This window comes from Kribbella sp. NPDC048915 (assembly GCF_040649595.1).
GTDB lineage: Bacteria > Actinomycetota > Actinomycetes > Propionibacteriales > Kribbellaceae > Kribbella.
The window spans coordinates 57672-115036 of record NZ_JBEZFT010000012.1; the positions used below are offsets into that span (position 1 = coordinate 57672).

The 57365-nt window shown below is 69.5% G+C and carries 52 protein-coding genes and 1 riboswitch (2 of these 53 cut by a window edge); of the genes, 27 read left to right on the plus strand and 25 right to left on the minus strand.

All coding sequences use genetic code 11. The annotated features are described in order from the left end of the window. Both AB0B82_RS09495 and AB0B82_RS09500 read left to right on the plus strand, forming a co-directional pair. Nucleotides 1-1321, plus strand: the 3' portion of a protein-coding gene (locus AB0B82_RS09495; RefSeq protein ID WP_360164480.1) for a LamG-like jellyroll fold domain-containing protein. 899 nt of this gene lie to the left of the window's left edge; only the last 1321 of its 2220 coding nucleotides appear in the window; its start codon lies beyond the left edge, outside the window; its stop codon occupies nucleotides 1319-1321. Between the two features lie 186 nt (nucleotides 1322-1507). Beyond that, nucleotides 1508-3037, plus strand: a complete 1530-nt coding sequence (locus AB0B82_RS09500) for a fibronectin type III domain-containing protein (protein WP_360164482.1) — start codon at nucleotides 1508-1510, stop codon at nucleotides 3035-3037. A 534-nt stretch (nucleotides 3038-3571) separates the two neighbouring features. On the opposite strand, the gene AB0B82_RS09505 is transcribed toward AB0B82_RS09500, so the two are convergent. Genes AB0B82_RS09505 through AB0B82_RS09525 form a run of 5 tightly spaced genes read right to left on the minus strand, consistent with a single transcriptional unit; the run spans nucleotide 3572 to nucleotide 9032 of the window. After that, nucleotides 3572-4840, minus strand: coding sequence for a hypothetical protein (locus tag AB0B82_RS09505; protein WP_360164484.1), 1269 nt, complete (start codon nucleotides 4838-4840; stop codon nucleotides 3572-3574). A 9-nt stretch (nucleotides 4841-4849) separates the two neighbouring features. After that, the gene (locus AB0B82_RS09510; protein ID WP_360164486.1) at nucleotides 4850-5623 is read right to left on the minus strand and encodes a WecB/TagA/CpsF family glycosyltransferase; all 774 of its coding nucleotides are present in this window, start codon (nucleotides 5621-5623) and stop codon (nucleotides 4850-4852) included. After that, a complete protein-coding gene (gene gmd, locus AB0B82_RS09515) occupies nucleotides 5620-6609 on the minus strand; it encodes a GDP-mannose 4,6-dehydratase (RefSeq protein WP_360164488.1) in 990 nt (329 codons plus the stop codon). Before gmd ends, AB0B82_RS09510 begins: the two co-directional genes overlap by 4 nt. Further along, on the minus strand, nucleotides 6606-7547 hold the full coding sequence (locus tag AB0B82_RS09520; protein ID WP_360164490.1) for a GDP-L-fucose synthase: 942 nt from the start codon (nucleotides 7545-7547) through the stop codon (nucleotides 6606-6608). Before AB0B82_RS09520 ends, gmd begins: the two co-directional genes overlap by 4 nt. Next, nucleotides 7548-9032, minus strand: a complete 1485-nt coding sequence (locus AB0B82_RS09525; RefSeq protein ID WP_360164492.1) for a sugar transferase — start codon at nucleotides 9030-9032, stop codon at nucleotides 7548-7550. A gap of 194 nt (nucleotides 9033-9226) precedes the next feature. On the opposite strand from AB0B82_RS09525, the gene AB0B82_RS09530 reads away from it, so the two are divergent. After that, entirely contained in the window at nucleotides 9227-9856 is a 630-nt protein-coding gene (locus AB0B82_RS09530) for a phosphatase PAP2 family protein (protein WP_360164494.1), read from the plus strand. On the opposite strand, the gene AB0B82_RS09535 is transcribed toward AB0B82_RS09530, so the two are convergent. The 12 genes from AB0B82_RS09535 to AB0B82_RS09590 all read right to left on the minus strand — a co-directional run bounded on the left by AB0B82_RS09535 (nucleotide 9847) and on the right by AB0B82_RS09590 (nucleotide 21397). Further along, nucleotides 9847-11163, minus strand: coding sequence for a glutamate-1-semialdehyde 2,1-aminomutase (locus AB0B82_RS09535; protein WP_360164496.1), 1317 nt, complete (start codon nucleotides 11161-11163; stop codon nucleotides 9847-9849). The genes AB0B82_RS09530 and AB0B82_RS09535 overlap by 10 nt on opposite strands. Next, complete coding sequence (locus AB0B82_RS09540; protein ID WP_360164498.1) at nucleotides 11160-11708, minus strand: dTDP-4-dehydrorhamnose 3,5-epimerase family protein; 549 nt, start codon at nucleotides 11706-11708, stop codon at nucleotides 11160-11162. The genes AB0B82_RS09535 and AB0B82_RS09540 overlap by 4 nt, the downstream gene beginning before the upstream one ends. A gap of 16 nt (nucleotides 11709-11724) precedes the next feature. Further along, on the minus strand, nucleotides 11725-13017 hold the full coding sequence (locus AB0B82_RS09545; RefSeq protein ID WP_360164500.1) for a polysaccharide pyruvyl transferase family protein: 1293 nt from the start codon (nucleotides 13015-13017) through the stop codon (nucleotides 11725-11727). Then, nucleotides 13014-13964 (minus strand): glycosyltransferase, encoded by a 951-nt coding sequence (locus tag AB0B82_RS09550; protein ID WP_360164502.1) that lies wholly within the window; start codon nucleotides 13962-13964, stop codon nucleotides 13014-13016. Before AB0B82_RS09550 ends, AB0B82_RS09545 begins: the two co-directional genes overlap by 4 nt. Further along, a complete protein-coding gene (locus tag AB0B82_RS09555) occupies nucleotides 13961-15235 on the minus strand; it encodes a hypothetical protein (protein ID WP_360164504.1) in 1275 nt (424 codons plus the stop codon). The genes AB0B82_RS09550 and AB0B82_RS09555 overlap by 4 nt, the downstream gene beginning before the upstream one ends. A gap of 3 nt (nucleotides 15236-15238) precedes the next feature. Beyond that, entirely contained in the window at nucleotides 15239-16408 is a 1170-nt protein-coding gene (locus tag AB0B82_RS09560; RefSeq protein ID WP_360164506.1) for a class I SAM-dependent methyltransferase, read from the minus strand. After that, entirely contained in the window at nucleotides 16405-17064 is a 660-nt protein-coding gene (locus AB0B82_RS09565) for a PIG-L family deacetylase (protein ID WP_360164508.1), read from the minus strand. The genes AB0B82_RS09560 and AB0B82_RS09565 overlap by 4 nt, the downstream gene beginning before the upstream one ends. Next, nucleotides 17064-17915, minus strand: a complete 852-nt coding sequence (locus AB0B82_RS09570) for a glucose-1-phosphate cytidylyltransferase (protein ID WP_360164510.1) — start codon at nucleotides 17913-17915, stop codon at nucleotides 17064-17066. Before AB0B82_RS09570 ends, AB0B82_RS09565 begins: the two co-directional genes overlap by 1 nt. A gap of 37 nt (nucleotides 17916-17952) precedes the next feature. Further along, the gene (locus AB0B82_RS09575) at nucleotides 17953-19185 is read right to left on the minus strand and encodes a class I SAM-dependent methyltransferase (protein ID WP_360164512.1); all 1233 of its coding nucleotides are present in this window, start codon (nucleotides 19183-19185) and stop codon (nucleotides 17953-17955) included. After that, nucleotides 19185-20246, minus strand: a complete 1062-nt coding sequence (locus tag AB0B82_RS09580) for an SDR family oxidoreductase (protein ID WP_360164514.1) — start codon at nucleotides 20244-20246, stop codon at nucleotides 19185-19187. The genes AB0B82_RS09575 and AB0B82_RS09580 overlap by 1 nt, the downstream gene beginning before the upstream one ends. Nucleotides 20247-20357: 111 nt before the next feature. Continuing rightward, the gene (locus AB0B82_RS09585; protein ID WP_360164516.1) at nucleotides 20358-21026 is read right to left on the minus strand and encodes a hypothetical protein; all 669 of its coding nucleotides are present in this window, start codon (nucleotides 21024-21026) and stop codon (nucleotides 20358-20360) included. Next, nucleotides 21023-21397: a hypothetical protein gene (locus tag AB0B82_RS09590; RefSeq protein ID WP_360164518.1), complete on the minus strand. Its 375-nt coding sequence runs from the start codon at nucleotides 21395-21397 to the stop codon at nucleotides 21023-21025. Before AB0B82_RS09590 ends, AB0B82_RS09585 begins: the two co-directional genes overlap by 4 nt. 165 nt (nucleotides 21398-21562) lie before the next feature. On the opposite strand from AB0B82_RS09590, the gene AB0B82_RS09595 reads away from it, so the two are divergent. From AB0B82_RS09595 to AB0B82_RS09645, 11 genes are all read left to right on the plus strand, one after another. After that, nucleotides 21563-22885, plus strand: coding sequence for a UDP-glucose/GDP-mannose dehydrogenase family protein (locus tag AB0B82_RS09595; protein ID WP_360164520.1), 1323 nt, complete (start codon nucleotides 21563-21565; stop codon nucleotides 22883-22885). Next, entirely contained in the window at nucleotides 22882-24126 is a 1245-nt protein-coding gene (locus AB0B82_RS09600) for a glycosyltransferase family 4 protein (protein ID WP_360164522.1), read from the plus strand. The genes AB0B82_RS09595 and AB0B82_RS09600 overlap by 4 nt, the downstream gene beginning before the upstream one ends. A gap of 1 nt (nucleotide 24127) precedes the next feature. Then, nucleotides 24128-26044 (plus strand): asparagine synthase (glutamine-hydrolyzing), encoded by a 1917-nt coding sequence (gene asnB, locus AB0B82_RS09605; protein ID WP_360164524.1) that lies wholly within the window; start codon nucleotides 24128-24130, stop codon nucleotides 26042-26044. A 12-nt stretch (nucleotides 26045-26056) separates the two neighbouring features. Further along, nucleotides 26057-28231 carry a bi-domain-containing oxidoreductase gene (locus AB0B82_RS09610; protein ID WP_360164526.1) on the plus strand — a complete coding sequence of 725 codons (2175 nt, stop codon included), beginning with the start codon at nucleotides 26057-26059 and terminating at the stop codon, nucleotides 28229-28231. Then, complete coding sequence (locus tag AB0B82_RS09615; protein ID WP_360164527.1) at nucleotides 28228-30153, plus strand: alginate lyase family protein; 1926 nt, start codon at nucleotides 28228-28230, stop codon at nucleotides 30151-30153. The genes AB0B82_RS09610 and AB0B82_RS09615 overlap by 4 nt, the downstream gene beginning before the upstream one ends. An 82-nt stretch (nucleotides 30154-30235) precedes the next feature. After that, complete coding sequence (locus AB0B82_RS09620; RefSeq protein WP_360164529.1) at nucleotides 30236-31456, plus strand: Wzz/FepE/Etk N-terminal domain-containing protein; 1221 nt, start codon at nucleotides 30236-30238, stop codon at nucleotides 31454-31456. Beyond that, a complete protein-coding gene (locus AB0B82_RS09625) occupies nucleotides 31453-33084 on the plus strand; it encodes a hypothetical protein (protein ID WP_360164531.1) in 1632 nt (543 codons plus the stop codon). The genes AB0B82_RS09620 and AB0B82_RS09625 overlap by 4 nt, the downstream gene beginning before the upstream one ends. Further along, nucleotides 33081-34322: a hypothetical protein gene (locus AB0B82_RS09630; RefSeq protein WP_360164533.1), complete on the plus strand. Its 1242-nt coding sequence runs from the start codon at nucleotides 33081-33083 to the stop codon at nucleotides 34320-34322. Before AB0B82_RS09625 ends, AB0B82_RS09630 begins: the two co-directional genes overlap by 4 nt. After that, nucleotides 34319-35533 (plus strand): glycosyltransferase, encoded by a 1215-nt coding sequence (locus AB0B82_RS09635; RefSeq protein WP_360164535.1) that lies wholly within the window; start codon nucleotides 34319-34321, stop codon nucleotides 35531-35533. Before AB0B82_RS09630 ends, AB0B82_RS09635 begins: the two co-directional genes overlap by 4 nt. A gap of 13 nt (nucleotides 35534-35546) precedes the next feature. Continuing rightward, nucleotides 35547-37190: a right-handed parallel beta-helix repeat-containing protein gene (locus AB0B82_RS09640; protein WP_360164537.1), complete on the plus strand. Its 1644-nt coding sequence runs from the start codon at nucleotides 35547-35549 to the stop codon at nucleotides 37188-37190. A gap of 5 nt (nucleotides 37191-37195) precedes the next feature. Beyond that, nucleotides 37196-37552: a hypothetical protein gene (locus AB0B82_RS09645; protein ID WP_360164539.1), complete on the plus strand. Its 357-nt coding sequence runs from the start codon at nucleotides 37196-37198 to the stop codon at nucleotides 37550-37552. A gap of 42 nt (nucleotides 37553-37594) precedes the next feature. Here the strand turns inward: AB0B82_RS09645 and AB0B82_RS09650 are convergent, their stop codons facing one another. From AB0B82_RS09650 to AB0B82_RS09665, 4 genes are all read right to left on the minus strand, one after another. Further along, nucleotides 37595-38164 (minus strand): sigma-70 family RNA polymerase sigma factor, encoded by a 570-nt coding sequence (locus tag AB0B82_RS09650; RefSeq protein WP_360164541.1) that lies wholly within the window; start codon nucleotides 38162-38164, stop codon nucleotides 37595-37597. 94 nt (nucleotides 38165-38258) lie between these two features. Then, nucleotides 38259-39794 (minus strand): sugar transferase, encoded by a 1536-nt coding sequence (locus AB0B82_RS09655; RefSeq protein WP_360164543.1) that lies wholly within the window; start codon nucleotides 39792-39794, stop codon nucleotides 38259-38261. A 284-nt stretch (nucleotides 39795-40078) separates the two neighbouring features. Then, on the minus strand, nucleotides 40079-40354 hold the full coding sequence (locus AB0B82_RS09660) for a hypothetical protein (RefSeq protein ID WP_360164545.1): 276 nt from the start codon (nucleotides 40352-40354) through the stop codon (nucleotides 40079-40081). Beyond that, nucleotides 40351-41178: a PspA/IM30 family protein gene (locus AB0B82_RS09665; protein ID WP_360164546.1), complete on the minus strand. Its 828-nt coding sequence runs from the start codon at nucleotides 41176-41178 to the stop codon at nucleotides 40351-40353. Before AB0B82_RS09665 ends, AB0B82_RS09660 begins: the two co-directional genes overlap by 4 nt. Nucleotides 41179-41345: 167 nt before the next feature. Here AB0B82_RS09665 and AB0B82_RS09670 point away from each other — a divergent pair, with 167 nt between their 5' ends. The 13 genes from AB0B82_RS09670 (at nucleotide 41346) to AB0B82_RS09730 (ending at nucleotide 53680) form a co-directional block, all read left to right on the plus strand. After that, nucleotides 41346-41933, plus strand: coding sequence for a DUF3043 domain-containing protein (locus AB0B82_RS09670; RefSeq protein ID WP_360164548.1), 588 nt, complete (start codon nucleotides 41346-41348; stop codon nucleotides 41931-41933). Between the two features lie 44 nt (nucleotides 41934-41977). Next, nucleotides 41978-42988: an aldo/keto reductase family protein gene (locus AB0B82_RS09675; protein ID WP_360164550.1), complete on the plus strand. Its 1011-nt coding sequence runs from the start codon at nucleotides 41978-41980 to the stop codon at nucleotides 42986-42988. Continuing rightward, nucleotides 42985-43194: a hypothetical protein gene (locus AB0B82_RS09680; protein ID WP_360164552.1), complete on the plus strand. Its 210-nt coding sequence runs from the start codon at nucleotides 42985-42987 to the stop codon at nucleotides 43192-43194. Before AB0B82_RS09675 ends, AB0B82_RS09680 begins: the two co-directional genes overlap by 4 nt. Before the next feature lie 51 nt (nucleotides 43195-43245). Then, nucleotides 43246-43334: riboswitch (cobalamin riboswitch) on the plus strand. Between the two features lie 117 nt (nucleotides 43335-43451). After that, nucleotides 43452-44186 (plus strand): SCO2322 family protein, encoded by a 735-nt coding sequence (locus AB0B82_RS09685; RefSeq protein WP_360164554.1) that lies wholly within the window; start codon nucleotides 43452-43454, stop codon nucleotides 44184-44186. 11 nt (nucleotides 44187-44197) lie between these two features. Then, entirely contained in the window at nucleotides 44198-45283 is a 1086-nt protein-coding gene (locus AB0B82_RS09690; protein WP_360164556.1) for an energy-coupling factor transporter transmembrane component T, read from the plus strand. Continuing rightward, entirely contained in the window at nucleotides 45280-46890 is a 1611-nt protein-coding gene (locus AB0B82_RS09695; RefSeq protein WP_360164558.1) for an ATP-binding cassette domain-containing protein, read from the plus strand. The genes AB0B82_RS09690 and AB0B82_RS09695 overlap by 4 nt, the downstream gene beginning before the upstream one ends. Then, nucleotides 46887-47735, plus strand: a complete 849-nt coding sequence (locus AB0B82_RS09700) for an ECF transporter S component (RefSeq protein WP_360164560.1) — start codon at nucleotides 46887-46889, stop codon at nucleotides 47733-47735. The genes AB0B82_RS09695 and AB0B82_RS09700 overlap by 4 nt, the downstream gene beginning before the upstream one ends. Continuing rightward, a complete protein-coding gene (locus tag AB0B82_RS09705) occupies nucleotides 47728-48255 on the plus strand; it encodes a bifunctional adenosylcobinamide kinase/adenosylcobinamide-phosphate guanylyltransferase (protein WP_360164562.1) in 528 nt (175 codons plus the stop codon). Before AB0B82_RS09700 ends, AB0B82_RS09705 begins: the two co-directional genes overlap by 8 nt. Beyond that, nucleotides 48252-49037 carry an adenosylcobinamide-GDP ribazoletransferase gene (gene cobS / locus AB0B82_RS09710; RefSeq protein ID WP_360164564.1) on the plus strand — a complete coding sequence of 262 codons (786 nt, stop codon included), beginning with the start codon at nucleotides 48252-48254 and terminating at the stop codon, nucleotides 49035-49037. Before AB0B82_RS09705 ends, cobS begins: the two co-directional genes overlap by 4 nt. 149 nt (nucleotides 49038-49186) lie before the next feature. After that, nucleotides 49187-50362, plus strand: coding sequence for an ROK family transcriptional regulator (locus AB0B82_RS09715; RefSeq protein WP_360164566.1), 1176 nt, complete (start codon nucleotides 49187-49189; stop codon nucleotides 50360-50362). Between the two features lie 81 nt (nucleotides 50363-50443). Next, the gene (locus AB0B82_RS09720) at nucleotides 50444-51517 is read left to right on the plus strand and encodes a substrate-binding domain-containing protein (protein ID WP_360164568.1); all 1074 of its coding nucleotides are present in this window, start codon (nucleotides 50444-50446) and stop codon (nucleotides 51515-51517) included. A gap of 100 nt (nucleotides 51518-51617) precedes the next feature. Beyond that, a complete protein-coding gene (locus AB0B82_RS09725; protein WP_360164570.1) occupies nucleotides 51618-52424 on the plus strand; it encodes an ATP-binding cassette domain-containing protein in 807 nt (268 codons plus the stop codon). Next, on the plus strand, nucleotides 52421-53680 hold the full coding sequence (locus tag AB0B82_RS09730; RefSeq protein ID WP_360164572.1) for a sugar ABC transporter permease: 1260 nt from the start codon (nucleotides 52421-52423) through the stop codon (nucleotides 53678-53680). Before AB0B82_RS09725 ends, AB0B82_RS09730 begins: the two co-directional genes overlap by 4 nt. A 75-nt stretch (nucleotides 53681-53755) precedes the next feature. Here AB0B82_RS09730 and AB0B82_RS09735 read toward each other — a convergent pair whose 3' ends face one another. The 4 genes from AB0B82_RS09735 to AB0B82_RS09750 form a co-directional block, all read right to left on the minus strand. Further along, the gene (locus tag AB0B82_RS09735) at nucleotides 53756-54799 is read right to left on the minus strand and encodes a dipeptide ABC transporter ATP-binding protein (protein ID WP_360164574.1); all 1044 of its coding nucleotides are present in this window, start codon (nucleotides 54797-54799) and stop codon (nucleotides 53756-53758) included. A 19-nt stretch (nucleotides 54800-54818) separates the two neighbouring features. Continuing rightward, on the minus strand, nucleotides 54819-56054 hold the full coding sequence (locus tag AB0B82_RS09740; RefSeq protein WP_360164576.1) for an ABC transporter ATP-binding protein: 1236 nt from the start codon (nucleotides 56052-56054) through the stop codon (nucleotides 54819-54821). Continuing rightward, a complete protein-coding gene (locus AB0B82_RS09745) occupies nucleotides 56051-57043 on the minus strand; it encodes an ABC transporter permease (protein WP_360164578.1) in 993 nt (330 codons plus the stop codon). Before AB0B82_RS09745 ends, AB0B82_RS09740 begins: the two co-directional genes overlap by 4 nt. A 91-nt stretch (nucleotides 57044-57134) precedes the next feature. Next, nucleotides 57135-57365 carry the final stretch of an ABC transporter substrate-binding protein gene (locus AB0B82_RS09750; RefSeq protein WP_360164580.1) on the minus strand. 1527 nt of this gene lie beyond the right edge of the window, so 231 of the gene's 1758 nt are visible here — the last part of the coding sequence; its start codon lies beyond the right edge, outside the window — the gene reads right to left on this strand; its stop codon occupies nucleotides 57135-57137.

The window sequence follows — 57365 nt, forward strand, 5'->3', positions numbered from 1 at the left end:
GCTGAAGTGGAAGAACGAGTGTCTCGGCGCGACCGAGGCGATCAAGGTCGTGAACGGCTGGCTGTACAAGGGATCGCACGCACACGACTGCGCCAACCAGGGCGCCGGCGGCTTCCCGCAGGGCTTCGGCTACCGCTTCCTGCTGACCGAGAACCTCGCCGACGGCACGCTCGGCCCGTGGTTCCCGAACACCGACGCCGACCCGAACAGCGCGACCAACGTCGGCCCGCTCGCGTTCGCGACCGGCGGCGACGACCTGTGGGTCGGCGGCGACTTCCTGAACGTGAACGGCACCGGCCAGCAGGGTCTGACCCGCTTCACCGACGCGGCCCCTGGTGCGGCCCCCGCCAAGCCCGCCAAGCTGCGGCCGTACAGCGTGCGGCCGGGCGTCGTACAGATCCACTTCCCGACCGTCGTCGACAACGACGACAGCACACTGACCTATCGGCTGCTCAAGGGCTTCAGCAACACCACGATCGCGACCTGGACGGCGAAGTCGACGCCGTGGGACCGGCCGTGGCTGAGCTACACCGACACGTCGTCGGCGCCCGGCGAGGAGACCAACTACCGCGTCGAGGTCACCGACGGGAACACCACGCTGCGCGGCAACTATTCCGACCCGATCACGGTCGCCTCGACGGCGTCCACGGCGTACGACCAGATCGTCGCCGCGGACGGGCCGCAGGCGTACTGGCGACTCGGCGAGCCGGTGGGCACGACGACCTCCGTCGACTCCTCCGGGCAGAGCAACAACGGCACGTTCACGGGCGTCACGCTCGGCGCGGCCGGCGCGATCGCGGGCAACACCGCCGCGACGATCAGCACCACGAGCGGCCGGATGGTCGGCGAGAAGGCGTACAGCATGCCGCAGCAGTTCACGGTCGAGGCGTGGGTCAAGCAGAGCGGCCTCAACCGCGGCGGCCGGATCATCGGCTTCGGCAACTCCCGGACCGGCAACAGCACCGGCGGTGGCGACCGAATGCTGTACATGCGGACCAACGGCTCGATCGTGTTCGGCGTCAACGACGGCACGCAGCGCACGCTGACCAGCACCTCGGGCAAGAACAACGGGCAGTGGCACCACGTGGTCGGTACGTACGACAACGGCAGCATGAAGCTGTACGTCGACGGTGTCCTGTCCGGCAGCGCCCAGGTCGGCCAGGCGTCGCTGTACTACGGCTGGTGGCGGATCGGGTATGACCTCGGGAACTCCTGGCCCGGAGGCGGTGCGACGCAGACCGGGATGGGGATCGACGAGGCCGCCGTGTACCCGTACGCACTGACGCCGCTGCAGGTGCAGACGCACTACGCGGCACGGTGAAAGTTCGGGCCCGAACGTAAGAGTTCTGTAAGGAAAACAAGGCGAAAAGGCGTCTCCAGCACAAAGTCATAACGTGGGCGGGAGGCCCGTTCCGATGGGCCTCCCGCAGCGCTAAGGTCCTTCGCTGGTGCGTGTATGAGGCGCGCACTGACTGACCCCCGCCCAGTCGAAGGACACCCCACACAAATGAAGAAGCTCGTGCTGGCCGCCGTCACCGTCGTGGCCGTGGTGGCCGCAGCGTTGATTCCGTCCGGACCTCCGGTGGAGGCGGCTGCCCCCGGCTTCGCTTCCGCGGTCTCCGCGATCAAGCAGCCGTCCTGGCAGACCAACAACAGCGTGAACGCGCTGGCGATCGCCGGCAACACCGTGTTCGCCGGCGGTCTGTTCACCCGGCTCCGGCAGCCCGGGAAGGCGGCCGGCCAAGCGCCCGAGACGGTCCGCACGTACGTCGCCGCGTTCGACCGCACCACCGGCAAGCCGACCGGTTTCGCGCCGACCCTGAACGGTCCGGTCTACGCGATCGCCACCAGCCCCGACGGCAAGTGGGTCGTGATCGGCGGCGACTTCACCACCGTCAACGGCATCCGGCGCAGCAAGATCGCGATGTTCTCGGTCGTCACCGGCAAGCTGGTCGCCGCCTGGGACCCGGTGGTCTCCGCCCGGGTCAAGGCACTGGCGATCTCCGGCAGCACCGTCTACATCGGCGGCGCGTTCCGCGCCATCGACGGCACCACCCGCAACCGGCTGGGCGCCGTCCGCCTGCTCCAGGGCGACCTCCTGCCGTGGAACCCGGACGCGAACAACGACGTGTACGCGATCGATGTGTCCGACAACGGCACCCGGGTGTTCGCCGGCGGCCCGTTCAGTACGATCAACGGCAAGGACCATTACTCGCTCGCGATGCTGAACACCACGACCGGTGCGGCGTTCTCCTTCCCGGCCGCGGCCGCGATCCCGAAGCCGACTCCGACGTGTACGACGCGAGTCAAGGACATCGACACGCTCGGCGACAAGGTGTTCGTGTCCAACGGTGGCGACGGCTCCGGCTGCTACGACGGCGTACTGGCCGCGCAGGTCTCGACCGGCAAGCTGCTGTGGAAGAACAACTGCCTGGGCGCCACCGAAGCGATCAAGGCGATCGGCAACTGGGTCTACAAGGGCTCGCACGCGCACAACTGCACCTCGTCGCCAAACGGCTTCCCGGACGGCACCGGCACCCACTACCTGCTGGTCGAGAGCGCGATCAACGGCAACATCGGCCCCTGGTTCCCGAACACCGACGCCAACCCGAAGAGCACCACCAAGGTCGGCCCGCTGGCGATGGCCGGTACCGACAGCGACCTGTGGGTCGGCGGTGACTTCCTGCACGTGAACGGCCAGATCCAGGTCGGCATCGCCCGCTTCACCAACGCCGCCGGCGGCGCGTACCCCGCCAAGCCGAAGGCCCCGACCCTGGTCGCCACCACCGCCGGCCGCGTCTACGTCAGCTACCCCGACGTGTACGACTTGGACAACCTGACGCTGACCTACAACGTCTTCCGCGGCACCGCCAACATCGGCTCGAACCGCTACACGTCGTACTACTGGCAACCCCGCAAGACCTACCAGGTAGTCGACCGCGGCCTCGCCCGCGGCTCCACATACACCTACCACGTAGAAGTCCACGACGGCCGCAACATCGTCAAGGGCCCCAACGCCTCGGTAAAGGTCCCCTGACCACCCCACCGAGACCCCCACTGTGGCCGGGCCACTCGACCCACCACTGCCGCGCGAACCCAGCACCGGGGGATCCGGGTCTTCTGACGCATGTGTGGCTCAGAAGACCCGGCCCATCCTGCCTTCGTCGACCCGCAGGAGCAGTTCGGCACGTCGACCCGAATACCCTTGCGCTCCCCTCGCGGAGGCACCGCGCCGTCGAACCGGCATCCGTACCAGCGCCTCCACCTAGTGACGATGCCGCCAGCCAGGACGAACCCTGCACATCCCCCAAGGACCTTGCACAACAAATACCTTGACCAAGGTCCCCCGTGGCTGTGGAAGGCCGCACGTGGCTGTGGAAGGTCACGCGTGGTTGTGGAAGGTCACGCGTGGTTGTGGAAGGTCACGCGTGGTTGTGGAAGGTCACGCGTGGTTGTGGAAGGTGCCGCGTAGGTGGGCAGGGGGCCATACTCGCCCCTCGCCGGCCATGCTCGCCCTCGCCGGCCAACGGGGACGTGGCGGGTGAGCCCTGGTGGGGCGCAGTGCTCGAGGTCAGGTCGGGGTGGTTTTGCGGTGGTGGGTGAGGGCTCGGTGGGCTTCGTGCCACCAGAGCAGGAGGGTGGTGAAGGAGGCGCCGGCCAGGCCCCAGGCGGCGCCTTGGGGGCCCCAGAGGTAGGCGCCGGTGATGCCGCAGGTGATCAGGACGGCCGAGGAGATCAGGCGGACGCGGAGGCCGCGGGTGGCGGCGGTGAGGGCGCGGAGGATGGCGAAGGCGCCGGCGTTGGAGGCGCCGAAGGCCTGCAGCAGGATGACCGGGACGAGGACGGCGTGGGCCTGGGTCCAGACGCCGGGGCCGAGGAGTTCGCGGCCGACGACCGGTGGCAGCAGGAGGAAAACCGCGCCCCAGGCCAGCGCGCCCGCGCCGACGCCGGCGGAGATCGCGAGGCCGACGAGCCACAGCCGCCGGTACGAATGCCGCAATGCGCGCGCGGCCTCGGGGACGGAGATCATCCGGATGCCTTGGTTCAGCACGTTGACGGGACCGAGCAGGACCTGCGCGCCGCGGATGCCGGCGGTCGCGGCGAGACCGGCGGCGGCGGTGATGCCGAGCATGTACACCTGGATGGTGCCCGACACCGCGAGCATCTCGCCGACGTACTTCGGGCTCAGGTCCCAGTTCCGCCGGACCCACTCGCGGATCAACTGCCGCCGCGGCGCCACCCCGGCCTGAAAACGACCGGCGATCGCGGCGACGACCGCACCCAGCCCCCAGCCCAGTGTCAGGGTGAAGGCCGACGAAGCGCCCGCGACGAACAGCCCGAGGAAGATCGCGAGCATCGCCAGCAACCAGATCAGATCGTTGACGAACGCCTTCTGTCCCTCGCCGACGACGAAGAACGCCCAGCGCCACGCGTCCTGCAGCAACAGCCCCGGCATGGTGACGGCGAAGGCGATCAACACGCCCTTCGACGGCACCCCCGGAAACGCCGCGATCGCCAGCCCGACGACCATCGCCAGCAACCCGCACAGCACCGCGGTCGCCGTACTGGCCCGGACCGCACGCTCCCACTCGGGCGTCCGGTCGCCGGAATGCCGTACGGCGAGAGGCTCGGTGGAGACCGCCCGCGACACGTTCAGCGCGATCGTGTACCCGCCGAACGCCAGCGCGTAGACACCGAAGTCCGCGACCGTACTGGACCGCGCCACCACCACGCCCACGGCGAGGTTGCTCAACGACGACAGCGCCTGATCGGACAGACCCCAGCCCGCGCGACCGGCCGGACCGGCCAGCCGACGTAGTTTCGGCCGCCGGAAGTTCACCGCCTCACTCTAGAGTGCGTGCGGCGGCCGCCGGAGCACGCCCAGGAGGAAACGCGGGATCCCGAGCACGTAGCGCTTCCACAGCCGCCGCGGCTCCTTGTACAGCCGGTAGCTCCACTCCAGCCCGGCGCGCTGCATCCACCGCGGCGCGCGGTCCAGCCGGCCGGTGTGGAAGTCGAACGCGGCGCCGACACCGATGAGGACGGTCGCGTTCAACCGGTCGCGGTGGTCGGCCATCCAGCGCTCCTGCTTCGGCGCGCCGAGCCCGATCCAGACGATGTCCGGCGCGGCCTCGTTCAGCCGCGCGACCGTCTCCGCGTCCTCGGCGTCGGTCAGCGGACGGTACGGCGGACACTCGACACCCAGCACCTTCAACGCCGGATGCCGGTCCTGGAACCGCCGCGCCAGCTCCTCGGCGACACCCTCGGCCCCGCCGTAGAAGTACTGCGTCCAGCCCCGCTCGGCCGACTCCGCGACGACCCGCTCGAGCAGGTCCGGACCCGCCACCCGGTCCATCTGCGAAAACCCGGCGCGCCGGCCCGCCCACACCAGCGGCATGCCGTCCGGCACGGTCAGACCGGAGGTGTTGTAGACCACGCTGAGCCGCTCGTCGGCGCGCGCGTGCAGCAACGCGTTCATGTCGGTGACACAGACCAGGTGCCGTTCGCCGCGCTCGATCCAGCCGGCGAACGTCTCGACCGTGTGGTCCAGGTTCGTCACACTGACGTGGATCCCGAGGACGTCGACGCGCTGCGCGGTCGGCGACTGGGCTTCGATCGTCATGCGTCGTCCTCGTTCGTCAGCGCGGCCAGGTCCGCGTCCACCATGATCCGGACCAGTTCGGGTACGTGGACCTGAGCCTTCCACCCGAGGTCGGTGGTCGCCTTCGACGCGTCGCCGATCAGCGAATCGACCTCGGTCGGGCGTTCGTAGCGCTGGTCGTGATCGACGTACTGCTCCCAGTCCAGCCCCACGTGCTCGAAGGCCAGCCTGACGAAGTCGCGGACGCTGTACGACGTCCCGGTCGCGATCACGTAGTCGGACGGGGTGTGGTGCTGCAGCATCCGCCACATGCCCTCGACGTACTCGGGCGCATAACCCCAGTCCCGGCGCGCGTCCAGGTTGCCCAGGTACAACCGGTCCTGGCGCCCGGTCGCGATCGCGGCCACCGCGCGAGTGATCTTCCGGGTCACGAACGTCTCGCCGCGCCGCGGGGACTCGTGGTTGAACAGGATCCCGTTCACCGCGAACATGTCGTACGCCTCGCGGTAGTTGCGGGTCATCCAGTACCCGTAGAGCTTCGCCGCGCCGTACGGCGACCGCGGGTAGAACGGAGTGTCCTCGTTCTGCGGCGGTGGGGTCGCGCCGAACATCTCCGACGAGGACGCCTGGTAGAACCGGCAGTTCAGCCCGATCATCCGGATCGCCTCGAGCAACCGGGTCGTCCCCATCCCGGTCGTGTCGCCGGTGTACTCGGGCTCGTCGAACGACACCCGGACATGCGACTGCGCGGCCAGGTGGTACACCTCGTCCGGCTGGATCGAGGCCAGCAGGGTCACCAGCCGCGAGCCGTCGGTGAGGTCGCCGTAGTGCAGGAACAGCCGCTTGTCCTCGGCGTGCGGATCCTCGTACAGATGGTCGATCCGCTTGGTGTTGAAGGTCGACGCGCGGCGGATCAGGCCGTGCACCTCGTAGCCCTTGGACAGCAGCAATTCGGCCAGGTACGAACCGTCCTGACCCGTGATCCCGGTGACGAAGGCTCGCTTCACGACACGTGCTCCTGGTACCAGGCGTACGTGGCGGCCACGCCTTCCTCGAGGGAGATCGACGGCTTCCACCCCAGCGCCTGCAGCCGGCTCACGTCGAGCAGCTTGCGCGGGGTGCCGTCGGGCTTGGACAGATCGTTGCGCAGGGCACCGGTGTAGCCGACCACCCGGGCGACCAGCTCGGCCAGCTCCCGGATCGTCACGTCCGCGCCGACCCCGACGTTGATCGGCTCCGGCTCGTCGTAGTGCTCGAGCAGGTGCAGACACGCGTCCGCGAGATCGTCGACATGCAGGAACTCGCGCCGCGGCGTACCGCTCCCCCACAGCACCACCTCGGGCGCAGCCGACGCGCGTGCCTCGTGGAAACGGCGGATCAGCGCGGGCAGCACATGCGACGACGTCGGGTCGAAGTTGTCGTTGGGGCCGTACAGGTTCGTCGGCATCGCCGAGATCCAGCGCAGACCGTACTGCCGGCGCACCGCCTGGACCTGCATGATGCCGGCGATCTTCGCGATCGCGTACGCGTCGTTGGTCGGCTCGAGCTCACCGGTCAGCAGGCTGGACTCGCGGATCGGCTGCTCGGCGTACTTCGGGTAGATGCACGACGAGCCGAGGAACAGCAGCCGCGGCGTCCGCACCTCGAGGCAGGCGTCCATCAGGTTGACCTGGATCCGCAGGTTGTCGCTGAGGAACTCGGTCGGGTGGTCCCGGTTCGCGAGGATGCCGCCGACCCGGGCGGCCGCGTCGATCACCACCGTCGGCCGGTGCTCGCGCAGGAACGCGAACGTCGCCGCCCGGTCGCGCAGGTCCAGCTCGGCCGACGAGGCACCGATCAGGTTCGTGTACCCGGCCGCTTCCAGCCGTCGCCACAGGGCCGAGCCGACCAGGCCGCGATGGCCGGCCACATAGACCGGTGCATGCAAATCCGTCCCCAGGTTCATTCAGTACGCTCCCGCGCCGTAGAACACCGCGCGCACGGTCTTCCAGAGAATCAGCAGATCAAGGGTCATCGACCAGTTGTCGACGTACCGCAGGTCGAGCCGGACCGACTCGTCCCAGGACAGGTCGCTGCGCCCGCTGACCTGCCACAGCCCGGTCATCCCGGGTTTCACCAGCATCCGCCGCGAGTCGTCGGCGGCGTACAGCGCGACCTCTTCGGCCAGCGGCGGGCGGGGGCCGACCAGCGACATGTCGCCGCGCAGCACGTTGAACAGTTGCGGCAGTTCGTCCAGCGAGAACCGCCGGATCCACCGGCCGAGCGGTGTTATCCGCGGATCGTTGCGCATCTTGAAGTGGACGCCGTTGCCGTCGCTCAGCGCGTACAGGTCGCTGAGCCGCTGCTCCGCGTCGACGTACATGCTGCGGAACTTCAGCATCCTGAACTCGGCGCCCGCACGACCCACCCGCTGCTGCCGGAACAGCACCGGACCGGAGCTGGACAGCTTCACCGCGAGCGCGAGCCCGAGCAGCAGCGGCGCCAGCACGACGACGATGCCGAGGGCAACGACCCGGTCGAAGACCGCCTTCATCAGGTGCGGTCCGCCGCTGACCGACGGCCGCTCCAGGTGCAGCAGCGACAGGCCGGCCACCGGCCGGACCGAGATCCGCGGACCGGCGACCTCGATGATGCCCGGCGAGACGATCAGCTCGATCCCGCGCTGCTCCAGTGCCCAGGACAGCCGGCGCAGCGACTGGCCGGCAAGCTCCGGGTCGGTCGCGATCGCGACCACCTCGACAGCGTGCCGGTCGGCGGCCGCGAGGATGTCCGGCTCGGCGAGCTCGTCGGCCTGCAGCGGGCCGGTGCTGTCTTCACGCGGCCGGCAGGTCGCGACGACGCGGAATCCGTCGGTCGGCCGGCTCTCCAAGTGCTCGCACAAAGTTGCGGCCGAGCCACTACGCCCGACCACGAGAACCCTGTGCATGCAGCGACCTCGCAGCCGGTGCCGGTGCAGGTCCTTGCGCAGCGCGTACCGCAGCAGCAGTGCGGCGACCACGGTCACCGGGATCGCCAGCACCACGAACCCACGGGCGATCTCGGCCCGGGTGGCGTACGACGTCATCGCGACCGCGGCGGTCAGCCCGACGCCCGCGCGCATCAGCGACCGGAACTCGTCCGGCCCGGCGCCGTAGAAGCGGGCGTCGTACCCCTTCGACAGTGCGACCGCGGCGACCCAGGCGAGCGGCAGCACGCTGCTCACGATCAGGTAGCTCGCGCCGACGTGGTACCCGAAGCGGGTCAGCAGGGCGATCGAGACGCCGAGCATCGCGGCCAGCAGGTCACCGCCGACGGCGGCCCAGCGGTACACGCCGACCCAGCGCGGTTCGGTCGAGCGCGACGGCAGCGGAACGATCGCGGGGACCTCGTGCGGGACGACCCAGAGCGGCCGACGGCTGTCCACAGCGTCAGGCGCTTCAGCTCCGCTCACAGCGGCCCCTCGCTCCCTCCCGCACCCAACCGGTCACCATCAGTGTCCGGCTCAGCGCACAGCCTGTCCTTGTTCACCCGCGCGTCGCCGACGGGTCACCGAACATTACTACGGGCCCAGGGGCGGGGCGATCAATGACCCGAAGCTTGTACAGAACTTGATGCGAGCCCGGCTAGGATCGTTTCGGGGGGCGGATGAACAGCGGCAGCAGAGGGCGGTTCCTGGTCGGCACGATGGTGCTCGGCCTGCTGCTCCTCGTCATGCCCGCCGTAGCGGTCGCGGGCGATGCGCGCCCGGTGCGCTTCGATCGCTGGGTCCAGTCCGGCGTGGACGCGTCGGCCGCGCCGTGGGTCTACAACCTGCTGCTGGCGGTCGACGGACTCGGCGAACCGGCCGGCCGGCTCGTGCTGGTGGTCGCGGCCGTGAGCCTGTGCCTGGTGTTCCGGCGTACGGCGCTCGCGCTGACGCTGGTGGTGGCGTCAGGGCTGGTGGTGGTCGTGAGCAGCGTCCTCAAACAACTCGTCGGCCGACGGATCCATGAGGGCTCGTTGTCCTACCCCAGTGGGCACACGGCCGCGCTCACAGCGGTCGGCTTCGTGCTCGGGCTCCTGGTCGCCGACCTGGTCGAGGCGGGTCCGCTACTGGGCGCGGCGATCGCGCTGGCCGGCGCGGCGCTCGGCGGAGCGGTGATGGCGTGGTCGCAGATTTACCTGACGGCGCACTATCCCACCGACACCGTGGGCGGGCTGGGCACCGCGCTCGTCGTGGTGCCCGCCAGCCTGCTCGTGATCGACCGCTTCCGACCGCGGCGAAATCACACGTAGCGGCGGAAGACCGGCTTGACCGGCCGCCCGCCGAGCCACGGGCTCGGGTCGCCCGCGTCCAGCGCCTCGCGGTACACCCGGCAGGCGCCGGCGACGACCTCCACCGTGCGGGCGATGTCCTCGTCGCTCAGCGCGGCGCTGACCACGAACGACGGACCGATCACTCCGCCGAGCAGCAGTTGGCGCATGAACAGCGTGCGGTACGGCTGCGACGGCGACAGGTTCTCGTCGAGGGTCGCGAACACCAGATTGCTCGGCCTGCCGCGCACCAGTACGTGGTCCTGCACACCGGCCGCGGCGGCGACCTCGCGGACCCCTTCGGCCAGCCGCTCACCGCGATCGTCCAGCCGCGCGGCGATGTCCTCCTCGGCGTACACGTCCATCACGGCGACGGCCGCCGCGAGGGCGTGCGTCTCGGCGCCGTGCGTCGTCGACAGCAGGAACACCCGCTCGTGACTGTCGCGCAGACCACCGCGCTCCATGTACTCGCGCTTGCCGGCCAGCGCCGAGACCGCGAACCCGTTGCCGAGCGCCTTGCCGAAGGTCGAGAGGTCAGGCGTCACGCCGTACAGCCCCTGGGCGCCGGATGCGGAGAAGCGGAACCCGGTGATCATCTCGTCGAAGATCAGCAGCGCGCCGTACCGGTGCGCGAGGTCCCGGAGCGCCTCGAGGTAGCCGGCCGGCGGGTCGTGCTGGGTCGCGGCCTCGAGGATCAGGCAGGCGATCTGCCCTTCGTGCTCGACCAGCAGTTGCTCGGTCGCGGCCAGATCGCCGTACGGGAACCCGACCGTGAGCTCGCTGATCTGATCCGGGATGCCCGCGGCCATCGCGGTCCGCGAGATGAACCAGTCGTCGATCGAGAAAAACGCGTGGTCGGCACACAGCGCCACCAGCGGACGCCCGGTCACCGCGCGGGCCAGCTTCACCGCGGCCGTGGTGGCGTCGGAGCCGTTCTTGGCGAACTTCACCATCTCCGCGGTCGGCACCGTGGCCAGGAACCGCTCGGCCGCCTCGAGCTCGACGATGCTCGGCCGGACGAAGTTGCTGCCCCGGTCGAGTTCGCGCCGAACGGCCTCGACCACCTTCGGGTGCGCGTGGCCGAGGCTGACCGCACGCAGCCCGGAGCCGTACTCGATGTACTCGTTGCCGTCGACATCCCACACGTGGGCACCCGCGCCGCGGTCGATCACCGGCGCCATCTCGAACGGGTACTGGTCCTCGCCCTTGGCGTAGGTGTGCGCGCCGCCCGGGATCAGGTCGTGCAGCCGCTTGTTCGCGTCGACGGAGCGGGAGAAGGACTTGGTCATGACAACCTCGCAGTGGCCAGGGCGAGTGACGGCGCCGCCTTGTCCCGCTCGGACAGCAGCGTGACGGGCAGCGGCCAGGGAATGTCCAGGTCGGGATCGTCGTAGGCGATCGACACGTCCTCGGACGGGTCGTGCGCGCGGTCGATCCGGTACGACACGTCGGCCGGCTCGGTCAGCGCCTGGAACCCGTGCGCGCAGCCGGCCGGTACATAGACGGTCACCTGGTTGTCGCCGGTCAGGTCGAAGACCTCCCGGTTGCGGTACGTCGGCGAGTCCGGCCGCAGATCGACGACGACGTCGAACACCGCGCCGTACGAGCAGCGCACCAGTTTCGCCTCACCGGCCCCGGACCGGATGTGCATGCCGCGCACCACGCCGCGCCGGGACCGGGAGAGGCTGTCCTGCACGAACGCGTCAGGATCCAGCCCGGCTGCCCGGACGACGTCGCTGTCGAACGTCCGCGAGAAGAACCCGCGCTCGTCGCGGTGCGGCGACGGCCGGAACAGCAACGCGCCCGCGATCGCCGGTACTTCGATGACCTCCATCTGCCTTCCCCCTGCCTTATTCGCCTTGCCGGTCCGCGGTAGCGCTGTTGCCGTCCGCGGCGCGGTGCCCCCGGCCGCTCCCGAACAGCACCTCGGACAGCACGTCGTACTGCTTGTCGAGCGCCGCCGCGAACTCGGCCGTGCGGTCCCGCAGGACCGGGGCGACGCTCACCGCCCGCGACTCCAGCGCCCGGAACTGATCGATCAACCGGTCCACGTCGAGGCCCTGGATGGGCTGCCGGAACTCGGCCAGCTGCATCTGCTCCATCAGCAGGTCGCTCTTCACGCCGTAGCTGATCGACACCGTCGGCTTCGCGAGCTTCAGCGCCGCGACCACGTTGTGGTAGCGCGAGGCAACGACCACGTCGACCTGCGTGAGTTGGTCCATCAACTCCTCGAGCGTGTCGGCCGGCTCGTGGACCAGCCGGACCTCGACCAGGTTCGGCCGGGTCTGCCGCAGGTCGGCGTACACCGCCTCGACCACTTCGGTGTCGGACGGGTCGCCGGTGACCAGACGGATCCGGTACCCCTCGTCGACGAGCCAGCGCGCGAATTCGACGATCTTGGCCGTGTACGTGGTGTAGATCTCGTCGGCCCGGGCCCGATCGGCACTCGATCCGCGATACGTCATCACCCCCAGGCCCACGGTACGGCGAGCCGCCACGGACGACTCCGCGGACGACTGGACCGACCGCCGGGGCTCGGGCAGTGCGAACGCGAGGTCGGGTCCGACGTCGTCGTGCGCGGTGTCGACACCCATCACCCGCAGCGCGTTCCGCGAGTACTCGTCGCGGAACGAACGGTACGTCGCGAGCCGCGCCGTGGCCGCGAACAGCCAGCGCATCGACCGCTCGCTGGGCACGTTCGCGCCGACGTTGACGAACGCGGTCCGGACGCCGCTGAGCCGCGCCCACAACGCCATCAGGAACAGCGCGTAGGGCCAGCCCCACGGCCGCAGGTCGAGCGTCGTTTCGAAGACCCCCATCCCGGGCACGATGATCATGTCGTACTGGCGGACCACGAATCGCATCCGGACCGCATCGGCGAACTTGCCGAAGCTCTTCCGCACGATCGTGGTGACCCGCGACCGGCCGGGACCGTGCTGCTGGTACCACGTGATCGGGACCGCGGGAATGCGGTACTGGCGCTCGAGTTCCGCAGGACCCGAGCAGATACAGCTGATGACGGCCTCCGGGTGGCGGTCCCGGACGTAGGCGAGCATCGCGTCGAGTGATCCCTGGTTGCCGATGTTTCCGGATCCCAGCAGGCCGAAGAACGCTACTCGTGGTGGCCCGTCCGGGGCGCTCATGCCTGGGAGACCTCCGAGTGCCGGACCACGCCGGAGCTCTCCGGAATCCTGGTCGGGGCCGCCGCGGGCGCGCTGTCCTCGATCCGTCTGGTCGATCTCCGCACGGCCCGGTCGGCCAGCCAGCGGGACAGGTGGCCGTAGCATTCGCGACGGTCCGCCGACGACAGGGGCGCGCGGCGGATCGCTCCGACGAAGCCGCCGACGTACTCGCCGAGCAGCCGGACGGTAGGGTTCCGCAGCCGGCTGGCCCGGCGCGGCTCCATGTTCGCCGACCGGGACCGGATCGTCGGCTTGGCCCGCTCCGCGCGGTCCGGATGGTCGCGGCGGAAGAACAGCAGCTCGGGCACCTGGTGGAATCGCCCGTACAGCGCCAGCTCCGCCATGATCGTCCGGTCGGAGTGGTGGTAGCTGCCGTTCAGCGGCGTCCGGCGCAGGACGTCCGACCGCATCACGCCGTAGAAGTCGTCGCCGCCGACGTCGAACAGCAGGCTCTTGAACCGGGCCGGCGGGTGCGGGTTCGTGGTGTCGAGCGGGTAGTCCACCTCGAGCACGATGTCGCCGTTGCCGTCGATGATCGCCTGGTACGCGTGCGCGAGCACCAGCCGCGGGTCGTCGTCGAGCGCCTCGACGCACCGTCCGAGCAGGTCCTTGCCGTACAGGTCGTCGTACGACGCCCACTTGAACAACTCGGTGTCCGAGTGCTCGAAGCACCAGTTGTGGTTGGGCGTCGCGCCGATGTTCACCGGTTGCCGGTAGTAGCTGATCCGGGAGTCCTTGGCCTGGTACTCCCGGCAGATCTCCTCGGTGGCGTCCGTGGAGGCGTTGTCGGAGATGATCAGCCGGAAGTCTCCGTAGCTCTGGCCGAGCAGGGCGTTCAGGGATTCGGCCAGGTACTTCTCGCCGTTGTAGACCGGCAGGCCGACAGTCAGCCGTGGTACCGCATTCATGTGCTCCTCATTTCAGGAACTTCCTGCCGAGTCACCAGCAGGAGGGAGTCCTTGTGCTGACGCTCACGGACACCGATCCGCAGCGTGTACCACCAGACGAACGCGGATGCGAACGTCGCGGCAGCGGCCCCCCAGGCCGAGCCGAGTGCACCGCCGACGGCGGCACCGGAGACGCCGCCGACGAAGTAGAAACTCGAGGCCCACAGTTGAGCCTTCATGCTGCGCCGGGCCACCCCCAGCGCGCGCAGGCCGGCCGCCGCGCCGGTGTTGAAACCGGCCCAGGCCACCGACAGGGTGGCCGGCAGCACCAGGGCCGCGGCGGTCAGCCAGATCTCGCCCAGCATGGCTTCACCCCACGCGTCCGGCAACGCGACCATGAGAAGCAGTCCCCAGGCCAGCGCGGCCAGGGCTTGCGCACCTCCGAGCAGGAGGCAGAACAACGCGAGCTTGCGCGCCGACCGGCGCAGGATCCGGGAGGCCTCGGGCACCGCCACCAGACCGACGCCGGAGAGCACGATCATGAACGGCCCGAGCAGCATCTCGGCGCCGCGGACCGTTCCGACCGCCGCGACACCGGCCAGCGCACCGAGTCCGTACATCTTCAGCTGGTACGCCCCGCTCAGGGTCAGGTTCTCGGTCAGGTACCGCAGGCCGAGGTCGCGGTGGTCGACGAACCAGCGCCAGGCCAGCCCGACCCGCGGCAGCACGCCGGCCTGGAAACCACTGACCACTGCCGCGAACACTCCCGCGCCGCCCCAGGCCAGGACGAAGCGGGTCACACTCGCACCCTGCGAGGCGACGTACAGCAAGGGGATCAGCGCGAGCGCCCAGGTGATGTCGCTGACGAACGCCTTACCGCCCTGCCCGGACGCGAAGAACGCGAACCGCCAACTGTCCTGCAGCATCAGACCGGGCAGCACCAGACCGAGCGCGAAGAACGCGGCACCGGTCCGCCCGCCGATCGTGAGACCGACGGCCGCGCAGATGACGCCGGTCACCAGCCCGACGACGATCCCCATCCCCGAGGATCTCGCGACCGCCGACCGCCAGACCGAGCGCTCCACCCCGCTGAAGCGAACGGCCAGCGGGTCGGTGGCCAGCCCCCGCGAGATGTTGACCACGACGCCGTACGTCACCCAGGCCAGGCTGAACGCGCCGAACTCCAGCGCGCCCAGCGACCGGGCGACGACGATGCCCACGACGAAGCTGACCAGGCTGGTCACTGCCTGGTCGGCCAGTCCCCAGGTGAGCCGGCGTACCACACCACGCATGGGTCAGCGTCCTCTCTCGTGCGGTTCGGGGAGCGGGACGAGGTACCGCGCGCCCCAGCCGCCGTCGTGTTCCAGTTGCGCGATGATCTCGTCGGCGATGTCCCAGGTCAGGATCAGGACGACGTCCGGACGCGCTACCTTCAGGTCCTCGACCGGCCGGATCGGCACCAGGCAGGCGCCGGGGATCCGGCGGCCGTGCTTGCCCGGGGCAAGATCCACGGTGAACGGCAGCAGGTCGGTCGTCACCTTGCTGAGGTCGAGCAGCACCGGCGCCTTCGACGGCGCGCCGTACCCGAGAACAGTGCGGCCGGCGGCCTGGTGCCGAACCAGTTCGTCGTGCAGTGCGCGGGCGGCGTGCCAGGCGGCTTCCTGCAGGCTGCCCAACTGGACCTCGTCGGCGATGCCGGCCGCGTCCTCGTCTTCGACGATCACGTCGACCGACGCGTCCGGCCGGACGTCGTCCACGTGCCGCAGCATCACCATCAGGCTGCCGCCGTACATGTCGACCTGCCGCACCGACTCGACCGCCAGCCCGTGCAGGGCGGCCAGGTTCCGCAGGGCGCGCAGCGACACGTACGCCCAGTGACCGTGCCGGATCGTGTCGAACTGGTTCCCGATGAACAGCGGCAGCAGGTGGTGGAACTCCATCACGAGCAGCCCGCCCGGTGCGAGCCGGCCGGCCCGCAGCTTCAGCGAGGCGCCGTACTGCGGCTCGTGCACGATGCCGTGGACGTCGATCACCAGGTCCGCCTGCTCGTCGGCGCCCGCGACCCGGCACCCCGCCGCCGACAGGTGATCGAGCCAGGAGCCGCCGTGCGGGCTGCCGAACTCGTACACCGTCGCGCCGCCGAGCTCCGGATGCTCACCGAGGATCACCTTGACGGACTCCTCCGCGTGCGCGCGGCTGGTCGCCGACTCGACCGCCAGCGGCTCCTCGGCCACCTGCGCCTCGACCGGCCCGAGCTGCACCAGCGTGCAGTCGCGGCACAGCCAGAGCGCCAGCGGCCAGCGCGGGTCCGGCCCCGGCGTCTCGGCGGACGGGAAGTAGTCCGCACACGGCTGTTCGCCGATGTCGACGACGGGTACGACGTCCGGCGACGCACACCCACGGCACTCGAAGTCCACCGCATCCCCCTCTTGTTCTTGCCCCGGTTGCTGATCTGGCGCTGTCACCAGGTGAGCGTGGCTTTCCCCGTTGTGAAGGCCTCGGCGTACGGCGCCCGGCACTCCATGCCGCGCAGCCGGGCCAGGCCGGCGAACACCTCTTCGTCGAACCAGTCGTGCGGGACCTGCGACGGGTACGCCTTGTGCAGCAGCGCGACCTTGTCCCGGAGCTGTTCCTCGGTGAGCTCGACGTACAGCCACGGCCGGGCCAGGTCGCCGTCCCACTTGGGGATCTCGTAGTGCAGCACGAGATGGTTGCGCCACACCGTCGGCGCCAGCTCGGCGATCAGCCGGTGGTCCTGATGCGCGTCGGTCCGGCTCGGCGCCAGCACCACATCCGGATGCCGGCCCGTGCTGCTCCCCCGGGCCGTTGCCTCCAGCAACTCCTTGGTCTCGTTCCAGTGCGCCGGCAACCGCCCGTCCGGCAGGCCGGCCGACGTCACCGTCACCTCGCACTCCGGCAGGAACAGCTCGGCCGCGCGGCGGGCCTCGTCCAGCCGCACCGGCGTACCGGTCGCGATCACGAACTCGGCGGTCAGGTCCGGCACCGACTCGGCCAGCTTGAGCAGTGTGCCGCCGCAGCCGATCTCGATGTCGTCCGGATGGGCGCCGAGGGCCACCAGGTGGACCGGCCCGTCGATCAGGCCGAGCTGAAAGGGCAGCATCAGATCGCCACCACCACCGGGCCGTCGGACCCGTCCGCGCTCCGGTCGAGAACCCGGCCCTTCTGGTCGCGGCTCTCGTGCGCCCACAGCGCCCACGGCTTCTTGCCCGACCGGTACAGCTCCTCGAGCTGGCTGCGTTCCTTGAGCGTGTCCATCGGCGCCCAGAACCCGTGGTGCGGGATCGCCTCGAGCTTGCTCATCGCGGCCAGCCGCGGGAACGCGTCGCCGACCAGGTCCTCGTCCTCGTGCAGGACGTCGAAGATGTCCTTCTTGATCACGAAGTACCCGCCGTTGATCCAGACGTTCAGGTCGGCGGCCGAGCGCAGCCCGGTGATCTTCGAGTCGGCGCCGAACTCGACGACGTGGAACGACGCCTGCGGCGGCACCGCGAGCAGGCTCGCGGTGATGTCGCTGGTCATCACGTGGTCGACGATCTTGTCCATCGGCGCGTCGGTCAGTACGTCGCCGTAGTTCGCCAGGAACGCGTCGTCGTCGTCCAGGTACGGCCGGACCCGGCGCAGCCGCTCACCGATGCTGGTGTCGATGCCGGTGTCGACGAAGGTGATCTTCCACTCGCTGATGTCGGAGTCGAGCAGCTCGATCCGCTGCCCGCCCTTGGTCATCACGAAGTCGTTGGAGACCGTCTCCTCGTAGCGCAGGAAGTACTCCTTGACCGCCGAGCCCCCGAAGCCCAGGCAGAGGATGAACTCGGTGTGGCCGAAGTGCGCGTAGTAGCGCATCACGTGCCACAGGACCGGCCGGTCGCCGATCGTCATCATCGGTTTGGGTGCGGAGTCGACCCCGCTGCGCATCCGCAGCCCGAAGCCCCCGCAGAAGATCACGACCTTCATCTCTGTGCTTCCTCTCCCCCAGGGTCGTGCAGTGTGGTCAGATCACTTCGAGCCGCGGGATGGGGACGACGAACTTCGCGCCCCACTCCCGTGCGTACTCGAGCTGGTGGACGATCTCCGCCCGCAGGTTCCACGGCAGGATCAGGATGTAGTCCGGCCGCGTCTCGGCGAGCCGCTCCGGCGCGAAGATCGGAATGTGCGTGCCCGGCAGGAACATGCCGTGCTTGTGCGGGCTGCGGTCCACCGTGTACGGCAGCAGGTCCTCGCGGATGCCGCAGTGGTTGAGCAGCGTGTTGCCCTTGCCGGGAGCGCCGTACCCCGCCACGGACTTGCCGTCGCGGCGCGCCTGGATCAGGAACTCGAGCAGGTCGGACTTGATTGTGAAGACCTCGTCGGCGAAACCCAGATGGCCTTCCACCGTGTGCAGGCCGGCCGACTCCTCGTCCTGCAACACCTTGCCGACCAGGTCGGACGGCTCACCCGCGGTCTCGGCAGGCGTGCTGAACACGCGCAGCGAACCGCCGTGGCTGGCCAGCTCCTGGACGTCGACCACCGTCAGACCGGCCGCCGCGAGCGCCGCCGCCGCGGTCTTCAGCGTCAGGTACTGGTAGTGCTCGTGGTAGATCGTGTCGTACTGCCGGTTCTCGATCAGGCGCAGCAGGTGCGGGAACTCCAGCGACACCAGTCCGTCGTCCTTCACCAGTGCGCGCAGGCCCTTCGCGAAGTCCACGATGTCCGGCACGTGCGCGAACACGTTGTTGCCGACGACAAGGTCCCCCTTGCCGTGCCGTGCCGACGCGTCCCGGCCGGTCTGTTCGCCGAGGAAGTAGCTCTCGGTCCGGATGCCCTTCTCGTTGGCGATCTCGGCGATGTTCGCGGCCGGCTCGATGCCGAGCACCGGGATGCCGAGCGCGACCGCGTGCTGCAGCAGGTAGCCGTCGTTGCTCGCGGCCTCGACGATCAGGCTGTTCTCGTTCAGCCCCAGGCGCTCCTGCATGTCGACGACGAAGCGGCGCGCGTGCTCGACCCAGCTGGTCGAGTACGACGAGAAGTACAGGTAGTCGCTGAACACGTCGTCGGCCGCGACGTACGCCGGGAGCTGCACGAGCAGGCAGTTGTCGCAGATCCGGACGTGCAGCGGGTAGAACGTTTCGCCGCTGTCCAGCTGGTCGGCGCGCAGGTAGCTCTCACACGGCGGCGACATGCCCAGGTCGACGAAGGTCCGGGTCAGTTCGGCGCCGCAGAGGCGGCACGCGGGTGCGTTGGCCATCAGTTCAGCTCCTTCGGCCCGGGGAACGGAGTGGCGGTCTGGCGGCGCAGCTGGTCGTCGACCAGGCCGGCCGACAGCAGCTGCTGGATCCGGCGCAGTCGCACGAACTGCGCCGAGTTGAAGTCGTCGAGCGTGAGGCCGTGCCGCCGGTAGGCGTCGTACAGCTCGTCGACGCCCTTGCGGACGGTCCACTGCAGCTTCAGCTCCGGGAAGGTGTCGTTCAGCTTGCCGAAGTCGACCTTGTAGTTGCGCAGGTCCGGCCCGGCGCCGTCGGCGATCGACAGCTTGGAGTTCGGTACGGCGTCGCGCACCATCTCGGCGATGTCGCGGACCTGGACGACGTCCTCGGACCGGCCGACGTTGAACGCCTCGTCGTGGATCGTCTCGCGCGGCGACTCCAGCACGGTCAGGAACGCGCGGCTGATGTCCTCGATGTGGACCAGCGGCCGCCACGGGGTGCCGTCGCTCTCCAGCCGGACCTCGCCGGACGTCATCGCGATCGCGGTCAGGTTGTTGACCACGATGTCGAGCCGCAGCCGGGTCGAGGCGCCGTACGCGGTCGCGTTCCGCAGGTACGTCGGGCTGAACGTGTCGTCGGCAAGCTTCGACAGCTGCTGCTCCGCGAGCGCCTTGGTCTCACCGTAAGGCGTGACCGGGAACATCTCGGCGTCCTCGGCGACCGCCTCCGACCCCGCGGCGCCGTACAGGCTGCACGACGACGCGAACAGGAACCGTTCGACGCCGGCATCCTTGGCCGCGCGGGCCAGGTTCAGCGTCCCTTCGAGGTTGACCGAGTACGTCGCGTCGCGGTTGAGGTGCCCGAGTGGATCGTTCGACAAGGCGGCCAGGCAGACCACGGCGTCGTACCCCGCGAGCTCCTTGGCCGTCACGTCCCGCATGTCCCGCGGCGCCCGTCCCCCGATCGGTTCCGGGCCGCCCAAGAGGTCGCACCCCTCGTAGAGCCCGGTGTCCAACCCGTCCACCTGATGCCCCGCGGCCCGCAGGAACGGCACCATCACCGCTCCGATGTACCCCCGGTCCCCACTGACCAGAACCCTCATCCGCTCGTCCCCTCACCCCAGTACTGGCCTGTCGCCCAATACAGATCACCGGAGCGGCACGGTGATACAGGCAATTTCGGGCAACCGAGGGCTGACGCAGAGTGGTCGGGATCAGCGGCCCTTCGCCCGGTCGGGGCCGGCTGGTCCGGACCGGTTCACCATGGCCTGCGGCGCCTCCGCCGGCTTCGGCGCCGTCCCCGCCGGCGGACTGTCCCGCAAGATCTGCGCCTGCTTCAGCAGATCACCCGGCACCGGCACCCGGTACGGCGTCGTCGGCATCCCTTCCCGCTGCGGCCCCACCGAAGGCCGCTCCCCACTCCCCACCCCGTACAACTCCGGATCCATCAACCCCCGCTCCCGCCCCAACCGCTCCCCAGCGATGTCCGCCGGTGCCTGGGAACGATGCGCGAAAGCGAGCAGCTGCCGATACGGCCGAGCGTCCGGATCGGGAACGACACGATGGCCTTCGACCTTCGGTAGTGGGTCGAACTCGCGGTACACCAGCCGGTGCGACGGCCCGAGCTCCCCACCACGCGGGGTGAACTCGCGCTCGACCGGCACCTTCAGCTCTGCGCAGTCCCGCAGGTCGTACGACTGCGGCCCGTAGGCCAGCCGTTTGCCCTCGAACTCGCCTTCGCGAGCCTCGCGCAGGGCCTTCATCGCGCCGATGGCCGCCTCGAACTCGCGCCCGCCGCGGCTGTCTCGATCCTGCGTCCACTCCGCGTGCAGCCGGTCCATGTCCCGGCTGAAGTCAGGGTGGTGCAGAAGGTAGTACTTCACGGCTTCCGGTCACCGTCGTCGGCGCCACCGTCCTTCGGCTGCAGGTCGGGGCTGTCCGGATCCAGCCCGTACCTGTCCATCATGTCCTCGAACGATTCCCACTTGGAGGGGTCGTCGGCGTCGGCGAGGCGTTGGCGAACGATTTCGATCCGGCGGCGTTCGCCCTCGGCCTCCTCCCTGAGCACCTCGTACTCCGCCCATTGGTCGAAGGAGATGACGACGCCTTCGGGCCGGCCGTTGTCGCCGTAGATGAGGGGTTCGGTTGCGCCCTGGCGCCACAGCTCGACCGCTCTGCCGAGGTTCTGGGCGGCGGTGGCGGTGTCGGTCACCATCGCGGTGTCGCCGTTGGGCAGTTGGTACGGGGTCTGCATGACAGCTCCTGATCGGACGCGGGCACGGTCTGTGATCAGGATAGGTTCCGGCGCGATTTTCCCGCGGAAGATTTCCACAGGGGTGTATCAGGGGGCGGGGGATGTTGCTCTCATGGGCGCTGCGGACGTGGGGGAGTGCCGCGTCATGAGCCTGTGGGGGGCGTTATGAAGGTGGCCGTGTTCGGCTTGGGGTACGTGGGGTCGGTGACGGCGGCGTGTCTGGCCGCTGCCGGGCACGAGGTGTGGGGGGTGGACGTCGACACGGCGAAGGTCGATCCGATCACCCAGGGCCACAGTCCGGTGGTCGAGCCGGGGCTGGACGAGCTCGTCGCGGCCGGTGCCACTTCCGGGCGGTTGCACGCGACGACCGATCCGCGGCTCGCGCTCGAGCGGGCCGATGTCTCGCTGATCTGCGTCGGGACCCCGTCCACGCCGGCGGGCAGTACCGACCTGACCTACATCAGGCGCGCGGTCCGCGACATCGCCGAGGCCGCGCATTTCGTGGTCCGGCCGGAGTCGGGGTTCCACACCGTCGTGGTCCGGAGCACGGTCCCGCCGGGCACGGTCGACGAAGTGGTCGCCGGGGTGCTGGCCGAGGTCCCGCCGCCGGACGGACTGCGGTTCGGTACGGCGATGTGTCCGGAGTTCCTGCGCGAAGGATCGGGGCTGGCCGACTTCTACAACCCGCCGTTCGTGGTGGTCGGCACCCGTGAGCCGAAGGTCGGTACCGCTCTGACCGACCTGTTCGCGTTCCTCGGCGTGGACGTCCAGGTCGTCGACGTCCGGACCGCGGAGGCGCTGAAGTACGCCTGCAACGCGTTCCACGCCACCAAGGTGTCGTTCGCGAACGAGATGGGCCGGATCTTCCGGCACTTCGGCGTGGACTCGCGTGAGGTGATGAAAATCTTCGTGCAGGACACCAGCCTGAACATCTCGCCGTACTATCTCAAGCCCGGCTTCGCGTTCGGTGGTTCGTGCCTGCCGAAGGACCTGCGCAGCGTCCTGCATCTGGCCCGGATGAACGACACCGAGCTGCCGCTGCTGGCCGGTGCGCTCGCGACCAACGAGCGCAGCGTCCGCGACGTCGTGGACCGCGTGATCGACGGTCCCGGCCGCGAGATCGCGCTGCTCGGTCTGAGCTTCAAGCACGCCACCGACGACCTGCGCGAGAGCCCGAACGTCGAGCTCGCCGAACGCCTGCTCGGCAAGGGCTACAACCTGCGGATCTACGACGCCATCGTGAATCCCAGCCGGCTGGTCGGCGCGAACCTGCGGCACGTGCAGTCCAAGCTTCCGCACCTGCAAAGGGTGCTGACCGACGACCCGCACACCGCGCTGCGCGGCGCCGACCTGGCCATCGTCTCGGCGACCGACGAGGCCGCGATCAACGCGCTGCTGGACGCGCCACCGGCCCGGATCATCGACCTGAGCGGCCGGCTCGGCGCGGACGTCGAGGCGTTGCACGGCTACGAAGGAGTGGGCTGGTGAGCCGTCCGCGCGTCCTGATCATCATCCAGAACCTCTGGGTGCCGTTCGATCGCCGCGTCTGGCTGGAGTGCCAGGCGCTGGTGGCGTCCGGGTACGACGTGACGGTGGTGTGCCCGAAGGGTCCGGGCGATCCGTCGTACCACGTCATCGACGGTGTGACCGCGTACAAGTACAAGGCGTACGCGCCGGGCGGCAGCAAGCTCAGCTTCGTCTGGGAGTACGCGTACTCGTTCCTGATGACGCTGCGCCTGGTCCTGCGGGCCCGGAGGGCCGGCAAGTTCCAGGTCCTGCAGGCGTGCAACCCGCCGGACATCTTCTGGCCGATCGCGATGCTGCTGCGCCGGCTGGACGGGACGAAGTTCGTCTTCGACCACCACGACCTGTGCCCGGAGCTGTTCCTGTCCCGGTTCGGCGGTACGGCGAGCCTGCCGTACAAGGGACTGCGCTTCCTCGAGCGGACCACGCACCGCCAGGCCGACCACGTGATCTCGACCAACGACTCGTACCGGCGGATCGCGATCACCCGCAGCGGCAAGGCCAACCACGACGTGACCGTCGTCCGTACCGGACCGGATCCGGACAAACTGCTCCGCGACCATGACAACGGGGCGGACGAGTCGCTGCGCCGCGGTCATCGTCACCTGGTCACCTACATCGGCGTGATGGGCCCGCAGGACGGCGTCGACATCGTGGTGCGCGCCGCCGACCACATCGTCAACACGCTCGGCCGGACCGACATCGCGTTCACGTTGATGGGTGGCGGCGACTCGTTCGACGACGTGGTCGCGCTGCGGGACGAACTCGGTCTGGCCGAGCACGTCGAGTTCACCGGCCGGGTGCCGGACGAGACGGTGCGCGCGGTGATGTCGACCGCGGATCTCGGGCTCTCGCCGGACCCGAAGAATCCGCTCAACGACGTGTCGACGATGAACAAGACCATGGAGTACATGGCGTTCGAGCTGCCGGTGGTCGCCTTCGACCTGGTCGAGACCAGGGTGTCGGCCGCCGACGCCGCGGTGTACGTCGAGCCGAACGACGTGGCGAAGTACGGCGACGCGATCGTCGCACTGCTCGACGACGAGGTCCGCCGGCGGCGGATGGCGAGGCTCGGCCGCGAACGCGTCGAGCAGGTGCTCGCCTGGAAGCACCAGCAGAAGGCGTACCTCGGGGTGTACGACCAGCTCACCGGTCACGTCGGCCAGTACGACGTGACCGGTCTGAAGAACGCCACGGGGTCCTGAGGTGTGTGGGATCGCCGGCTGCTACCAGCAGCGTGACGGGTACGCGCTCGCCGAGGCGATGAGCGAGCGGATCGCCCACCGCGGTCCGGATGCGAGCCGGATCTACGCGTTCGAAGCAGAGGGCGTGCGGGTCCAGCTCGCGCACCGACGGCTGTCGATCATCGACCTGTCGACGGCCGCGGACCAGCCGTTCAGCAAGCAGGGATTGACGATCTGCTACAACGGCGAGCTCTACAACTACAAGGAGTTGCGGGCCGAGCTGTCGAAGTCCGGCGTCCGGTTCCGGACGAACGGCGACACCGAAGTGGTCCTCGAGGCGTGGCGTCGCTGGGGACCGGACGCGCTGCGACGCTTCCGCGGCATGTTCGCCTTCGCGCTGCTGGACGAGGACAGCGGCAGCCTGTACCTGGCCCGCGACCCGCTCGGCATCAAACCGCTGTACTTCCTGCGCCGCCAGGGCGGAGTGATCTTCGCGTCCGAGCTGAAGGCGCTGGTCACCGCGGCCGGCTCCGAACTGCGTACCGAGCCGGGTGCGTTGATCGCGTCGATGCTGTACTACTGGCTGCCCGAGCAGCGCTGCGCGATCGACGGCGTGGAGAAGCTCCCGCCCGGTTCGTGGACGGAGTTCCGTCCCGACGGCGGGACGCGGCACGAGACGTACTGGCGGGTGACCGACGTCGCGACCGAGGCCGCGGCCGGTCCGCCCGCCGACCTGCGCCAGGTCATCGAGGAGTCGGTCGCTGCGCATCTGGTCGCCGACGTAGGAGTGTCGACGTTCCTCAGCGGCGGCCTGGACTCCAGCCTGGTCACGGTGCTCGCGAAGCGCATGGATCCGTCGGTCGACTCGTACACGATCACGTTCCGCGCGCAGGACCACAAGCTCGAGGCGATGCCGGACGATGCCATCTACGCGCGCAAGCTGGCCCGGCAGTTCGGTATCGATCTGCACGAGATCGAGATCGCCCCGGACGTCGTCGAGCTGCTGCCGCGGATCGTCGACGTCCTGGACGAGCCGATCGGCGACCCGGCCGCGATCAACACGCTGCTGATGTGCGACACCGCCCGTGAGGCCGGCGTGAAGGTGCTGCTGTCGGGCATGGGCGCCGACGAGCTGTTCGGCGGCTACCGCAAGCACCTCGCGTGCGTGATGGGCGCGCAGTACCAGCGCCTTCCCGGCGTACTGCGCAACGGCCTGATCGGCCCGACGGTACGGCGGCTGCCGGTGACCGTACGGGGTCGCGGACTGCGCTACGCGCGCTGGGCCAAGCGGTTCGAGACGTTCGCGAACCTGCCGGAGGAGACGGCGTTCCGGCGCAGCTACACGATGTACGACGCGGACACGCTGACCGGCCTGATCAGCCCGGATGTCGAACCGTACGTCGGGAAGCTGCTCGCCGAGCACAGCGACATCTACCACGACACCACGCTCGACGACCAGGTGAACCGGATGTGCCTCGCGGACTCGCGGATGTTCCTGCCGGGGCTGAACCTCGCGTACACGGACCGGGCCAGCATGGCGGCGTCGACCGAGGTCCGGACGCCGTTCGTCGACCCGATCGTGGCGCGGGCCGCGTTCTCGATCCCGGGCAGCCAGAAGATCCACCGTCGGGTCAGCAAGCTGGCGCTGAAGAAGGCCGCGGAGGCCTGGCTGCCGAAGGAGATCATCTACCGGCCGAAGGCGTCGTTCAGCGCACCGTTGCGTGCCTGGGTGCGCAACGACCTGCGCGAGCTGGTGGACGACCTCCTGCTGCGCGGTGAGCTCGTCGGCAGCGGCTTCCTGCGACAGAGCGCCGTCCAGCGGCTGGTCGACGACGAGCGGGCCGGGCGCGAGGACTACTCGAAGCAGATCTGGCAGTTGCTGACGCTGGAGACCTGGACGCGGCACATGCGCTCCCTGGGCGTCACGATCACCTCTTAGCGAAGGACAGGTATGAAGCAGGTCGCACAGAACTACAAGTCCGGCGAGCTGGCCGTGCTGGACGTGCCTCCGCCCACCTGCGCGCCGGGCGGCGTGCTGATCCGTTCGCTGTACTCGCTGATCTCGACCGGCACCGAGCTGATGAAGGTCGGCGAGGCCAAGCTGTCGCTGGTCGGCAAGGCGAAGGCGCGGCCGGACCAGGTGAAGAAGGTGCTCGACACGGTCGCGCAGCAGGGCATGGTCAACACCTACAAGAAGGTGATGAACAAGCTCGACTCGTACACGCCGCTCGGCTACTCGCTGTGCGGTGTGGTGGTCGAGGTGGGCGCCGGTGCCGAGGAGTTCGAGGTCGGGCAGCTGGTCGCCGCCGCGGGCAACGAGTACGCACTGCATGCGGAGTACAACTGGGTGCCGGTGAACCTCTGCGTACCGGTGCCGGACGGCGTCCCACCGGAGCAGGCGGCCTTCTCCACCGTCGGTGCGATCGCGATGCAGGGTGTGCGGCAGGCCGAGGTCCAGCTCGGTGACACGGCCGTGGTGATCGGCCTGGGACTCGTCGGGCAGCTGGTCGTCCGGTTGCTGGTCGCCGCCGGCGTCCGGGTGTTCGGTATCGACACCGTCGAGGACCGTTGCCGGATGGCCGAGAAGGCCGGCGCGCTGCACTGCTCGGCCCCCGATGAGGCCGGTGTGGCCGCGCTGGAGCGCGCGCTGCTCGACGCGTCCAACGGTCTGGGCGCGGACCACATCCTGCTGGCCGCCGGCGGTCATTCGAACGGACCGGTGGAAACCGCGGCCCGCCTGGCCCGCGACCGCGCCCGCGTCGTCGACATCGGCAAGACCAAGCTCGACCTGCCGTGGAACGCGTACTACGACAAGGAGCTCGACGTCCGGTTCTCCCGGTCGTACGGCCCGGGCCGGTACGACGACCGGTACGAACTGCAGGGCATCGACTACCCCGCCGGGTACGTCCGCTGGACCGAGCGCCGCAACCTGGAGTGCTTCGTCGACCTGATCGCCCGCGAGCAGATCGACGTCGCTTCGCTGATCGCCAACACGTTCCCGATCGCGGACGCCACCGAGGTCTACCAGAAGCTCAGCGCGAACGCGTATCCCGGCGTCGGGTTCCTCTTCGAGTACCCGAAGGAGGCCGCGGCGCCGGCGCCGAAGCAGGTGGTCGCGCAGCGCAGCGAGTCAACGGCCCGTCCGGCGCCGAGTGGCGCTGTCCGGATCGGGTTCATCGGCGCCGGCAACTACGCGTCGAGCATGCTGCTGCCGCATCTGCAGAACGATGAGCGCGCCGTCCTCGCGCGCGTCGCCACCAACAAGTCGCTGTCGGCGGCGAACGCCCAGCGGCGGTTCGGTTTCGAGGCGATCTCGACCGACGCCGACGAGGTGCTCGCGGACGAAAGCCTCGATGCGGTCTTCGTGGTGACCCGGCACAGTACGCACGCGGAGCTGGCCTGCCGTGCCCTGGAGACCGGCAAGGCCGTCTTCGTCGAGAAGCCGCTCGCCCTGACCGACGAGGAACTGGACCGGATCGTCGCCACGGTGGATGCCACCGGCAACGACCGGTTGATGGTCGGCTTCAACCGCCGGTTCGCACCGCTGCTGACCGATCTGAGGTCCCGCTTCGGCGAGCCGGGCGGCAACTTCTCGCTCCGGTACCTGGTCAACGCCGGCAAGCTCGACGCCACCAGCTGGTACCTCGACGCGGGCAAGGAAGGCACCCGGTTCGCCGGCGAGGGCGGGCACTTCATCGACACGCTGACCTGGTGGCTGAACAGCCTCCCGACCGAGGTGTACGCCGTCCCCGGCCCGGACACCGGCGACGTCGTCGTCACGCTCCGGTTCGCGAACGGCTCGGTCGGCACGATCAGCTACGTCGGCGGCGGCAACGCGCGGTTCCCGAAGGAGACCGTCGACATCACCGGTGGTGGCCGCAACGCGCGCTTCGACAACTTCCAGAGCGCCGCGGTGTGGACCGGGCGCAAACCCTCCACCCGGCGCGCCCGCAGTACCGACAAAGGTCAGCGGATCGAGCTCGAGCGCTTTGTCGCGGCGGTGCGGTCCGGCGGCCCGATGCCGATTCCGTTCGAGGCTCTGGTCGCTGTCACCCGCGCCACGATCGCCGTCGACCGCAGTCTGGCGAGCGGCAGGCCGGAGTCTGTGTTGCCGGAGCGAGGATGAGCCGCCAGCCCTTGGGCTGGTACGTCCGCCGCCTCCGCCGGATGTCCCCCACCGAACTCGTCTGGCGGTTGCGCGATGCGGGACGCCGTACTGCCTGGGCCTACCAACAAGTGCGGCCCGGGCAGGACGCGGCGGTTCAGCTTCCACTGCGCAGGGAGCTGACGTTCGGTACGGCGCTGCCGCCGCGGACTGCGTTCGCCGTACCGGAAGACGCCCGGAAGGCAGTGATCGCGACCGCCGACGCCATCCTGGACGGGAACCTCGAGGTGCTCGGGGTGGAGCGCACGGACCTGCGCGCGCCGGACTGGTTCCGCGACCCGGTCACGGGCCGCCGGTCCGATCCGTCGCAGTACGTCTTCAAGCTGAACCACCGCAACGAGGAAGCCGTCGGCAACATCAAGCAGGTGTGGGAGTTGTCCCGCCACCACCACCTGACCCAGCTGGCCGCGGCCTGGTACCTGACTCACGACGACCGGTACGCCGGACGCGTCGCCGACCACCTGAACGACTGGTGGCGGGCGAACCCGTTCCTGTCCGGCGTGCACTGGGCGAGCGGGATCGAGATCGGCCTGCGGCTGATCAGCTGGACGTGGGTCCGCCGGCTGCTGAACGACTGGCCCGAGATCACCGACCTGTTCGAACACAACGAGCTGGCGCTGCAGCAGCTCTACTGGCACCAGCGGTACCTGGCCGGGTTCCGCAGCCGCGGTTCGTCGGCGAACAACCATGTGATCGCCGAAGCGGCCGGGCAGCTCGTCGGCGCCTGCGCGTTCCCCTGGTTCAGCAAGAGCGCGCGGTGGCGCGCGGAGGCGGCAGCCCTGCTCGAGAAGGAACTCGACGCCAACACGTTCCCGTCCGGCGTCAACCGCGAGCTGGCCACCGACTACCACCGGTTCGTGTCCGAGCTCGGTCTGTACGCCGCTCTCGAAGCCGACCTCGCGGGTCATCCGCTGAGCCCGCGGACATGGGACCTGCTGACCCGGACCGTCGACGTGGCCGCCGCGATCGTCGACACCACCCTGCGACCACCGCGCCAGGGTGACGACGACGAAGGCATGGTCCTCGTCCTCGACCCACCAGATGTCACCAGTTGGTCGGCGTACCTGTCCTTGGGAGCCGCTGTGGTCGGCAAAGCGCCCTGGTGGCCCGACAGCCAACCCACGGCGACCTCTGTCATCGTCGGCTCGCTCACCGACCGCCAGCAGGCCGATCGGCCGCCTGAGCGACCGGACCACTTCCAGGACGCCGGGCTGACCGTTCTGCGCAGTACCGATGCCGGGCGGGAGATCTGGTGCCGTGCGGACGCCGGCCCGCACGGCTTCCTCTCGATCGCGGCCCACGCACACTCCGACGCGCTCTCGCTCGAAGTACGCGTCGACGGCGTCGACGTGCTCGCCGACCCGGGGACGTACTGCTACCACGGCGAAGCGGAGTGGCGGGACTACTTCCGCTCCACGATCGCCCACAACACCGTCGAGGTCGCCGGCACCGAGCAGTCGACCTGGGGTGGCCCGTTCCTTTGGCTGCGCGGCGCCACCGGGACGGTACGCCGGTACGCCGAGAACACGTGGGACGCCGAACACGACGGCTACGCTCCCGTCACCCATCGTCGTACGGCGGTGCTCGCGGACGGCGTACTCCGGGTGGAGGACCACCTGGACGCGGAAGCCGACGTACGGATCGCCTGGCAGCTCGGCCCCGAGGTGGCCTTCGACGCCGCCACCGGGCGGCTCACATGGCCGTCCGGCGCGGCTGCTGTCGAGCTCCCGCCCGAACTCACCTGGACCACCCACCGCCGCGAACACCATCCGCCGCTGGGCTGGTACTCGCCGCGGTTCGGTCACAAGATCCCCAGCACGACGCTGATCGGGGCGGGACGGCTCGCGCCCGGCTCCCCCGCCGTGACCACCTTCCGCTTCTGAGGTGTATCAGCGCCCGCGTCAGCCCCTCTATTACTCCGTATCAACGACTCGATACCCGATGGACGTTCACCAGGAGGGGACTGTGAGCGCACAGCAGCTGGACGTGAAGAAGTCCTGGCGGGCGATCCGCCGGCACCGCCTGATCGTGGCTGCGGTAGCCGCGGTCGGGCTGCTCGGCGGGATCGCGTACGGCTTCGTCGTCCCGGCCATGCACACCGCCACCTCGCTCGTCGTCCTGCCACCACCTCCGGTGAGCGAAGCCGAGAAGGCCACCCAGTCCGGGGCCCAGAGCATCGAGACCCAGGTCTTCATCGCCGAGAGCGAGCCGGTGCTGAAGAGCGCCGGACAGAACCTGTCCCCGGCACTGTCGACCGAGGAGGTCCGGCGCCGGGTCAAGGTCACCGCGGTCACCCAGGACGTGCTGAAGATCGACGCCAGGGGACAGACCGCGCGGCAGTCCATGGAGCTCGCGAACGCCGTCGCCGGGATCTATCTGGTGTACGTGACCAGCGCGCAGAACCTGCCCGGTGACCTGGGCAAGAAGACCGGTGCGCGCGTCCTGGAGCAGGCGACCACCGCGCGCGGCGGCAACATGCTCGTCCACCTGGGCATCTACGGCGGACTCGGACTGCTGATCGGTGCGGTGGCCGGCGCCATCGGCGTCCTGGCGAGGGCCCGCGGTGACCGGCGGCTGCGGCTGCGCGACGAGATCTCCGACGCGGTCGGCCTGCCCGTCCTGGCGTCGGTCTCGTCGTACCAGGCGACCGATGTCTCCGACTGGGCCTACCTGCTCGAGCACTACGCGCCGACCGCGGTCGAAGCCTGGAGCCTGCGCAAGACCCTGCACCACCTCGGGCTCGACGTTCGCAACGGCGCACCGGTCTCGCTGACCGTCCTGTCGTTCGCGGGCGACGACAAGGCGCTGCCCCTCGGCCCGCAACTGGCCGCGCTGGCGAACTCGATCGGGCTCAGCGCCTCGATCGTGGTCGACGCGCACCAGGAGCCACCGGGCTCGTCCGCGCTGACGATCCACCTGGTCGTCGTCGACCGGGAGACGCCGCAGCTGGCCGGCACCGAACGAACGACGAACACGATCGTCGCGCTCTCGTCCGGCGCCGTCACCGCCGAGGAGCTCGCCCGGCTCGCGGTCGCGGCGGCCGCCGACGACCGGAACATCGACGGACTCGTAGTCACCGATCCTGACCCGACGGACCGAACGATCGGCCGGGTGTCGCAGTCGCAGCGGCGGAACAACTCGCGACTGCCCACGCTCCTCACCGGCACGGCGAGGAGAACGAAATGAGTAATCAGCCCTACAACGAGCCCGCGGTCCGCGAGCCGGTCTGGACCGACGACGACGGCCTGTTCGACGCCGAACGCTCGGCGTCGTTCCCGCCGGACAGCCTGGTCACCTTCCGGTTCATCCGGGACGCGCTGCGCCGGCACCTGCGGATCTGGCTCGTCCTGGCGATGGTCGGCCTGGCCGCCGGCCTCGCCTCGACCCAGGTCCTGCCGGTGCAGAGCACGTCCAAGACCCGTCTGCTGCTGACCCACCGCGAGGGCGAGGACCAGACCAAGTCGATGGCCACCGACGTCAACCTGGCCACCACGCACACCGTCGCGAAGCGCGTGATCGACCTGCTCAAGCTGCCGACGACGCAGGACGACCTGCTCAAGCAGTACACCGCGACCCCGGCGACCGACCGGATCCTGGAGATCAACGCCAAGGGCAAGACCGACGCCGAGTCGACGCGACTTGCCACGGTGGTCGCCCAGGTCTTCCTCGTCTACCGCAAGGAACAGATCGCGTTGCAGGACGCGCCGCTGAACCGCGACATGACCGCCGCGAAGAACGAGCTCTCGCTGGCCGAGCAGGCGGTCCGCGCGGCCGGCGACGACCCGTCGGACCTGAAGCGACCGAACAGCGCGGAGGCTGCTCGGCTCGGCGCGGCCCGTGACCGGCTCGTCTACGTCCAGCAGCAGCTGCTCGACCAGCAGGTCCAGGCCTCCCGGATGAACAGCAGCCGGATCCTCGACGTCGCCGCTCCGGTGCCGGTGTCGGTCAAGCGGACACTCGTCATCAACGCGGGAACCGGCCTGCTCGCCGGCCTGTTCCTCGGCTTCGGCTTCGTCGTCGTCCGCGCGCTGGTCTCGGACCGGCTGTGGCGACGTCAGGACATCGCCCATGCCCTGGGGGCACGGGTGCGGTTGAGTACGGCGCGTCCGCCACGGCTGCGCCTGCTCCCCCGGCCGACCGTGTTGCGCAAGTCGCAGCAGCGGCGTCCGGAGACGCAGCTGATGGTCCAGCATCTCGAGCACCGCATCTTCTGGGCCGAGCGTCCGGTGCCGTCGCTGACCGTCGTCGGCATCGACGACCTGCACACGTGTGCGCTCGCCGTGGCCTCGCTCGCGGTGGCGCTGGCCCAGGACGGCAGGCACGTCCTGGTCGCGGACCTCACCCGGTCCGGCCAGCTGGCGAAGATGCTGGGTGTCAAGACACCGGGGACACAGGAGTCACGGTTCAGCGAGCAGGGCCGGCGCATCGAGGTGCACCGGGCCGACCCGGACGGCGGTCCGGCCGAGGGTTCGTACCTGCGCGTCGGTGACAGCAGCCGCCCCAGCGGCTCAGGTGACGTGGCGCTCGACGCGGCCTGGGAGGTCGCCGACATCGTCCTCAGCCTGGCCGAGCTGAGCCCTGAGCTCGGCGCCGACCACCTGGCCACCTGGGCGTCGCACGCGGCCGTTGTGGTCACCGCCGGCCGGTCCACCGCGACCGCGATCCAGGCCACCGGTGAGATGCTGCGGCTGGCCGGCCTCGAGGTCACCACCGCGATCGTGCTGCGGCCGGACCGCACCGACGAGAGCGTCGGTGTCGCCGAGGCGGAGTCCGGCCGGGCCCGGACCGTCGACGTGGAGATGTTCGGCCGATGACGCTCGCCGGCCTCGGGAACCAGCTGACCACGCGGCTCGGCACACGGCCGACGCGGCGGGTCGTCGCGCCGGAAGTCCGCCGGCGCCGGCGCGTCCAGCTGACCTGGGCACTGCTGGTGCTGAACGTGATGACGTTCTTCCCGGACGCGCCGCGGCTGCTGCCGATCCCGGGCGCGTTCGGCAAGCTGATCGCCCAGGGTGCTCTGGTGGTCGCCCTGATGATGGTGTTGTCGGTGAACCGGCCGGTTCGGGTCCGGCGCAGTGTCTTCATCTTTCTGCTGATGACACTGGCCGCCGAGGCGCTGATCGCGAGCATCCGGGCCGAGTTCCTGCTCGGCGCGTTGTTCCGCGCCGGCCGGCTGGGCGGATTCGCGCTGGTGCTGTGGCTGTTGACGCCCTGGTGGATCCGCCGCGACCTGCTGCTGGTCCGCACGCACTTGATGGTGCTGTGGGCAATCGTCGGCTCGGTCGTCCTCGGTCTGGTCGTGTCCCCCGGGCTCGCGATGACCGAGGATCGGTTGCACGGCATCCTCTGGCCGATCCCGCCGACCCAGGTCGGGCACTACACCGCCGTGGCCATCGGCCTGACGGTCGTGCTGTGGATGTCGGGTCTGCTCCGGCGGAGCGTGGCGCTGGCGAGTGTGCTCTGCTGCGTTCCGGTGCTGCTGCTCACGCACACCAGGACCGCGCTCGCCGCGGCGATCATCGGTGTGACCTTCGCCGGCCTCAGCCTGTTCACCGCACGGACCCGGGCCCGCAGAGCGTTCCTGATCGGGATCGCGATCTTCGCGATCGGCGCGCTCACGCTGAGCTCGGTGGTGACCACCTGGCTGGCGCGCGGTCAGGACACCGAGGAACTCGGCGCGCTGACCGGACGGAAGTTCGTCTGGGACGCGATCCTCGCGCAGCCTCGCTCCACGTTCGAGATCCTGTTCGGCTTCGGCCTGTCGAACAAGTCGTTCAACGGGCTGCCGATCGACAGCAACTGGCTCGGCACCTACTACGACGTCGGGCTGGTCGGCTGCGCGATCACGATCCTGATGGTCGCGTTCGTGCTGGTCGCCGCGTGGTTCCGGCCGCAGGGACCGCAACGGGCACTCGCCCTGTTCCTGGTCGTCTACTGCGTCGTCGCCTCCTTCACCGAGAGCGGTCTGAGCGAGGCGTCGCCGTACCTGCTGGAACTGACGCTGGCGGCATCGCTGGTGTACTCCGCACCGACCCGTGAAGGACCGCGATGAAGATCCTGATGGTGCACAACAGGTACCGGTCGACCGCGCCCAGCGGCGAGAACCGGGTCGTCGACCAGGAGAGCGAAGCGCTCACGGCGGCCGGGCACACCGTCCGGCACTTCGAGCGGCACAGCGACGACATCGAGGACTGGACGACGCTCAAGAAGGCGACGCTGCCCGCGCGGGTGGTGTGGAGCCGGACGAGCCGGCAGGACCTCGTCCGCGAGCTCTTCCGGCACCGTCCGGACGTGGTGCACATCCACAACACTTTCCCGTTGCTGAGTCCGTCGGTGCTGTACGCCTGCCGCCTGGCCGCCGTACCGGTGGTGATCACGCTGCACAACTACAAGCTGCTGTGCGCGAGCGGCGACTTCTTCCGCGACGGCGACGTCTGCCACGACTGCGCGGGCGGCAACCCGGTTCCCGGCGTCCTGCACCGCTGCTATCGCGGATCGGCGCTCGCCACCGCCACCACCGTGCTCAACACGCGCGGCCATCGGCGCAGCTGGCGCGACCTGGTCTCGGCGTACGTCTTCATCTCCGAATCGCAACGCCGGTTGATGTCCGGGATGGACTTCGACCCCGAGCGCACCTTCGTCAAGCACAACATGGTCCCGTACGACGGTCCGGTCGTAGGAGACCTGGCGGCACCGCGACGGCAGGTCAGCTACGTCGGCCGGCTCGACGCCGCGAAGGGCGCTCCGCTGCTGATGCAGGGCTGGGACGCGTACCGCGCGAGCGCCGGCGACGACGCGCTCCGGCTGGTGATCGCCGGCGGCGGACCGATGCTCGACGAGGTGACGGCCTGGGCCGCCGAGCGGCCGTCGGTCGAGCTGCGCGGCCTGATGAGCAAGGCCGAGGTGTTCGAGCTGATCGGCGAGTCCCGTGCGGTGGTGCTGCCGTCGGCGTGGGAGGAGACGTTCGGGCTGGTCGTGGTGGAGGCGATGGCGGTCGGCGTACCGCCGCTGGCGTCCGGGCACGGGTCCTTCCCCGACCTGATCTCCGACGGCGTCGACGGTGCGCTGTTCGAACCGGGCGATCCGGCCTCGCTGGGCAAGCTGCTGCTCGACGTCGACGCGGACCCCGAGCGGTACGCCGAGCTGGGCAGACAGGCCCGCAGCACGTACGAAACCCACCATCAGGTCGACCGCAACGTCGAGCAACTGCTCGAGATCTACCGCTTCGCGGTCGCGAACCCGGTCACCATCACCCGTCGCTGAGTCCGAGGATCACATGCCCCCCGAAGGAAACGTGAAGCCACCCGGCGGACCGCCGGCCGCTGCCGGCACCGCATGGTACCGGCGGCCGCCGGTGCTCGGCGGCGTCGCACTGGTCATCGTCGCCGCGCTGGTCGCAGTCGCCGTGTTCGTGCTCCGCGACGACCCGGATCCGGCCACCGCGACACCGACGGCGAAGGGTTCACCGGTGGTCACCAACGGTCCGGTGGCCGCACCGTCGGCGCCGCCCGCGAAGATCTGCGGCAACGCCAAGGCGCTGTCCGGCCCGGCCACCGCGCCGGCGAACGCCGTCGTAGTGACGACCGCGGACAACCTCAACCAGATCACCGAGAAGCACCCGGCCGGTACGACGTTCTGGCTCGAACCCGGCACGCACAAACTCGGCTCCGGCGAGTACTCCCAGGTGGTCCCGAAGGACGGCAACACCTACCTCGGCGCACCGGGCGCGATCCTCGACGGCGGCCGGCGGAACCGGTACGCGTTCACCGGCTACGCCACCCGCGTGACGCTGAAGAACCTGACCATCCAGAACTTCGGACCGGTCCGGACCAACAACGACGAAGGCGTGGTGAACCACAACGCTGCCGCCCGCTGGACGATGACCGGCAACACCATCCAGGACAACGCCGGTGCCGCCGTCATGGTCGGCGACCACAACGTGATCCGCGGCAACTGCCTGCAGAACAACGGCCAGTACGGCTTCAACGCCTACCACCCGGACAAGGTCGCGAGCATCACGATCGAGGGCAACGAGATCGCCGGCAACAACACCGACGACTGGGAGAAGCTCAAGCCCGGCTGCGGCTGCACCGGCGGCGGCAAGTTCTGGGAGGTCACCGGCGCGGTCGTGCGGAACAACTGGGTGCACGACAACCACAGCGCCGGCCTGTGGGCCGACACCAACAACACCGGCTTCGTGATCGAGGGCAACTACATCGCCGGGAACCTGGCCGAGGGCCTGGTCTACGAGACCAGCTACAACGCCGGCATCCGGGGAAACACCTTCGCCCGCAACGGTCTCGGCAAGGGGCCGACCAACCAGGGCTTCCCGACCCCGGCGGTCTACATCTCCGAGTCCGGCAGCGACGCGCGCGTCCCGGGGGTGTTCAACAAGACCTTCGAGATCAGCAACAATGTCTTCATCGACAACTGGGCCGGCGTGATTTTGTGGGAGAACGCCGACCGCTTCGCCGGCTCCGCGGCCAACACCAGCACCGGCTCGGGCACGTTGGTCAACCCGTCGGTGGCGACCGCCAAGACCTGCAACGCGACCACGATCACGAAGCAGCCGTACCTGAGCGACTGCCGGTGGAAGACACAGAACGTCCGCGTCCACGACAACGTGTTCCGGCTCGACCCGAACAACGTCTCCAAGGACTGCGCGGCCCGGACCGGGTGCGGCTACAACGGCCTGTTCTCCAACTGGGGCACGTTCCCCGCGTGGTCGCCGTACAAGCAGGACGCCGTGCAGGACGCGATCACGTTCCACCAGGGCAACCGGTTCTTCAACAACACCTACGCCGGTCCGTGGAACTTCATCGTGCACGAGCAGGGCAACCGGGTGAACTGGGCCTCCTGGCAGGGCGCGCCGTACGGGCAGGACCCGGACAGCGTCGTCAAGGTGCTCGGGGAGCGCTGAGGGCGATGATCGGGCCCCCCGAACGCGTCACCTCGGAACAGATCGCGCTGCTGCGCTCGGTCGGGTACGCCGCGTTCAGCCGGCACGAACGCGATCTCAACGTGCTCGACCTGGTCTTCGACAGCTGGCTGGACACGCCGGGCGAACAGGACGTCCGGCTGCTGCGCTTCACGGGACACGGTGTGACGCTGGACGTGGAACGGGCCGGCGACTCGGTGGAGTTGCGGATCAGCCCGCCCGGGCCGGTCGAGGTCGAGACGCGCGGCGGCGTGGGGCCCGGCGGGCGGCGGCTGGTCAGCTTCCTGCTGCGCTGGCCGGGCGGCAGGCAAAGGCCGGTCCGGACCGCGTGGATCATGCTGTGAGCCACCATGATCTCCGGCGGTCCGGACCGGGCCGGTGCTGCTTCAGGAGGCAAGCAGCAGTCTGAGCTTGTCCAGGCAACGGCCGCGGATCGGGCCGATGCTGCCGATCGGGATCCCGATCGTCGCGGAGATCTCCGCGTACGGCACCGGCGGGTCGGCCATCAGCATCCCGAGGAGTTGCTGCCAGCGTTCCGGCAGGCTCTCCAGGGCGCGGCGGACGTCCTCGGCCCGTTCACCGGCCAGCAGGTCGGCGTCCAGTTCGGGCTGGTCGCCGGCCACGTCCTCGAACGCGGTCGCCTCGTAGGTCAGCAGCACCCGCTTGCGGAACGCCAGCACCCGCAGGCATTCCCGGCGGGTGGTGACCACCAGCCAGGCGCCGACCCGTTCGGGATCGACGCGGTTGATGTGCTCGAGCAACCGCAGCCAGACCATCTGCGAGACGTCAGCGGCGTCGCTGTCGCTCAACCGGAAGCTGCGGGTCACGGCCCAGACGAGCCGCGCATAGTGGTCGACCAGTTGGCTCCAGGCCACCTGGTCCCCCTCGGCGGCCCTGATCACCAGGGTCGCCGCCTCGGACCGGGCGACGGCCGACCTTTCCAGGATTACAGTCACGAATTCCCCCCTCGGGAACTTTCACCAAAGAACCGCTTCGGTGCCGGCCCCGAACCCCTTCGCGGGCCGGCACCGGTGTCCCGCAGGACACCGGTCAGTACGCGCCGTCGCTCCCCAGGACCGCGCGCGCGGTTTTCCACAGAATCAGCAGGTCCAGTGCGATCGACCAGTTGTCGGCGTACCGCAGGTCGAGCCGCATGGACTCCTCCCAGGTCAGATCACTGCGTCCGCTCACCTGCCACAGGCCGGTCAGCCCAGGCTTCACGAGCATCCGGCGCGCGTCGTCGATCGCGTACTGCGCGACCTCGGCGGGCAGCGGCGGACGCGGGCCGACCAGTGACATGTCCCCCCGGAGCACGTTCACCAGCTGCGGCAGCTCGTCGATCGAGAACCGTCGCAGGTACCGGCCGATCCTGGTCACCCGCGGATCGTCGCGAAGCTTGAACAGGACGCCGTTGCCTTCGTTCAGCGCGTGCAGCTCGGCCTTGCGTTCCTCGGCGTCGACCACCATCGTGCGGAACTTCAGCATCTGGAAAGGCTCACCGCCGCGGCCCACCCGGGTCTGCTTGAACAGCACCGGGCCACGGCTGGTCAGCTTGATCAGGATCGCGGTAACCAGCAGCAGCGGCGCCGCCCCGAGCAGCAGCAGACACCCGACCACCCGGTCGAAGATGCTCTTCAGCACATGCGGCCCGCCGCTCACCGACGGCCGCTCCAGGTGCAGCAGCGACAGTCCCGCGACCGGCCGGATCGAGATCCGCGGCCCGGCCACCTCGACGATGCCCGGCGAGACGATCAGCTCCACCCCGCGCTGCTCGAGCGCCCAGGACAGCTTGCGCAGCGAGTGTCCGGACAGCTCCGGATCGGCCGCCACCGCGACCACCTCGACGTCCCACTGGTCGACCGCCTTGAGGATGTCCATCTCCGCCCGGCCGAGCCGGTCGGTCTCCTCACCGGGGTACGGCAGCGGGGTGTCGCCGCGCGGCAGGCAGCTCGCCACCACGACGTACCCGTCGGTCTTGCGCTCCTCCAGGTGCCGGCGCAGCGTCGTCACCTGGTCGTTGCGCCCGACAACCAGCACCCGGCGCATGCACCGGCCCTCGATCCGCCGCTGGGAGATCTGCCGGTGCAGCAGCCAGCGGCCGACCAGCGCCGCGAAACAGGTCATCGGCACGGCCAGGATCACGAAGCCGCGGGCCACCTCGCTCTTGGTCGCGTACGACGTGATCGCGACCACCGCGGTCAACGCGACCGCGGCCCTGAGGATGGACCGGAACTCCTCCGGGCCGGTGCCGAAGTAGCGGGTCTCGTACCCGCGCTCGAGCGCCACACAGGCCAGCCAGGCGACCGGCAGTGCGGCGCCGAGCAAGAAATAGCCGAGGTTGATCTGGGCCCCGAACCGGACCACCAGCGCCAGCGAGACGCCGAACAGCGCCGCCGCCAGATCGCCGCCGAGCGCCGCCCAGCGGTACTTCGCGACCCAGCGCGCCTCCGTGAAACGCGCCGCTCGCGGCACCACCGCCGGCACTTCGTCCGGTACCACCCAGACCGGCCGACGACGCTCCCCCGACGGCGCCGGCCGAGGATCAGCCGATTCGGCCAACCCCTCGGACATGACAAAATCAGTCACGCACAGTCACCCCCCACAGGTGAAAACCGAAACCCGTGACCAACCCACACCCCGTCACGGACCTCGTCCATACGCCGCCCCCACAACGGCGTGACCCAGAGAGTACTACGGGGACGTGCCCGAAAAAAGCACTGGTGACGAGTGTTTACCCGCGCGAAAAAATGACTTCTCGGTTCCATAAATGCGAAACCCCCGGAAACCCGCCACGCGGATTCCCAGGGGTTTCAAACAACTACTTCAAGTGACCGGTAGCCGGGTCGGGGCGCCGATCGAAAAGGGGTACGTCAGCCCGCGATCAGCCCGTCGCCGCTGATCAGCTCGCGCATCTCGGCCAGTGAGCTGTCCGACGGGGGCAGGATCGCGTCGGAGTCGTGCAGTTCGTCGTCCGGCACCTTTTCGCCCGCGCGGACGAAATCGAGCAGCGCCGCGAACGCGGTCTGGTACGCCGTCTCGTCGCCGGACGACACCGCCTTCTCCAAGTCGCTGTCGACCGCGTTCAGCGCGTCGAGCTTGTCGTCGGCCAGTCGCCACTGGCCTTCACCCATGATGCGAACGATCACCGAATATCTCCGTCCTGAGGTCGCGCCGGCTCCGGGGCGGGCTGCTGCACCGGCTGCTGGGTCGGCTGAGTTGACTGCTGGGCGGACTGCTGGGCCTCACCGGACAGCTCCTTGGGCGCGCTGCCGCCGGCCAGCTGGGCCTTCATCGCGGCGAGCTCGTTCTCCACGTCGGAGCCGGACGACATCCGCTCGAGCTCGAGGGTGATGTTGTCCTTGCTGGTCCCGGTCGCGTCGTCGAGCGCGCCGGAGGCGAGCAGCTCGTCGATCGCACCGGCCCGGGCCTGCATCTGTTGGGTGCGGTCCTCGGCGCGCTGCACCGCGAGACCGACGTCGCTCATCTCCTCGGAGATGCCGGAGAAGGCCTCGTTGATCCGGGTCTGCGCCTCGGCCGCGGTGTAGGTGGCCTTGATGGTCTCCTTGCGGGTCCGGAAGGACTCGACCTTGGCCTGCAGCCGCTGGGAGGCGAGCGTCAGCTTCTCCTCCTCGCCCTGCAGCTGCGCGTGCTGGGTCTGCAGGTCCTCGATCTGGCCCTGCAGACCGGACTTGCGGGTCAGCGCCTCGCGAGCCAGGTCCTCGCGGCCCATCGAGAGCGCCTTCTGCGCCTGCTCCTGCAGCTTGGCCGCCTGCGACTGCAGCTGCGATGCCTGCAGCTCCACCCGCTTCCGGCTGGTGGCCACATCGGCCACGCCGCGGCGTACCTTCTGCAGCAGCTCGAGCTGCTTCTGATACGAGTAGTCAAGGGTTTCGCGAGGATCCTCGGCCTTGTCCAGGGCGGAGTTCGCCTTGGCCTTGAAGATCGTCGACATCCGCTTGAAGATGCTCATCGATATCCGTACCCCTTCTGTGCCGGACTGACGACCCGGCGTGCGTGCCTTCCACCCTATGTCCCACCGGGTCACCACACCATCAGGACCGGCCCGGATAAAGTAGTGGGAAGGTCCGGGGACCACCCCGAGTCGCGACCGAGCCCTGCGAATGAGGTTCTGACCCCGTGTTCCGTCGTACCAAGTCTGAGACAGCTACCACCGTACCCGTCGAGCCCCAGGGCAAGCTGGGCGGCAAGGGCCGTCCCACGCCGTCCCGCAAGGAAGCGGAGGCCGCCCGCAAGGCCGCGTTCAAGAAGCCGCGCAACCGCAAGGAGGCAGCGGCCATCCGGCGGGAGAAGATGCGCACCGAGCGGGCCAAGATGCAGGCCGCCATGCAGACCGGTGACGACCGGTACCTGCCGGCCGCCGACAAGGGCCCGGTCCGGCGGTTCGCCCGGGACTACGTGGACGCCCGCTGGTCGGTGATGGAGTTCGCGCTCCCGGTGCTGCTGGTGGTGTCGCTGCTCGGCGTGGTGTTCTCGCCGCAGTTCCCGTGGCTGGCCGGCATGGTCAACCTGCTGTTCCTGTTCATGATCCTGCTGATCGCCGCGGACTGGTTCCTGCTCACCCAGGGCCTGAAGCGGCAGGTGGCGGCCAAGTTCCCGAAGGAGTCCACCAAGGGCCTCGGGTTCTACGCCGTTCGCCGGACCATGCAGATGCGCCGCTGGCGGCTGCCGAAGCCGATGGTGAAGCGCGGCGAAAAGCCGACCTGAGCCGACCCGGGCTGACCTGGGCCGGGGGCAGTAGGGTCTGGGGTATGGACTTCCGCTTTCTCGGCAACAGTGGTTTGAAGGTCAGTGAGATCTCGTACGGCAACTGGCTGACGCACGGCTCACAGGTGGAGAACGAGCAGGCCAAGGCCTGCGTTCGGGCGGCGCTGGACGCCGGGATCACCACGTTCGACACCGCCGACACCTACGCCAACACCAAGGCCGAGTCCGTGCTCGGCGAGGCGCTGGCCGGTGAGCGGCGCGAGTCGCTGGAGATCTTCACCAAGGTGTACTGGCCGACCGGCCCCGGCGGACCGAACGACACCGGTCTGTCCCGCAAGCACATCCTCGAGTCGATCAACGGCTCGCTGCAGCGGCTCGGCACCGACTACGTCGACCTCTACCAGGCGCACCGGTACGACACCGAGACGCCGCTCGAGGAGACGATGGAGGCGTTCGCCGACGTCGTCCGGCAGGGCAAGGCGCTGTACATCGGTGTCTCGGAGTGGACCGCGGAGCAGCTGCGCGAGGGCCACCGGCTGGCCCGCGAGCTGCGCATCCCGTTCGTCTCGAACCAGCCGCAGTACAGCATGCTCTGGCGGGTGATCGAGGCCGAAGTGGTGCCGGCGTCGGAGGAGCTCGGCATCGGCCAGGTGGTGTTCTCGCCGATCGCGCAGGGGGTGCTGACGGGTAAGTACCTGCCCGGGCAGCAGCCGCCGGAGGGATCGCGGGCGACCGACGCCAACGGGTCCAACTTCATCAAGCGGTTCCTCACCGACGACGTGCTGACCCGGGTTCAGGAGCTCAAGCCGCTCGCGGACGAGGTCGGACTCTCGCTGTCGCAGCTGGCGATCGCCTGGGTGCTGCAGAACTCCAACGTGTCCTCGGCGATCATCGGCGCCTCCCGCCCCGAGCAGGTCACCGAGAATGTCAAGGCGTCCGGCGTACGGCTCGAGGAGGGTCTGCTGAAGCGGATCGACGAGGTGCTCGGCCACATCGTCGAGACGGATCCGGCGAAGACCGCGCAGAACGCCCCGCAGAAGCGGCCGAACTCATGAGCTGGAGCTGGCGGTTCGAGACCGCGAGCGGCGCACTGGTCGACCCGGGTGAGGTCGGCGGTGCGGAGTTCTCGGCGCAGGGTGACGCGGAGAGCTGGCTGGGTGAGGTTTGGCGCGAGCTGGCCGAGCGCGGCGTCGGCCAGGTGTACCTGCTCGAGGACGGCCGCGAGGTCTACGGCCCGATGAGCCTGTCCGCCGCGGAGTGATTCGCGGGAGCAGCAGAGTAAGCTTCGGTCGAACCAACACCTGCGTTCCAGGGAAGCCGGTCGAAGTCCGGCGCTGACCCGCAACCGTAGGTCACCGTGGGGCCCCCGAAGGGTGTCCCCGCGGTGACGAGCCGGAACACTGGGGCGCAGGTAGTCAGGCTCACCTACCCGTCGTGGTCCGCGGGTGGAGCCCCCTACCCTGCCGGTGCAGACGGGTGTCCTCCGCCACCGGGCCATGGCCCGACCGAGGATCGACAATGACTGCACACCGGACCGCACGACTGGTCCTCAGCCTGCTGGCGGGTCTCCTGCTGGCGGGGACCGCCGTAGCCACTTCCGTCACCAGCGCCACCGCTGCCGTCGACCGGACGACCGAGGACGGCTACCGCTTCTGGGGCTACTACCAGTGGACCAACAGCGCCTGGACGTTCGCCCAGAAGGGCGCCGACGCGTTCGTCCCCGCCGACGGCTCCGTCGAGGGCTGGCGGTACGCGCTCGGCGGCGCCAAGCCGCGGGTGCCGCGCGCCGCGGGTGACTTCGAGGCGATCTGCGGCAAGACCCCGGCCGAGACCGGGAAGAAGCGGGTCGCGGTGGTCGTCGACCCCGGCACGCCGCAGGACGCGGTCGCCGGCGAGCAGCCCGGGCCGGCCACGGGTACCTGCGTGGTGACCGACGTGCAGGCGAACGGCGCGAAGATCCTGGCGGCCGTCGCGCCGGTCCGGATCGAGAAAGGCCTGACCTGCGGCGTGGACGGCTATCCGGCCAAGGGCTGCGGCGAGCAGGTGAAGAACATCAACGTCCCGGCCACCGACGAGCCGGTCACGCTGCAGATCGGCGACGCCGTGGGTTCGACGGCGGTTCCGGCGGCCCCGGCGTCGTCGGAAGGCGACAACGGTACGCCGTGGTCCGGCATCGTGATCGCCGCCGTGGTGGTCCTGCTGCTCGCTGGTGGCGGGCTGGTCCTGAATCGCCGTCGCGCGGGCGCGAAGTAGGAGCTGAGCGAGTGCGTGCAGTCCACCACCTCACCCTCCCCCGGGCGCTCCACCCGGGAGCTTGGTGGTTGTGGGCGTTGTGCATGGCTGTCGCGGCCAGCAGGACCAGGAACCCGGTCCTGCTGGTCCTCATCCTCGCGGTGACCGGCTTCGTCGTGTCGGCACGGCGTAGCGACGCACCGTGGGCGCACAGCTTCACCGCGTTCCTCAAGCTGGGTCTGGTGGTCATCGGTGTCCGCGTGGTCCTGCAGGCGCTGCTGTCGACGCGGGCCCAGGGCAACACTGTGCTGTTCACGCTGCCGCAGATCCCGCTGCCCGAGTGGGCAGCCGGGGTGAAGCTCGGCGGCGAGGTCACCGCCGAAGCGCTGCTGACGGCTCTGTACGACGGCGGCCAGCTCGCCGTGATGCTGTGCTGCGTGGGGGCGGCCAACGCACTCGCCAGCCCGCGCCGGTTGCTGAAGTCGTTGCCAGGGGCCCTTTACGAGATGGGCGTGGCGTGTGTCGTGGCGCTCACGTTCGCGCCGCAACTGGTGACCGACGGTCGCCGGATCCGGATGGCGCGCCGGCTGCGCGGCCGGACGCGCGCCTCGTTCCGGACCACGGCCATGCCGGTGCTGGAAGGCGCGCTGGACCGGTCCGTCGAACTGGCGGCTGCGATGGACTCACGCGGCTACGGCCGGACGGCGCAGGCGTCGCGCGCGCAGCGTCGGCTGACCGCGCTCTGCGTTCTGCTGGGGCTGCTCGGCATCCTGCTCGGCGTCTACACGTTGCTGACCGACTCCATGGCGTTCCCCGTCGCAGCCGGTGCACTGGCGGCAGGCATCCTGCTGGCGGTTGTCGCGATGGCCATCGGCCGGCAGCGGGTCGCCCGTACCCGCTACCGGCCCGACCCGTGGGCGTTGCCGGAGTGGCTCGTCGTCGCAGCCGGTGCGGTGGCCGCGGGCGTCATGGTGTTCGCAGCGATCCGTGGCGTGCACGGTCTGTTGCTGGCCGGTCCGTTGGTCGTCCCACCGTTGCCGCTGCTGCCGGCCGTCGGCGTGCTCGTCGGCCTGGTCCCGGCGCTGGCTGCACCACCTCTCGACAAGGCGGCCGCATGATCGAGTTCGACCACGTCACAGTGACGTACGACGGTGCGCCCGCACCCGCGCTGCGGGACGTGAGCTTCACCGTGCCGGAGGGAGAGCTCGCGCTGGTGATCGGCCGGACCGGATCCGGCAAGTCCACGCTGCTGCGGGCGATCAACGGCCTGGTGCCGCACTTCTCCGGCGGCACCCTCGCCGGACGGGTCGTGGTGAACGGCCGGGACACCCGCGAGCACCGGCCGCGTGATCTCGCGGACGTCGTCGGCATGGTCGGCCAGGACCCGATGGCGGGCTTCGTCACCGACACTGTCGAGGACGAGCTCGCGTACAGCATGGAGTCGCTGGGCATTGCGCCGGACGTCATGCGGCGCCGCGTCGAGGAGACGCTGGACCTGCTCGGGCTGGCCGACGTCCGCGACCGGGCGCTGACGTCCCTGTCGGGCGGTCAGCGCCAGCGCACCGCCATCGGCGCAGCGCTGACGTCGCACCCCGCCGTACTGGTGCTGGACGAGCCGACGTCCGCGCTGGACCCGCAGGCGGCCGAGGAGGTATTGGCGGCGCTCCAGCGGCTCGTGCACGACCTGGGCGTCACTGTGGTGATGGCGGAGCACCGGCTGGAGCGCGTGATTCAGTACGCCGACCGCGTGATCGAGGTGCCGGGTGGCGCTGCCGCCGTGTCGACCGGCCTCCCGTCCGAGCGCATGGTGACCGCGCCGGTCGCCCCGCCGGTCGTCGAACTGGGACGGCTGGCCGGCTGGTCGCCACTCCCCCTGTCCGTGCGCGACGCACGCCGTGCTGCGGTCGCACTGCGCAGTCAGCTCGATGCCTCAGCCCCGGACCGTCCCGTCGCCGAACTGGGCGCTGAACTGGGCCGGTGCACCGACCTGGTCGTCGCCTACGGCACCGTGACCGCGCTGCGTGGTGTCTCGCTGAGCATCCGCGCCGGTGAGGTCGTCGCGCTGATGGGCCGCAACGGCGCCGGCAAGTCCACGCTGCTCAACGCGCTCGTCGGCGTCCTCCCAATCCGATCCGGTACTGCGGTGGCGGCCGGAGCGGACCCGCAACGGACCAAACCGAAGCAGCTGGTCAAGGCGGTCGGACTGGTCCCGCAGGAGCCCGCTGACCTGCTGTACGCCGCGACCGTCGCGGATGAATGCGCAGGGGCGGACTCAGACTTCGACGTGCCCGCCGGCAGTTGCCGCGCACTGCTGCAGCGGCTGGCACCCGACGTACCGCTGGACGCCCACCCGCGCGACCTGTCCGAGGGGCAACGACTCTGCTTGGCGCTCGCCGTTGTGCTGTGCGGAGCGCCGCCACTGTTGCTGCTGGACGAGCCGACGCGGGGACTCGACTACGGCGCCAAGCGGCGTCTGGTCGCGATTCTGCGCGAGTTGGCAGCCGCCGGCCATGCCGTGGTGCTGTCGACCCACGACGTGGAGATGGTGGCCGAGGTCGCGACGCGCGTCCTGGTCCTCGCGGACGGTGAACTGGTGAGTGACGGCAAGACCGCCGACGTGATCGCCGGGTCGCCCGCGTTCGCGCCGCAGGTGGCGAAGATCCTTGCTCCGTTGCCGTTCCTGACCGTCGGCGAGGTGGCCGACGCCTTGGACCGGGCATCATGAAGCTGATCCGCTTCATGCCCCGGAGCACGATCGCGTTGCTGGTCGCCTCCGCGGTCGGCGTGCTCGCTTTCGCCTGGCCACTGTTTCTGCAGACCTCCCAGGCGGGCGAGTCGGCGATCGGCCATACGACGGATGCACCCTGGCTGTTCGTGCTGCTGCTGCCGTTGCTGGTCGGGGTGATCCTCGCGGAGTTGTCCGAGTCGGGCATCGACGCGAAGGTGATCTCACTGCTGGGCATGCTCGCCGCGATCGGTGCGGCCCTGCGGGCCCTGGGTCCGGGGACGGCCGGTCTGGAGCCGGGGTTCTTCCTGCTGGTACTGGCCGGCCGGGCGTTCGGCGCCGGGTTCGGATTCGTACTCGGGGCCGTGTCGTTGCTGGGCGGCGCGATGATCAGCGGCGGAGTCGGACCGTGGATGCCGTTCCAGATGTTCGCGTGCGCGTGGATCGGCTGCCTGGCCGGGCTGTTGCCGCGCGTCGGCGGGCGGCTGGAGTTGATGGTGCTCGCGGCGTACTCGCTGGTCGCGGGTGTCGCCTACGGAGTGATCATGAACCTGTGGTTCTGGCCGTACGCGACGTTCGGCAGCGACTTCTCCTACGTTCCCGGTGACGAGCTCGCCGAGAACCTGCACCGCTATCTGTTGTTCGTAGTCGCGACGTCGCTGGGATGGGACATTCCGCGCGGCATTCTGTGCGCGATGCTGGTGCTGGTGCTCGGGCGGCCGATTCTGAACGCGTTCCGGCGGACGGCGCGCAAGGCTGCCTTCGAGGCACCGGTCGTCTTCGACACGGCGACCGAACCCGCGCCCGTGCGTGACCTCCCCGACCTCGGGAGGACGCGTGGCTGACCGGATCCTGGTGCTCGGCGGCGCCCGCTCGGGCAAGTCGATCGCCGCGGAACGGCTGCTGGCCGACCTACAGGACGTCGTGTACGTCGCCACCGGCGGAGACGACTCCGGCAACGCCGAGTGGGCCGAGCGCGTCGCGAAGCACCAGGCCCGCCGCCCCGTCTCCTGGGGGCTCGCGGAGACTCTCGACCTGGTGCCGCTGCTCGAGTCCGCGGGCCCGCCGCTGCTGATCGACTGCCTCACGCTCTGGCTGTCGCGGACGATGGACGCCGTCGAGGTTTGGACCGACCTGACCCACGCGCACCTGGTCGAGGATCGCATCGCCGCACTCGCCGACGCATGGGCCGGCACTCCGCGGCATGTGGTTGCGGTGAGCAACGACGTCGGATCCGGGATCGTCCCGGCCGATCCTGGTACGCGGCTGTTCCGGGACCTGATGGGCCGCCTGAACACCACCATCTCGCTGGCGTCCGACCAGGTCCTCTGGACGATCGCCGGCCGGACACTACCGCTCACATGAGCTGGGGCGACGCGGCGCGGCTCTGCTTCGGCACGCTGAGTGTGTTGCCGGTCGGCGTACCGAGCCGCGTCGACCGTGCCGTCGGCGGGCGCGCGATGCTGCTCGCGCCGGCGGCCGGAGCGGTGCTCGGTGGAATCGCCGCCGGAGTCGTCGCACTCGCTCAGCTCATCCGGCCGGACGCCGACCTGCTGGCGGCGGTACTGGGCGTCCTGGTCGTGGCCGTACTGTCAGGTGGGCTGCACCTGGACGGGCTCGCCGACTTCGCCGATGCGCTCGGCAGCAGGCGCGACCGCGAGACGATGCTGCGGATCATGAAGCAGAGCGACATCGGGCCGTTCGGCGTCGTCGCGATCACCGCCGTACTCCTCCTGGACGTCGCCGCCCTCACCGCCTGCGTCCAGTCCGGCTTCGGCTGGCAAGCAACCCTCGTCGCCACCACCGCCAGCCGCCTGACCCTCTCCTGGTCCTGCCGCACCACAATCCCCTCGGCCCGCCCCGACGGCCTGGGAAGCCTGGTTGCTGCGACAGTAACTCCCATCAAGGCAGCCGCCACCACAGCCATCGTCGTCACCGCCGCCATTGCCCTCACTTGGCTGAGCACCCCAGCCACGGGCGTTGCGGTGGGTGGGGCTGCGGCTGCAGTGCTGCTGGCGGTCGCGACCAGTGTGCTGATCAGTCGACGGGCTCGGCGGCAGCTGGGAGGGACCACGGGTGACGTGCTGGGTGCGACCGTCGAAATCGCGCTCGCGATCGCGCTCCTGACACTCGCGTTGACCATGTGAGCGCTCCCTCCACCACTCCGGCGCCCCGGTGGTCTACTGTCGCCGATGAAACGTTCTAGTGGGGTAGTGACGGCGAGGTTGCGGATGACGGTGATGATTCACGACCGGTGGGCGGCCGAACACGGCCCGCAATCCGTTATCTTTATGTAATGAACGCAACCCGCCCGGCTCCGGGCTCACAGGCTTCGCTGCGCGAAGCCAACCGTGAGCGCGTTCTCAGTGTCGTCCGCCAGCACGGCCCCCTCACCCAGGTCGAGATCGCGGCCGCGTCCGGCCTGTCCGCGGCCACCGTGTCGAACATGGTCCGCGAGCTGGACCGGGCCGGCATGGTCGGCCTCTCGCGGAGCATCCGCAACGGCCGCCGCGCCGTACTGGTCTCACTCGCCTCCGGCGGCGGCCTGCTGGCCGGTGTCACGTTCGGCGAGCGCGACGTCCGGGTCGCGGTCGCGAACGGTTCGCAGGAGATCCTCGCCCAGCAGCTGATGCCGCTGCAGGCCGACCACGTCGCCGACGAGGGCATGGAGCGCGCGGCCCGCCTGCTCGCCGACCTGGCCGAGACGGTCAGCTCGGGCGTCGAGGACATCACCGCGATCGGGTTCGGCCTGCCGATGCCGGTCGACGCGATCAGCGGCGAAGCGGGCTCCGACGCGGTGCTGCCCGGCTGGCGCGGCGTGAACGTCACCGAGGCGATGTCGGCGTACCTGCGGGCCCCGGTCGCGCTCGACAACACCGCGAACCTCGCCGCCCTGGGCGAACTACGGGCCGGCGCGCTCCGCGGCGTACGGAACGGCTGCTACCTGAAGTTCTCGTACGGCGTCGGCGCCGGACTGGTGGTCAACGGCGACGTGTTCCGCGGCTCGGCCGGTACGGCCGGCGAGATCGGCCACGTCACGATCGACGAGAACGGCCCGATCTGTCGCTGCGGCAACCGCGGCTGCCTGGACACGTTCGTCGGCTCGCGGGCCCTGATCAGCAGCCTGGCCGCGTCGCACGGACCACTGCGGCTCAAGGACATCGTGACCCGCGCGCTCGGCGGCGACCTCGGCTGCCGCCGAGTGATCGAGGACGCCGGCCGCCGGGTCGGGGTCGCGGTCGCCGGGGTGGTGAACCTGCTCAATCCGGAGGCGATCGTGGTCGGCGGCCTGCTCGCCGAGGCGGGCGACCTGATCCTCGATCCGCTCCGTGAAGCGCTGGACCGGTGCGCGATCCCGAGCGCCGCGGCGACCGTCGATGTCCGACCTGCCGAACTCGGCGACGAAGCCGACATCGTCGGGGCCCTGCACCGCGCGTCGCTGCTGAGTCAAGCAAATATCTCTACTTCTTGAATTCAAGTCTTGACGTCAACGCTGGACCGAGCTTGACTTCGGGCAGGCCAATTGGGGCCTGTCTTGTCAAGGAGTCCGCCTATGTCCGTCTCTGCAATCCGTCTCGCCGGTCTCGGCCTCGCGGTCTCGGCGCTCGCCGTGTCCCTGGTGGCCTGTGGTTCCGACGACTCCGGCAGCGGCTCAGGCAGCGCGAAGAAGATCGCGCTGTTGCTGCCCGAGTCCAAGACCACCCGGTACGAGGCGCTCGACCGTCCGCTGTTCACCGAGGCACTGAAGGCGGCCTGCGCCGACTGCGAGCTGATCTACAGCAACGCCGACCAGGACGCGGCGAAACAACAGCAGCAGGCCGAGGCCGCCCTCACCCAGGGCGCGAACGTGCTCGTCCTCGACCCGGTTGACGGCAAGGCCGCCGCGGCCGTGGTGAACGCAGCCAAGGGCCAGAGCGTCCCGGTGATCGCGTACGACCGGTTCATCGAGAACGCCGACTACTACGTGTCGTTCGAGAACGAGGCCGTCGGCAAGCTGCAGGCCCAGACGCTGGTCGAGACGCTCAAGGCGGCCGGTAAGACCTCGGGGAACCTTGCCATGATCAACGGCTCCCCCACCGACCCGAACGCCGCCGACTTCAAGAAGGGCGCGCACGGCGTGCTCGACGCCAGCGGCTTCAAAGTGGCCGCCGAGTTCGACACCCCGGACTGGAGCCCGGACAAGGCGCAGGCCTGGATGGAGGGCCAGCTGAGCGCGATCAAGAACGGCCTGGTCGGCGTGTACGCCGCCAACGACGGCACCGCCGGCGGCGCGATCGCGGCGCTCAAGGGCGGTGGCGTGACGCCGTTGCCGCCGGTCACCGGTCAGGACTCCGAACTCGCCGCGATCCAGCGGATCGTCGCCGGTGACCAGGCAATGACCATCTACAAGGCGGTCAAGCCGCAGGCCGAGGCCGCCGCCAAGGCCGCCGTGGCGCTGGCGAACGGCGACAAGCCGGAATCCACCACCGAGAAGAGCGGCGTCCCGTCGACGATTCTCGACCCGGTCGCGGTGACCAAGGAGAACATCAAGGACACGGTGGTCAAGGACAACATCTACAAGATCACCGACATCTGCACCGCGGCATTCGCCGCCGCCTGCACCGCTGCGGGTTTGAGCAGCAACTAGTCCGCCGCAGTCGCATGCGCCCCCGCAGTGAGGTGCGGGGGCGCATGCTTGGACAGACACCTCGAGCCTGGAGGCTGAGCGAGTGACCGATCGAGTAGCAGTGCCCCCCGCTCCCCTGGACGTCGGCGCCGGAACGGTGCTGCGGCTGCAGGGGATCTCCAAGCGTTTCGGCGCCGTGCAGGCGCTGAAGAACATCGAACTGGACGTCCGGGCCGGTGAGGTGCTGGCGCTGGTCGGCGACAACGGCGCCGGCAAGTCGACGCTGGTCAAGACCATCGCGGGCGTCTACACCGCCGACGACGGCACGATGGTCTTCGACGGCCGCGCGGTCCGGGTGTCCAGCCCGGCCGAGGCGCAGCAGCTCGGTATCGCCACCGTGTTCCAGGACCTGGCGCTGTGCGACAACCTGGACGTCGTCGCGAACCTGTACCTCGGCCGCGAACTGCGCACCGGCACCAGCCGCATGCTGGACGAGGTCGAGATGGAGCGGCAGTCCTGGGAGCTGCTGCGCCAGCTGTCGGCGAAGATCCCGTCGGTGCGGATCCCGGTGGCCAGCCTGTCCGGCGGCCAGCGGCAGACCGTCGCGATCGCCCGCAGCCTGCTCGGCAGGCCTAAGGTCGTGATGCTGGACGAGCCGACCGCGGCGCTCGGCGTGGCGCAGACCGCCGAGGTGCTCAACCTGGTCGAGCGGCTCCGCGAACGCGGCCTGGCGGTCATCCTGATCAGCCACAACATGGCCGACGTGATGGCGGTCGCGGACCGGGTCGCCGTACTGCGGCTCGGCCGCAACAACGGGGTCTTCGTGGTCAGCGAGACCAAGACGCAGGACATCGTCGCCGCGATCACCGGCGCGACCGACAACGCCGTCTCCGAGCGCGCCGCGCGCCGGAGCGTGGAGGAATCATGACCGCGCACGACTCAGCCCAGTTGCCGGCCGACCTGCCGGCCGATCTGCAGGACGAGCGGCTGATCGCAAGCCACGGCGTCAGCGGCGCCGTCTCGGCGTTCACCGCCCGGCTGCGCTCCGGTGACCTGGGTTCGGTGCCGGTGGTGATCGGCCTGGTGGTCATCTGGGCGGTCTTCCAGATCGCCAACAGCTCGTTCCTGTCCAGCCGGAACCTGGTGAACCTGACGCTGCAGACCACGTCGGTCGGAGTGATTGCCCTCGGCATCGTCCTGGTGCTGCTGCTGGGCGAGATCGATCTCTCGGTGGGTTCGGTCAGCGGTGTCGCGGCGGCGCTCGTCGGAGTCACGTTCGTGAACCAAGGCTGGCCGCTCCTGGTGTCGCTGCTGGCCGGTGTCGCGCTCGGCGTGGCGATCGGATTGTTCTACGGCCTGCTCTACACCCGGTTCGGGGTCCCGAGCTTCGTGATCACGCTCGCCGGTCTGCTCGGGTTCCTCGGGCTGCAGCTCCTGGTCCTGGGCAAGGACGGCACGATCAACCTGCCGTACGACTCCGCGCTGGTCGGATTCGCGACCCGGAGCTTCCTCTCCCCCGCGCTGGCGTACGCCGTGGTGGGACTCGTCGTGGTCGCCTACACGCTCAGCCGGTTGCAGAGCCGGACGACCCGCGCGGCGGCCGGCCTGTCCGCGGCGCCGACCTCGATGATCGTGATCAAAGCCGCCGGACTCGCGGTCGTACTGCTGATCCCGGTCGCGGTGCTGAACGGCGACCGCGGGGTCTCGTCGATGTTCCTGCTGTTCCTCGCGCTCGTCGTGGTCACCGACATCGCGCTGCGCCGTACCCGCTGGGGCCGCTCGGTGTTCGCCGTCGGCGGCAGCGTCGAGGCCGCCCGCCGCGCCGGTATCAACGTGCGCGCGATCTACCTGACGGTGTTCGCGGCGTGCTCCACGTTCGCGGCCGTCGGCGGCATCCTGGCCGCGGCGCGGCTGGTCGCGGTCGGTCAGGCCAGCGGCGGTACGGACACCAACCTGAACGCGATCGCGGCGGCCGTCATCGGCGGCACCAGCCTCTTCGGCGGCCGCGGTTCGGCGTACTCCGCCCTGCTCGGCGCGCTGGTGATCATGTCGATCTCGAACGGACTGGCACTGCTCAGCCTGGACTCGAACGTGCGCTACATCGTCACCGCCGGCGTGCTGCTGATCGCGGTCACCATCGACTCGCTCAGCCGCCGCAGCCGCCAGGCGCACGGGCGCGCTTAACTGACCGGCAACCACAAGAAAGCCCCCCGTCGCCGTTGACGGGGGGCTTTCTCGGTCTCGGTAACGCGGTCTGGGCTAAGCGGTGGCGGCGGTCAGATCCGCCTTCGGCTCCGCGAAGTGGCACGCGGCGGTGTGGCCGACGCTGGACTGCGGCTTGATCTCCAGCAGCGGCTCCTGGCCGGCGCAGATGTCCTCCGCCTTCCAGCACCGGGTCCGGAACCGGCACCCGCTCGGCGGATCGATCGGCGAGGGGACGTCGCCGACCAGCCGGATCCGCTCCTTCGGCGGGACGCCGCGGATCGTGCCCAGGTCCGGCGCCGCGGACAGCAGCGCCTGCGTGTACGGGTGCTGCGGCGCGTTGTAGATCTGGTCCCGGCTGCCCTGCTCGACGATCTTGCCCAGGTACATCACCGCGACCTGGTCACAGAAGTGCCGGACCACGCCGAGGTCGTGCGCGATGAACACGAACGCGATGCCGAGGTCCTGGCGCAGGTCCTCGAGCAGGTTCATCACCTGCGCCTGGATCGACACGTCCAGGGCGGACACCGGCTCGTCGGCGATGATCACCTCGGGCTCGACGGCGAGCGCCCGGGCGATCCCGATCCGCTGCCGCTGACCGCCGGAGAACTCGTTCGGGTACCGGTTGTGGTGCTCGGGGTTCAGACCGACCCGCTCCAGCAACTCCTGGACGCGGCCGAGCTCCTTGCCCTTCGGCACCAGGTTGTGGACGCGCAGCGGCGTACTGATGATGTTGCTGACCGTCTGCCGCGGGTTCAGCGAGCTGTACGGGTCCTGGAAGACGATCTGCAGCTGGCGGCGGAACGGGCGCAGGTCCCGCTCCTTGAGCTGCGCGATGTCGGTGCCCTTGAACAGGATCTGCCCCGACGTCGGGGTCAACAGCCGGGTGATCATCCGGCCGGTGGTCGACTTGCCGCAGCCGGACTCGCCGACCAGGCCCAGGCTCTGGCCCGCCTTCAGGTCGAACGTGACACCGTCGACGGCCTGCACGACCTTCTTGGTGCGGCCGAGACCGGCCGCCTCCTTGATCGGGAAGTGCATCTTCAGGTCGCGGACCTGCAGCAGGGTGTCGCGGGTGGTTTCGCTGGTGGTTTCGCTCATGGCTCCTCGGTCCCCCTCGTCAGCCCAGTCTCGGCGCGACTTCGGTCTCGTAGATCGAGGCCTTGTCGTGCAGGTGACAACGGGACGTGTGCGCACCGGCGCCGTCGACCGGCAGCAGTTCCGGCAGTTGGGTGGTGCAGAGCTCGCCCTGGACGCGGTCCTTGTACGGGCACCGCGGGTTGAACGAGCAGCCGCCGGGAAGGTTCAGCAGGCTCGGCGGCAGACCGGTGATCGGGCGCAGCTTCTCGTTCGCCGTCGACACGGTCGGGATGGACTCGAGCAGACCCCAGGTGTAGGGCATCCGTGGGTTCGCCAGCACGTCCTCGGCGGTGCCGTACTCGACGCAGCGCCCGGCGTACATCACCAGGACGTCGTCGGCCATCTCGGCGACCACCCCGAGGTCGTGGGTGATCAGCACGATCGCGGAGCCGAACTCCTTCTGCAGGTTGTTCAGCAGGTCCAGGATCTGTGCCTGCACGGTGACGTCGAGCGCGGTGGTCGGCTCGTCGGCGATCACCAGCTTCGGGTCGTTGATCAGGCTCATCGCGATCATCGCGCGCTGCCGCATACCGCCGGAGAACTCGTGCGGGTACTGGCCGAAGCGTCGCGGCGGGTTCGGGATCCCGACCAGGTCGAGCATCTCCAGCGCGCGCTTCTTCGCGGCGTCCTTGGAGACGTCGTGGTGCACCCGGTACGCCTCGACCAGCTGGTTGCCGATCGTGTACAGCGGGTGCAGCGAGGACTGCGGGTCCTGGAAGACCATCGAGACCGCGTCACCGCGGATCTTCATCAGGTCGTTCTCGCTGAGCCCGATCAGCTCGTCGCCGCCGAGCTTGATCGAGCCGGAGATCCGGGTCCGCTTGCGGTCGTGCAGGCCCATCACGGCCATGCTCGACACCGACTTGCCGGAGCCGGACTCGCCGACGATCGCCAGCGTCCGGCCGAGCGGCACCGAGTAGCTCAGGCCGTTCACCGCGCTGACCAGCCCGTCGGCGGTCGGGAACTGCACAGCCAGGTTCTCGACCACCAGGTACGGCGTCTCGCCGCTCGGGTTGATCGCGCCCTGCCGGCGTTCGCGAGTGGCGACCGAGGGGCCCCGCTTGGCTGTGCTGTCGGCCATGCCGTCCTTCCGGTCGTCCGCTGGGATGTTCTGAGGGGTGACGTCCTGCGCGGTGGAGTCCTGGGCGGTGACGTCCTGCGCGGTGGAGTCCTGGGGTGTGCTGTCCTGTGGTGTGCTGTCCTGGGGTGTGCTCACGACAGCCTCACCCGCGGGTCGATCAGGCTGTAGCCGATGTCCACCAGGAAGTTCATCGCGACGATGATCACCGAGGCGACCAGCACGGTGCCCATGATCACGGGAAGGTCGTAACTGTTCAGACTGTCCAGCACCAGGACGCCGAGGCCGGGGAGGTCGAAGATCCGCTCGGTGAAGATCGCGCCGCCGAGGCTGCCGGCCACGTCCAGACCGAAGATCGTGACGACCGGGATCAACCCGGAGCGGAGCGCGTGCTTGTAGGTGACCACCCGGTCGGACAGGCCCTTGGCGCGGGCGGTCCGGATGTAGTCCTCGCTCAGCGTCTCGACCATCGAGCCGCGCGAGTATCTGGCGTACGACGTACAGCTGTAGACGCCGAGCACCAGCCACGGTGTCAGCAGACCTGCCGCCCATTTCGCCGGATTGTCCGTCGGTGGCGTCCAGCCGCCGCGGGGCAGGATCGGATAGAGCACGGTCAGGTACAGCGCGACCATCAGCGCCACGATGTAGTAGGGCACCGAGCTGACCACCAGCGTGCTGGTCATCAGGACCCGGTCGCCGACCGTTCCGCGTCTCTTCGCCGCCATCGATCCGACGAACACACCGATCGTCAGAACCAGGACGGCGTACCCGAGCACGAGTGACAAGGTGACCGGGAACCGGTCCTTGATCATCTCGGTGACCGGGCGGTCGTTCTTGAACGAGAAGCCCAGGCACGGCGCCGCGCAGTGCTGCGTGACACCGGCGGTGGTGAAGTCACGGCCGGTGAAGATGCCGCCCGCGTACTCGGCGAACTGCTGCACCTTCGGCCGGTCGAGGTGCAGGTTCGACCGGATCTCGTCGTAGCGCTGCTGGGTGCAGTTGCGCTCGCCGCAGATCGCACCGGCGGGGTCGGTCGGCGCGATGAAGAACAACGCGAAGGTCGCGATCAGCGTTGCCAGCACGACACTGAGCGCGCTCACCAACCGGCGCGCCACGAAGTAGAGCACGGGATTGTCTCCTCACCGAGCGGCGTGGCGCCCGGACCTCGGTCCGGACACCACGCCACCGTTCAGTGGATCAGTACTTCTTCAGAACAGATCAGGGCTGCTTCAGGAACATCGAGGTGAACTCGAAGAGGCCCTGTGTCGGGTCGTTGATCGCGTGCCCGATGTTCTTGCCGATCGGCATGTTGCTGGAGCTGTAGTACAGCGGGATGGCCGGGAGGTAGTTCTCCAGGATGTCCTTGTCCAGCGTCATCCATTCCTTCAGCTGCTCGTCCGGCGTCTTCGCGGTGATCGCGTCGATCTTCGCGTCGAGCGCCTTGTCCTG

Excerpts from the sequence above, each read along its gene's own strand:
- AB0B82_RS09595 (WP_360164520.1), top strand. The coding sequence starts at position 21,563 with ATGAAGGTGGCCGTGTTCGGCTTGGGGTACGTGGGGTCGGTGACGGCG.
- AB0B82_RS09570 (WP_360164510.1), bottom strand. The coding sequence starts at position 17,915 with ATGAAGGTCGTGATCTTCTGCGGGGGCTTCGGGCTGCGGATGCGCAGC.
- AB0B82_RS09510 (WP_360164486.1), bottom strand. The coding sequence starts at position 5,623 with ATGACGATCGAAGCCCAGTCGCCGACCGCGCAGCGCGTCGACGTCCTC.
- AB0B82_RS09590 (WP_360164518.1), bottom strand. The coding sequence starts at position 21,397 with ATGCAGACCCCGTACCAACTGCCCAACGGCGACACCGCGATGGTGACC.
- AB0B82_RS09565 (WP_360164508.1), bottom strand. The coding sequence starts at position 17,064 with ATGCTGCCCTTTCAGCTCGGCCTGATCGACGGGCCGGTCCACCTGGTG.
- AB0B82_RS09530 (WP_360164494.1), top strand. The coding sequence starts at position 9,227 with ATGAACAGCGGCAGCAGAGGGCGGTTCCTGGTCGGCACGATGGTGCTC.
- AB0B82_RS09615 (WP_360164527.1), top strand. The coding sequence starts at position 28,228 with ATGAGCCGCCAGCCCTTGGGCTGGTACGTCCGCCGCCTCCGCCGGATG.
- AB0B82_RS09625 (WP_360164531.1), top strand. The coding sequence starts at position 31,453 with ATGAGTAATCAGCCCTACAACGAGCCCGCGGTCCGCGAGCCGGTCTGG.
- AB0B82_RS09575 (WP_360164512.1), bottom strand. The coding sequence starts at position 19,185 with ATGGCCAACGCACCCGCGTGCCGCCTCTGCGGCGCCGAACTGACCCGG.
- AB0B82_RS09735 (WP_360164574.1), bottom strand. The coding sequence starts at position 54,799 with ATGAGCGAAACCACCAGCGAAACCACCCGCGACACCCTGCTGCAGGTC.
- AB0B82_RS09665 (WP_360164546.1), bottom strand. The coding sequence starts at position 41,178 with ATGAGCATCTTCAAGCGGATGTCGACGATCTTCAAGGCCAAGGCGAAC.
- AB0B82_RS09535 (WP_360164496.1), bottom strand. The coding sequence starts at position 11,163 with ATGACCAAGTCCTTCTCCCGCTCCGTCGACGCGAACAAGCGGCTGCAC.
- AB0B82_RS09695 (WP_360164558.1), top strand. The coding sequence starts at position 45,280 with ATGATCGAGTTCGACCACGTCACAGTGACGTACGACGGTGCGCCCGCA.
- AB0B82_RS09645 (WP_360164539.1), top strand. The coding sequence starts at position 37,196 with ATGATCGGGCCCCCCGAACGCGTCACCTCGGAACAGATCGCGCTGCTG.
- AB0B82_RS09500 (WP_360164482.1), top strand. The coding sequence starts at position 1,508 with ATGAAGAAGCTCGTGCTGGCCGCCGTCACCGTCGTGGCCGTGGTGGCC.
- cobS (WP_360164564.1), top strand. The coding sequence starts at position 48,252 with ATGAGCTGGGGCGACGCGGCGCGGCTCTGCTTCGGCACGCTGAGTGTG.
- AB0B82_RS09545 (WP_360164500.1), bottom strand. The coding sequence starts at position 13,017 with ATGAGCGCCCCGGACGGGCCACCACGAGTAGCGTTCTTCGGCCTGCTG.
- AB0B82_RS09610 (WP_360164526.1), top strand. The coding sequence starts at position 26,057 with ATGAAGCAGGTCGCACAGAACTACAAGTCCGGCGAGCTGGCCGTGCTG.
- AB0B82_RS09685 (WP_360164554.1), top strand. The coding sequence starts at position 43,452 with ATGACTGCACACCGGACCGCACGACTGGTCCTCAGCCTGCTGGCGGGT.
- AB0B82_RS09540 (WP_360164498.1), bottom strand. The coding sequence starts at position 11,708 with ATGGAGGTCATCGAAGTACCGGCGATCGCGGGCGCGTTGCTGTTCCGG.
- AB0B82_RS09520 (WP_360164490.1), bottom strand. The coding sequence starts at position 7,547 with ATGAACCTGGGGACGGATTTGCATGCACCGGTCTATGTGGCCGGCCAT.
- AB0B82_RS09700 (WP_360164560.1), top strand. The coding sequence starts at position 46,887 with ATGAAGCTGATCCGCTTCATGCCCCGGAGCACGATCGCGTTGCTGGTC.
- AB0B82_RS09680 (WP_360164552.1), top strand. The coding sequence starts at position 42,985 with ATGAGCTGGAGCTGGCGGTTCGAGACCGCGAGCGGCGCACTGGTCGAC.
- AB0B82_RS09635 (WP_360164535.1), top strand. The coding sequence starts at position 34,319 with ATGAAGATCCTGATGGTGCACAACAGGTACCGGTCGACCGCGCCCAGC.
- AB0B82_RS09580 (WP_360164514.1), bottom strand. The coding sequence starts at position 20,246 with ATGAGGGTTCTGGTCAGTGGGGACCGGGGGTACATCGGAGCGGTGATG.
- AB0B82_RS09555 (WP_360164504.1), bottom strand. The coding sequence starts at position 15,235 with ATGCGTGGTGTGGTACGCCGGCTCACCTGGGGACTGGCCGACCAGGCA.
- AB0B82_RS09550 (WP_360164502.1), bottom strand. The coding sequence starts at position 13,964 with ATGAATGCGGTACCACGGCTGACTGTCGGCCTGCCGGTCTACAACGGC.
- AB0B82_RS09630 (WP_360164533.1), top strand. The coding sequence starts at position 33,081 with ATGACGCTCGCCGGCCTCGGGAACCAGCTGACCACGCGGCTCGGCACA.
- AB0B82_RS09675 (WP_360164550.1), top strand. The coding sequence starts at position 41,978 with ATGGACTTCCGCTTTCTCGGCAACAGTGGTTTGAAGGTCAGTGAGATC.
- AB0B82_RS09715 (WP_360164566.1), top strand. The coding sequence starts at position 49,187 with ATGAACGCAACCCGCCCGGCTCCGGGCTCACAGGCTTCGCTGCGCGAA.
- AB0B82_RS09720 (WP_360164568.1), top strand. The coding sequence starts at position 50,444 with ATGTCCGTCTCTGCAATCCGTCTCGCCGGTCTCGGCCTCGCGGTCTCG.
- AB0B82_RS09730 (WP_360164572.1), top strand. The coding sequence starts at position 52,421 with ATGACCGCGCACGACTCAGCCCAGTTGCCGGCCGACCTGCCGGCCGAT.
- AB0B82_RS09640 (WP_360164537.1), top strand. The coding sequence starts at position 35,547 with ATGCCCCCCGAAGGAAACGTGAAGCCACCCGGCGGACCGCCGGCCGCT.